The organism is Streptomyces sp. NPDC014907, assembly GCF_055562975.1.
The window spans coordinates 55354-111222 of the sequence record NZ_JBVHEG010000015.1 but is presented as its reverse complement, the minus strand read 5'-3'; the positions used below and the strand labels follow the sequence as shown (position 1 = coordinate 111222).

Sequence of the window (55869 nt, the reverse complement as noted above, 5' to 3'; positions counted from 1 at the left end):
CCGGCTCGCAGGGCGTGGACGGCGTCGAGGGCAAAGCCGCAGGCGTCTTGTACGGCCGGGTGCCCGGCCTCTTCGAGGACCGTCTCGCAGTCGTTGACGATGCCCTTCCAGCGCTGTCCGATGACGCGCCGCCGGGAGGCGGCGTCTGGCGCGTTCAGCAGGGCTCGCACCGTCTGCGGTCCGGGTACCCACATGAGAGGGATGCCCTCCTCGACCAGGAGCTTCTCCAGATCGTCCAGGCCGGGTGCCGCCTCGCGCAGGTTCTCCGGGTAGATCGTGCTGATGAGGTCACGGAAGGAGGTAAAAACGTTGTGCCACATGGGCTGGTAGGTCTCGGTCAGCGGCAGCAGCGCTCGGCGGACCATGTCGTTGAAGCCCGTCAGCTCCGCCAGTTGCCTGCGGAAGTTTTCCGAGACGGCGTTCATCCGCACCAGCGACGAATCGACCACGATCCGAGGAAGCACCGGTCGCGTCCCTACGGCGGACGCCATGAGGAGCTTGCCGATCTGCATGTTCTGGTTGCGCAGGTAGTCCTGGAACGGCTTGAACGCCGCCGTGTAGAAGCCTGAAAAATCCACCGGCCTCATCCAGCCCGCGCCCTCGGGTTCGTCGGGTCTCCTGTCCTCAACCATGGCTGCATGGTTCCACGCCCCCGTACCCGCTGAACAGGCATTCTGAGCACACGTCGATCTGTTCGGTCCCGGCACACCCGCACCCATATATCAGGCTCTCTCCCGCCGCGGCCGTGAGCGGCGCGGCGAAAGGGGTCGCGGAAGACCCAGCAGGCGTTCCGGCGCGGCTTCTAGGCGGTCCAGGCGTTCATAGAGGGCGCGGACGAGACGGGCGCGGTTCTGGACGCGGCACACGGTGCCCTCGATCGGCACGGACAGCCGGCCTTGTGCCTCGCGCAGGACGACGTCGGCGAGCGCCTTGGGTCCGCTGTCCTTGGGCAGCTGATCGGCGCGCTGGCGGACGTCGGAGGCGACGGCGCGGGCGTGGCCGGTGAGCTGGAAGGCGATCTGCTCCAGGCCACGGGCGGTGGGGGTGTCCTGGCCGGTCCAGGCGAGGATGGCCTTGACGAGGCACTCGTACGGTGCGCGGTCGAGCGGGAGTCCGGCTTCGATCAGCCCGTCGGGGTCGTACAGGACCGTGTGGGAGCCGGCGTGCATGGCGGGCCTCGCTGCCGGGAGCGTCGTGTGCCGGGGGTGGCGGTCACGGCTGGGGTCCTCGCCGCTGTCGGCTCCGTCGTCCTGGTCCTCGTCGTGCCGGCCGAGGAACCGGGCGAAGCCGCGGTCCGCGCGGGCGAGCAGGGACGGTGAGGGAACGCCGTAGGCGGGCGGCTGGAGACCGAGTCCCTCGTCGAGGCGGTGCTGCCGGGGCGTGCGTCTTTTCCCGGCAGCACCGGCACCGCCTCACGGGCCCTGGCGGCGTGCTGGCGGGCCCGGCAGGAAGTCGAATCGACGTTCGACGTTGACCACTCCAGCGGAACTGGTCGGGTTCACGGCGTTCCTGGCGTCCCCCGCTGCCCGTCCGCCGAAGTGGACGGGTAGCGGGGGGGCAGACGACCGCACGGTCGCACGGCCCCGGTGCCATTCGTCCGCTTCATCACAAGGAGGGTGGTTACGGGGCTGTTTGGGCGTATAAGTTAGGTTACGGGGCTTTTGGGTGATGATATGGCGGTTGGTGCTCCGTGGACTCGATGGACGTGCGTCGCGGGTGCGCTCCCCGCCCCATCCGTCTCCCGAGGAGAGTCCCCAGTGTCCTTCAATCCGCTCGCACAGCGGGGCATCCCGCTGGACCAACAGCTGCGCAACTGGCGCGAGCTGAATGTGAAGCCCATCGACCCGGACCATTGCGACCCCTATACCCGCTGCCGGATCATCACGATGAACGGCATCGAGGTCGAGGCGATCCTGTTCAGCCACCAGATGGCGCGCCACACGCGTGACCCCGAGGTGAAGCGGCTGCTGGCCCGCACCCGATACATCGAGGCACAGCAGCAGAAGGCCGTGAACTGGCTGCTGCCCGGTGTGTCCTCCGTGCTGGAGACGACGATCGCCTACGAGCAGGTGGCGGTGGACCTGACGGCCTGGGTGGCACGGATGGAGCCGGACCCGTACCTGAAGCAGGCGTACCAGTTCGGGGTCCTGGAGGACTTCGACCACCTGTATCGGTACGCGAACCTGTACGAGATGATCGAGCACCGCAAGGCCGAGACGATCGTCGACGGCCTGACGGAGGTCATGCCGGGCCGGCCGACGAAGTTCCACCACCGCGATCCGGTCGACAACGTCCGCGACCCGTACGACAAGGAGAAGGCGAACCCGCTGTCGAAGCTGCACGCGCTGACGATCATGTCGACCGAGCAGCAGACGATGAACTTCTACATGAACACCGGTCCCACCTACATGGAACCGATCGCCCGGCAGCTCTACCAGGAGATCGGGCTCATCGAGGAGGAGCACGTCACTCACTATGAGTCGCTCGTCGACCCGGGCGAGACGTGGTGGGAGCAGCTGGTCAACCACGAGTACAACGAGTGCTACCTGTACCACTCCTTCATGGAGCAGGAGAGCGACCCGAGGATCAGGGCGATCTGGGAGCTGCACCTGAACATGGAGCTGGAACACCTGCACGTCGCCTGTGACCTCATGCGCCGCCACGACGGGCGCGACCCGGAGTCGGTGCTGGCGCCCGAGCTGCCGAACGTGCTGACTTTCGAGCCGAACAAGGCCTACCTGCGCGAGCTGCTCGACACCCAGATCGACCTCACCACCCTGGGCGCCGGTTACGTGCGCGAGGCGCACGAGCGGTTCGAGCAGATGCAGGCGGGCATCCACGGCGGCGAGGAGCCGCCCAGCGAGCGGGTCATGGCCGAGCACGACGCGATGTTCGGCCGGGACTACCGCCTCCAGACCGAGGGCGAGCACCCCGACCCCGCCCTGCGCGAGAAGTGAGGGCCGGGACGTGTCCGAACTCCACACCCCCCAGGCCGGTGACGACCGGGCTCCCGACACCGACGTGGTGGCGCTGCTGATGCGCCAGCACGGCGACATCCGCAACCTCTTCGACGAGGTCGAGGCGGCCGAGGGCGACGAGCGCCGTGACGCCTTCCGGCGCCTCGTGCGTCTGCTCGCGGTCCACGAGACCGCGGAGGAGGAGGTCGTCCACCCCTTCGCCCGGCGCAACCTGCCCGGCGGCGAGCAGGTCGTCGAGGACCGGCTCGCCGAGGAGAAGGCCGCCAAGGAGACCCTGACGGAGCTCGACGACCTCGACACCGACGACCCGGCGTTCCTGCCCCGGCTGCTGCGACTGCGCGCGGACGTCCAGGAGCACGCCCGTGCCGAGGAACGCTACGAGTTCACCCACATCCGCCGCAGCACCGGCACGACCGACCTGGCCGCCATGGCCAAGGCCGTCAAAGCGGCCGAGGCCATGGCCCCCACACGACCCCACCCCGGGGCCCAGTCGGCCACCGCCAACATGGCCCTCGGTCCCCTCGCCGCGCTGATGGACCGCACCAGGGACGCCATCCGAAAGGCCACGGGCAAGGACGGCTGACCCCGACCCGGCCACAGGGGAGAAAGACACGGGACCCGGCCCAACCTGCCCTCCCGACGAAGGGGCTCCTCTTCCCCACAGCTATCACGTGGGGAAGAGGAGTCGGCGCACAAAAGCAGCTTGCCCACACAGGGCCACCTGCACAAACGAGGGGTGTCCGTTTCACCGGACACCACCTGCGGTCACACCCCCAGCCGCCGCCCGGCGCACCTCCCCAGACCACCCTCCAGCTTCCCGGCGGTGCAACGCTCCGCCCCTCTGCCCGGGGGAGCAGACTGTCCTCGAAGGACAGCTTGCCCACCGCCTCGAAAGGCTTCGCCCGCATCAAGTCCGGCAGCGCGGCACGCCGGGATCGTCCCGGCCCCCGGCCTCCCGGCGGGGCGACGGTCGAGGCGCTGGACGCCGGCGCCGTACGGGCCGCGATGAGCGAGGAAGCGATCCCCGGTGCGGTGGCGGCGGACCGGATCGCCGTCGCGTTCGGCAGCCCGAACGTGCCCGGGCAGAAGGCGGCGGTCACCTCGTTCGTGGTCCGCCGCCTCGTCGCCCGCGGGCTGCTGGTCGACCTGTCCGGCAACCCGTCAGGGACGCCGCACCGTCCCGGGCAGGTCGCCGAGGTCTGCGCGCGGGAGGATCTGGCCGAGCTCGTCGCCGCCGACACCCCGCCCGGCCCCGACCAGGCCACCGCCCGCCTCGGTGTCAGGAGGGTGGAGTACGACTGGATGGTCCGCCTCAAGTGGATCCGGCCGGCGAAGTGAGCCGAGGTGCGATTCGGCACCTCGCCGGCCGCGTTCAGCCCGGCGAGCAGATCCGGCGCAGCTACTCGAAGACCCCCGCCTGCTGCCATCGGTCCAGCCACCGCCAACACGTCTGGCCCGAGCCGAAACCCAGCTCCAGAAGCAGCAGTTACCAGACGATGTCGTTCGATCAGCACGTACAGGATGCCCTGCAGACACTGCCGGACCGGCACCGGCCGCATGCCAGGAGCCCTCTCCGGCCAGGGCGGCAGCAACGACTCGATCAACACCCACAGGTCATCGTCCACGATCCACGGCCGGGCACTCACACCATCCCGAACGGCCCAATCATCACACCGGTCACGGCTGACCAAGGGCCTTCAAGAAGATCGTTTTACGAGCCTGTAGAACACGGCCTAAACTTTTGTTTTTCGGTAGCGAACCACTGCAATACCTATCGCAGGGCCAATAAGTACAGCAGCAGGGGCGCCCCAGGCCTGAGCGACGGGGGAACCCGTGATCATCATGACTACAGCGATGAGAACATAGATGAATCCTATTCCAAGAAAATAGTTCACCCATGCTCTGCCATTCTGCGCTTTTTCCATTCAGATCCACCTCGTGTTATTCGCTCGATTCCGGCGGGGCCTGGTCGGGCGTCGCCCTCTGGAAGGTCCCCAGCGCTTGCAGCAGCTCCCTCCACCGAGGCCCGGTCGAGTCCTTCCTGCGCTTGGGGCGCTTTACCACATCTGCATGAGGGTTGTCGGGCCCACGACGGGTCGGGAAGGGCCGGCGTTCACCGCTCGCCGCACTGCACCCGAAGACGGCACCGGCGCAGGGGGCAGACAGGCGAGAGAGGTGGTCGCCCGGAAGTCCGGGTGACCGCCTCTCCTGGTGTGCCGGGCGGGTCAGGCGGGGAGGCCAGAACGGGGCGGTCGATGCGATGGTGCTCGATCTTCACCACGCACGCCACCCCACGCCCCGGCCGCTCTTGCTGGACTGGTCAGCGAGCCAGCGCCGCGGGTGACTTCAACGTAGTCACGGGCGCCCCAGCGCGTGTCCTGGTTCATGCGGGCGGTCGCGAACGCCGGGGTCTGGAGAAATCCCATCGGGACGTTGAAGAGGTAGACACGATGGCGGCAGGTTACGGCGGCTGCACAGCAGTCTCGGCCACCGCAGCTCCGCCAAATACGAAAACTTACTCGCGGTCTGCCCACCACACCATGCTGTCCACCAGAGTGGAGCAAGCCCACCCCAATCATCAACCGGACATCAGGTCGCGTAACGCACTACTCCAGAGATCGCCTCTTACGCAGCACTCCGAACGCGAGCATAGCCATTCCCAGAATCCCCAGGCCGCCCAAGAACAGGTACACCACGTCACCGGTTTGCAGTCCCGCCACAATGCAGATGATCGACACCACGAGGCATAGGACTGCGAAAACCTGCAGCTTGACCTTGCCGTTCATCACTTTTTCCCCTTACCCGGGATCTGTCGGGATTCACCGAGGAAACAGCTGCTGCTGTTTCCTCGCCAAGCGGGCCTCTGTTGCGGCGGCGGATGCGATCCGCCGCCGCAACAGAGGCTTTGATCGGTCAGTTATCGGTATCCGCCGATACTCATCCGTAACTGATGATGTCCATGCCCGCGTACCCCATGGCACCGCCCAGCGCGCAGCTGCCGACTGCCGCGCCCGCCGCGCCGATCCCGCCGCCGAAGACGCCCGCCGCCTGGATGATTCCCGTCTCGGATGCGGCGCCCAGGCCGGCGACGCAGCCCGTGGCAGCCCCCACGATGCTCTCGTTGTCGCTGATCACGTCCCCTACCTTCTGGAGCCAGCTGAACCCCGAGGGGTCGGTGTGGTTGACAGGGTCGCCGGCGGCGTAGAGGTAGGGGTTGGTTTCCTGGCCGGAGGGGTCGGGCTGGGTGAAGCGGCCGAGGGCGGGGTCGTAGTAGCGGGCGCCCATCTTGTACAGCCCGGTGGGGTCGAGGTAGGCGCCGGCGTAGCGGTAGGGCTGGGGGAAGGACTCGACGGGGTCGCTGGAGGCGGTGCCGTAGGCGGTGTAGGCGTAGGTGTGGGTGCGCTTGCCCGCCTCGTCGCCCGCGGGCTGCTGGCCGACCTGTCCGGCAACCCGTCAAGGACGCTGCACCGTCCCGGGCAGGTCGCCGAGGTCTGCGCGCGGGCAGACCTGGCCGAGCTCGTCGCCGCCCACACCCCGCTCGGCCCCGACCAGACCGCCGCCCGCCTGAACGTGAGGAAGGTGGAGTTCGACTGGATGGTCCGCCTCAAGTGGATCCGGCCGGCGGAGTGGGCCGAGGTGCGGTACGGCACCTCGCGGGCCGGAGCGGGTGCAGGTCCCGCTCTACCGCACCGCCGACATCGACGCCCTGCCCGCCGCCCACCCCGAGATCGACTGGGAAGAGCTCCGCCGCGTCGGGAAGGGCCGGCGCTCACCCCTCGCCGCGCTGCACCCGAAGGAGAAGACGGCGTCGACCTAAGGGCAGGGCAGGTAGAGCCCGGATTGCCGGGGTATCGCCGGCGCCGTCAAGCAGGACGTCGGTTACCGACGGCGGGACAGGACGAGTAGAACCGCCACGACAAAGACCCCGAAGACCAGGGCTATGCCCCAAGTCGGGAGTTCGGCAGCAAAGGATGGCATGATCGCTGAGAGTGTCATCGCGTGGACCCTTTACGCAGGAAGTAGAGGCCGCCAACAGCCAGAACTGCACCGATGGCAATGGGCAGCACCGCCCTCCCCTCCCCATCGCCTGCATCCTTCATGCCGAAATAGAGCAGAGCGACGCCGCAAAGCAGCGCTATAAAAGCTGAGCCCATCATGAGGGGAATACGCATTGATAACTCCTGCCCTCCGGGGGGGGGCGGGATGCGCGTCCCGCCCCCCGACTTTTGGATCAGCTGTAAGCGGCGGTCGTCGCTCCGGCGGCTCCTGCGGCCACAACGGAGCATCCGGTGAACCCGGCGCCAAGTGAGACGCCAAGGGTGGCGAAGGTTCCTGCCGCGGCCCCAGCCATGCAGAGCCCCTCCACACCGATGCCCACCAGAATGCCCATCTTGGTGGCGTTGGCACCTTCCGTATCGCCCGTCAAGGTGTCATAAGCGAGACCCGCCCAGTCCCCGATGCCGGTGACGTCCCCGAAACTGAGCAGCCCGGTGGGGTCGGTGTGGTTGATGGGGTCGCCGGCGGCGTAGAGGTAGGGGTTGGTTTCCTGGCCGGAGGGGTCGGGCTGGGTGAAGCGGCCGAGGGCGGGGTCGTAGTAGCGGGCGCCCATCTTGTACAGCCCGGTGGGGTCGAGGTAGGCGCCGGCGTAGCGGTAGGGCTGGGGGAAGGACTCGACGGGGTCGCTGGAGGCGGTGCCGTAGGCGGTGTAGGCGTAGGTGTAGGTGCGCTTGCCCGCCTCGTCGACCAGGCCGATGACGTTGCCGGTGGCATCGGTGAGGTAGTAGGAGGACTTCCCGTTGCTGCGCACGGAGTTGAGTGTGCCCGCCGGTTCGCGGATGAATCCGGTGTCGGTGCCGGCGGTGGTAGTGCCGGTCAGGCCGAGCGCGGTGTGGTGGAACGTGGTGTCGGCGAGTTTGGTGCGTTCGGTGTTGTCGGTGCCCGCGTGGGTCAGGGTCCGGGCGGTGCCGGAGGTGGTGATCGACTTCAGCTGACTGTGGTCGGTCCAGGTCTCACCGGTGCGGGCCAAACCGTCGGCGGGGGCGGCGGAGGTTTCGTTGCCGGCCTTGTCGTAGGACCAGCCCATGGTGTCGCCGTTCTTGGTGACGAGCTGGGAGGCGTCGTTGTAGCCGTAGCCGTTGGTCGTGCACGCGGGGCGGGGGGAGTCGAGGAGGTTGCCGGCCTTGTCGTAGCAGTAGCGGGTGATGGGGCTCGGCTGCCCGGGTGTGACGGGTTCGGCGCTGCTCAGGCGGCCCTGGCTGTCGTAGAGGTAGGTGGTGGTGGTCTGGGTGGTGTTGTCCTTGCGGGTGCGGATCTTGGTGCCGTCGGTCGCGCCGCTGGTGCCGTACGTGTAGGTGTAGGCGAGGTCGACCAGAGTGGCGGTGCCGGAGACCGCCTTGACGGCGGTGGGGCGGTCGAAGGCGTCCAGGGTGACGTTCTGGGTGGTGCCGCCGGGGTAGGTGGTCCTGGTGCGCTTGTCGTTGTTGTTGTACGCGTAGGTGGTCTTCTTGCCCGCCAGTTCCAGCAGTTCGGTCAGGCGGCCGGCGGCGTCCCAGGTGTAGTCGGTCTTGCCGTTGGGGTCGCTGTACCAGTCGACCTCGCCGCCCGGGGTGTAGGCCAGGGTGGTGAAGGTGCCTTCCTGGAGGTTGCGGAACAGTTCGCGGTTGAGGCCGTCGAAGGTCCGGGCGGTGGTGCCGGAGGCGTCCGTGCGCGAGGCGAGGTTGCCGTCCTCGTCGTAGGTGTGGGTGACGGTGGCGTAGCCGGAGGTGTCGGTCTTGGTGACCCGGTCGCGCTCGTCGTAGGCGTGGAGGGTCTTGACGCCGCGCCCGTCGGTGGAGCCCGTCAGACGGCCCAGGGCGTCGTAGGTGGGGGTGGTTCCGTTGTAGGTGTAGGTGCGCTGGCCGCCCTCGGTGCCGCTGGTGGTCACCGACAGGGTGTTGCCGGCCGTGTCGTAGGCGTAGGTGTCCTTGCGTCCGTCGGCGTCACTCATGCTGGTGGGCAGTTCGGTGCCGGCGATCGTCTGGTACTGGGCCGCGCTGCCAGTTCCCGTAAGCAACGATCGCTCAGCGCGCATAAAGCAAGGTCAGGACGGCAGAGGAGGGAACTCCCGGCTCGGGTTGCGGCAGGACACGGCACTTGTGTCCCCGCTGGGGTGGCTCGGCATCCATGCTGCTGGCACCTTCCCCTGCCGTCGTGCTCCTCCGCCGGACGGCCCGGTCAGGAAGCGCACAGTGACCATCGCCAGCGCATCACGGCGTGCTGCGCGAGACCTGGGAGCCACTTTCGTAACGGATGAAGACCGTGCCACCGTCGTCGCAGGTGGAGCTGTAGTAGGCGCCAGAACTGCCGCTGCAGGCGGACACGTCCACGCTCTTGACGGTGGGGCTGGGACTGTTCCATGCCCAGCTTGCCGCGGGGTTGTCGGCCCCGCATGCCTTGCGGCTCTCTATCCGGTTGAAGGCACTGTCGGTGTAGTGGAAGACGACCCGGACCCAGGCGCAGTAGCCATCGCCAGGGGGCGTGTCCTTGACGGTGCCGCTGAGGTACACGGTATTGCCGGAAACCGAGACGTTTCCGACCACGCGGGCTCCCGGCCGTTCGAAGGTGAAGCCGGTTGCAGCCGATGCCGGACTGGGGGCGAGCGCGCTGAAGCCCAGACTCGCCACGGCAGTGTAGGCGAGCGCCTTCCAAAGGGGCATCGCAGTCTCCTGTTCTCGGGTTGGACAACCAGGGCCTGGCCGTCCGGCTGTGAGTAACGGCCACCACGATCCCCAGTCAGGCTCGTCAGCGCAGCCCTAACGGCTGTCCGGGACACGTCCCAGACAGCCCGGCCTGTGTGCTGTTGCGGGGTGAGAAGCCGCATCCCAACCGAACGTGATCCATTGATTTCTGCTGGTCAGGCATGGTGTGGCTCGGAATGAGAGAGGCATCCGGCGATCTAACAGGTCTACGAGAAGTGGAGAGGCCCGGGCCGGGTGGTCCGGGCCTTCGTCATGCCTCGGGAAATTTCCTTCCCCGCCTCTACTGTCGGCGGCCCTCCAAACGGCGCCAGGGGGTGGAGGAGGCCTTCCCGGTTCAAGACGAGACGCAAGCACCCGCGATCTGTCACTGTCCCGCTCGCTCAACCGAACTCACGTGGGAGGACGTTCCCATGGCCACCCACCAGGCATCCGGGAGCAGTGAACGAGCCGATCGGCGTTACCCTGGAAACGCCCTCCCGGGCCCGGGCTCACGCCCCACAGGGACGCTCTCAGGCAGAGAGCCGAAGGACCGCCTACCGCGAGGCACTCCCCACCCACGCGGACGGCACCACGCAGGTGTCCGTTGTCCTCCCGCTTTCTGCCGTAAGGAGCAGCATCATGACCTGGGACAACGTTCCCGCCCCCGCCCAGCCGTCGTCCGGCGCCGTGCCGGACCAGCCGGCGGGCTCCGCGCCCGCCGTGCAGCAGACGGCCGTCGGAGCCTACGTGCCCGCCGCGATGGTCCGGGGCGCCGCCCAGGGCGCTGCGCAGAAGCTCGCGGGCCGTGCGACGGAAGAGGCGCTGGCCGACCCGCCCGACCGGCTCAGAAACCTGTGGGGCGTCATCAAGGGGGTGCGGAAGTAGCTGCCGGGACCGGGCGGGTTCATCCTGCCTGGCCCCGTGGTCGGCCGGCCGGAACCGGGCGTGCTCCGACAGCCGGTCAGGTGATGCGGGTGATCAAGGCGGTGGCGTTGTCGGCTTACGGGGTGCGCTGGGCGCGGGCATGCTGGAGGGCGTCGCCGACCAGGTGCTCGGCGGCGTTGCGCGGGTCGCTGTTCAAGTAGTCGGCCAGGTCGCGGTTTGTGTCTTCGTGGGATTCGTAGGTGCCGTCGGAGACGAGGAGCAGCCGCCCCGGCCGGGCGGGACCGGACAGGTACTCGATCGCCGGGTGGTCCCGAATCTGTCCGGTCTCCTCGTCGTCGCGAACTGTGCCGAGGCAGGTGGTGATCAGGCCACGGTCGCCATGGCCGTTGTGGGCGCGGCGGGCGTTGTGGTCCTCGCTCAGCTGCCGCAGGGGCCCGGGGTCGTCGAGGAGGGGGTAGACGCGGGCGGCCCCCCGACCAGGCAACCGTGAACAGGCCACCGGGGACGTGAACGGCAACGACCGCCGCAGCAGAGGGGAGGTTGTGGTCGGGGTCGTGGCCGGACGGGGTCGGCGGTAGCGCTCGACCTCGGCGCGCAGGCCGGCCTCCGCGTCACCGTGTCCGGCAGACGCTCGGGCCAGGCAGGGAGCGAGTACGCCGAGGCCTAAGCCGTCCAGCGGTTGAAGGTTCCGGTGACGGTGTTCCGGTGGGCGCGCACGGCGGGATCGTCCCGGCCCCCGGCCTCCCGGCGGGGCGGCGGTCGCGGGCGGCGGTCGAGGCGCTGGACGCCGGCGCCGTACGGGCCGCGATGAGCGAGGAGCCGATCTCGGGCGGGGTGGTGGCGGACCGGATCGCCGCCGCGCCCGGTACCCCGAACGCGTACGAGCGGAAGCCGGCGGCCACGTCCTTCGTGGTCCGCCGGCTCATCGACCCGCGGTCTGCTGGTCGACCTGTCCGGCAACCCCTCAGGGACGCTGCACCACCCCGGTCAGGCCGCTGAGGTCTGCGCGCGGGCAGACCTGGCCGAGTTCGTCGCCGCCGACACCCCGCTCGGCCTCGACCAGGCCGCCGCCCACCTCGACGTGAGGAGGGCGGAGTTCGACTGGATGGTCCGCCTCAAGCGGATCCGGGCCGCAGAATGGGCCGAGGTGAGGTTCGGCACCTCGCGGGCCGGGGCGGTCCAGGTCCCGCCCTACCGCGCCGCCGACGTCGACGTCCTGCCCGCCGCGCACCCCGAGGTCGACTGGCAGGAGCTCCGCCAGGTCGGGAAGGGCCGGTGCTCGCCGCTCGCCGCCCTGCTCCCGAAGACGGAGGTGAAGGCGGCGCCGACGCCGGCACAGGGGGCCGGGTGGGCGAAGAGGGGCGGCTGCCCGGGAGTCCGGGCGGCCGCCCCTTCATGGTGGGCCGGGCGGGTCAGTTGGGGGTGGAGGAGGTCAGAACGGGGTGGTCGACGTGGTGGTGCTCGACGTCGACGCCGTACCCACCGCCCCACGCTTCCCAAACGGGGCGGCGATCGCGTTCGGATAGGTTCTGGCCATGGTTGACGACTGGCGGATGGATCGGATCGAGCGTGCCCTGCGAGGCGAGAACCCCACAGTTCTGCGGCGCTTGAGCGCGGGATTCGCAGCGATCGGCGATGTGCAGTTCCTGCCGGGCTACTCGGTGCTCCTGGTGGACGATCCCAAGGTGGAGAGGCTGTCGGACCTGCCCAGGGGCAAGCGGCTGGCCTTCCTGTCCGACATGGACCAACTCGGCGAAGCGGTCGAGCGAACATCCCGTCACCTGGATGCGGCTTTCCGGCGGATCAACCTGGAGATCCTGGGCAACACCGATGGGTTCCTGCATGCGCACGTATGGCCCCGGTTCGAGTGGGAGCCGGCCGACTTGGTGCGAATGCCGGTGTGGCTCTACCCCCGCGAGAGGTGGACCGACCAGCAGTACGCACTCGGACCGCGGCACGACCCGCTGCGCAGGGCGATCGGGGACGAGCTCGACCGCCTGCGCATCCGACGGCAGGATTGCGCAGGACACGGCTGAGGTCGAGGTAGAGGCCGGTGGCGACGAGAGCGTGGGCGCCGTCGTGGCGGGCGCCGATCGAGCGGATGACGGCGGCGACCAGGCCCCGGCCGGAAAGGTGCGTGGTCTGCGTGTCTCCACCGTCGTCCGGCTTCGAGGGCACCGGCAGGGCTTGCCCGTTGCCTCCGAGAACGGGCAACGGGCAATGAGACGGAGCGTGCCGGCGGGCGGGCGCCGGAGTGCCGTGCGGAGCGAGGGGGGGCGGCCCGGCGGTACTGCGACCCAGAGCGCATCCGGGCACCGGGCCTGACCCGCGCACGCCATATCGGCACGGGCCGGCACGGACCCTGTCCGCCCCGGGCCGGAAGACCGCGGGTCCGGCCGGTCTTCGCCGGGCGGGCGGTGACCGGGTGGAAGCTGTCCGGGGAGAGGGCGGTGCCGCCGCCCGGCCTCGTGTACACGGTCCAGTCGCCCACGGCGTGCAGCACGGCGCCGGTCGCGGTGTCCGGGGGGCCAGCGGTACCGGCTGGGCCCGGTCCGTACCCCTGGACGTGACAACCAGCCTCCTGCCCGCGGAATGGGGATTCTCCAGCCAGAACGCGTGGGCCGGCGCCAGGATGACGGACTCGACCGGGGCCGAGGGAACGAGATCCTGGGACTCGACGACCTCGCCGGTGGCCACGTCCAGCACTCCCGAACCGGCCTGACGCGGCGTTCGGCAAGCAGAGGATCACCGCGAGCGGACCGAACCGGCAGGCCGGACCGGACAGACAGGCGCACGGACCCGGGCCGGACAGGCGGACCGGCCGGACGAACCGGGCAGCGGCGTCGGCCAGACACCCGGCGGTCTCACGCGGAGGGGCGCTCAGCGGCGTCGCGCGGGTCGCCGGTCCGATGCCGCCGTCCGGGCCGTTCACGCCCTGCCGGGCCGCGGCCGTTCAGGGGAAGGACGCTCGCTCACCTGGGTCCGGCGGTGGTGGGGGCGCCCGCGACACGGCGCTCCCCGCCGTTGCGCTCCTGCCAGAACCGGTAGACCTCGACCGCCTCTTCGCGCTCCTCGTGGCGCATCGGCATCCGGCGGTCCTGCCACGGCCTGGCGATCTCGTCGTAGAAGGAGTCCAGCTCGAAGTACTTGCGGTCGTCGACGTAGTGGGGCTCGTAGGCTTCGCGGGTGGTGAGGAAGACGACCTCGTCCGGCGAGCAGTAGTACAGCGAGCCCAGGCACATCGGGCAGGGGTGGGCGAGGACGTAGATGGTGGCACCGGTCAGGTGCTCGGTGCCGAGCTTGGTGCAGGCCTCGCGGACGGCGAGGATCTCCGCGTGGGCGGTGGGGTCATTGGTCTGGGCGACCCTGTTGGGGCTTTCGGCGAGGACCTCGCCGTCCTTGACGATGACGGTCGCGAACGGACGGCCGCCCTCGGCGACGTTCTGGCGGGCGATGTCGATGGTGCGCTGGACGAAATCCATGGAAGTCCTCCAAAGGTGGGCGGCGGACCGCCGGACAGCCGGCCGCACGGGGGCTCGGTGTGGCAGATCAGCGGGATGCCGCGTGAACGGGGTGCGACGGGCGGGGCGAGCGGGCGCCGGGCGGGCCGGATGCGGGCTGCCGGGCGAACGGGGCACGACGAGCCGGATGCGGTGAGGCGGGTGAGCCGGACACGGTGAGCCGGGTGCCCGGGGGGGCGGGTGCCCGGGGGGCCGGAGGGTTGTTTCCGGCTCACCCCGTCAGCACCCGTTCGTGACGCCGTCCGGGTGCCGGATCAGAACGGCTTGGTCGGCAGGTACTTGCCGTCCAGGGTGATGACGGCGCGCTCGCCGCCCTCGGGGTCGGCGACCTTCTTCACGTCGAGCCTGAAGTTGATCGCGGAGATGATGCCGTCGCCGAACTCCTCGTGGACCAGGGCCTTGAGGGTGGTGCCGTAGACCTGCAGCATCTCGTAGAAGCGGTACATGGTCGGGTCGGTCGGAACGCGGTTGGGCATCGAGCCGCGCACCGGGATGGTCTGCAGCAGCAGCGCCGCCTCGTCGTCCAGGCCCAGCAGCTCGGCCACGGCCTTCGCGGACTTCTCCGGCAGCGGGTGCTGGCCGAGGACGGCCGCGGTGGTGAAGGCCACCGACAGGCCAGAGGCCTCCGCGATCTGCTTCCAGGACAGGTCCTTGGCGGTCTTGGCGGCCACGGCCTTGGCGGCCAGGGCCTCGCGGGCAGACTGCTCGAACTGTGCGTGCACCATGATCGGTACGTCCTTTCGGTGAGCCGCTCCACCGGGTGAGTGAGAAGGGAAGCGGCGGGAGTGAGGGGGGAAACCTCCCGCGGGTCGCCACGGGGCGCTGCGGGCGGGGGGACGGTCCGGACCGGGCGGGTTCAGGCCGCGAACGCGGCGCCGTTGTCGGCGCTGGTGGCGGTGAGGTCGTCGACGCGGCCGGTGGGGATGTCGTAGACCCAGCCGTGCAGGGCGACCTTCCCCTCCGCCAGGGCCCTGGCGACCGAGGGGTGGGTGGCCAGGTTCGCCAGCTGGGCGAGGACGTTGTGCCGCACCAGGGCGGGAACGCCACCCTCCGCGGAGGTACGGGCCACCGAGGCGGAAGCCAGGCGGAGCCAGTCGGCCACGGCCGGAGCGGCGCTGAGGTCGTGACCCTCGGCCAGAGCCGTCATCGCACCGCAGGCGGAGTGACCGCAGACGACGATGTCCCTGACGCCCAGCGCGGCGACGGCGTACTCGACGCTCGCGGCGACACCGTCGGCACCGGGCGTGTAGGCGGGCACGAGATTGCCGGCGGTACGGATGACGAAGAGGTCACCCGGCTCGGAACCGGTGATCAGCTCGGGGACGACACGGGCGTCGGAACAGCTGATGAACAGCGTGTGCGGCGCGTGATGCGTGGCCAGATGAGCGAAAAGATTCGCCTTGGCCGGGAAGACATCGCTCCGGAAGCGGGCTACACCCTCGGTCAGGTCCTGCATGGTCACTCCTTTCGAGTGCTGGCCAGCCCCTGCGGGCTGATGAATCCACCATGCACGAACTGCGTCTATAGAGTCCAAGAGTCAATAGGCATGAGAGCTATCGACCGCATCTATATTCGGTTCCATGGCCTCTCCCGAACTGCGCCACCTGCGCTACCTGCTCGCCGTGGCCGAACACGGCAGCTTCACGCGCGCCGCCGAGGAACTGCACATCTCCCAGCCCACCCTCTCCCAGCAGGTCAGACAGCTGGAACGGGCCCTGGGCACGCAACTGCTGGACCGCACCGGCCGCACGGTACGGCTCACCGACGCCGGCACCGTCTACGCCCACCACGCCCGGCGCGCACTGCGCGACCTGGCCGCCGCCGAACGCGCCGTCCACGACGTCCAGGACCTCTCCCACGGGCACCTGCGCCTGGGCGTCACCCCCACCTTCACCACCTACCTGATCGGCCCGCTCGCCGCGAAACTCCACGCCCGCCACCCCGGCATCTCCCTCACCCTGACCGAGATGCCCCAGGACCGCATCGAAGCGGCCCTGCTCGCCGACGACCTCGACCTCGGCATCGCCTTCGCCGGCCCCCACCTGCCCGGCATCACCGCCACCGCCCTGTTCACCGAAACGCTCGCCCTGGTCACCGCCACCCGCCAGGCAGACGCCCACCCCGCCTCCCCCCTGCCCGTACGAGAACTCACCCACAGACAACTCGCCCTGCTGAGCGGCGACTTCGCCACCCGTAGCCACATCGACGCCTACTTCACCCGCCACCGGGCCACCCCCCGCATCACCGTCGAAGCCAACTCCATCCAGGCCCTCACCGAAATCGTCCAGCGCACCGGCCTGGCCACCGTCCTGCCCGACGCCATCACCCACGACCACCCCCACCTGACCCCCGTCCCCCTCGACCCGCCCCTGCCCACCCGCACCGTCACCCTCCAGCACCGCGAGAACGCCTACCGGACCGCCGCCGCCCGCGCCTTCACCCGGCTGGCCCACGACCTCGTCCGCACCCGCGGCTACACCCTCCCCGCACACGACAGCGAGCCTTCGGGTGACAGCAGCTGACACGCCGGCACCCACGGGTGGCACGATCCGGGCGCGACGGCCACGGCCGGCCGGACGGCTGTCGCACACCGGGCAGCCGCCGGAACCGTTCCCAGACAGGTGTAACCCGCAGTAACGTGCGACATGTACATGCACATATCCATGTCCGTGCCTCTCCACCCCGTTCCCAGGAGGCATCCCTCATGCGCAGACTCCTCGCCTGTCTGGCGGCGGCCGCGGTCGCCGCCGCGGGGCTCACGATGTCCGCCCCGCCCGCCGCCGCCGCGGACTCGGGCACGTTCAGCGTCCTCACCTACAACGTGGCCGGTCTCCCCGAGATCCTGTCCAGCGCCCCGACCCCGCGCGAGCCGAGCACCACGACCATCGGACAGCGGGTGGCGCCCTACGACGTCGTGCACGTCCAGGAGGACTTCAACTACCACGCCCGCCTCTACGCCGCCGACACCGCGCACCCCTACCGCACCCCCACCAGCGGCGGCGCCGGCATCGGCAGCGGCCTGAACACCCTGTCGAAGATCCCCTACGACGCGGACGACTTCGAGCGGGTGCGCTGGGACTCGTGCCAACTGGACTCGGGCGACTGCCTGACACCGAAGGGCTTCACGTTCCACCGCGAACGCCTCGCCGAGGGCGTCCACGTCGACTTCTACAACCTCCACACCAACGCCGGCACCAACGCCGGCGACCTCGCCTCCCGGGCCGACAACCTCGCCCAGCTCACCGCCTTCATCAAGACCCACTCGGCGGGCAACGCGGTCGTCGTCATGGGCGACACCAACACCCGCTACACCCGCACCGGCGACACCATCGCCGAGTTCGCCGCCGCCAACGGCCTCACCGACGCCTGGGTGGAGCTGGTCCGCGGCGGCACTCCGCCCACCAAGGGCAGTCCCGCCCTGGTGTGCGACCAGAGCGGGACGACGGTGCCGCCCACGTGCGAGGTCGTCGACAAGGTCCTGTACCGGAGCAGCACACCGGTCTCGCTCCGCGCCACGTCGTACAGCAACGAGCACGCCAGGTTCCTGACGGACGACGGACTCATGCTCTCCGACCACGACCCGATCGCGGTGGGCCTGTCCTGGACGCGCAACGCCGCCTACCGGATCAGCGACCAGTTCGGCGGGCCGCACGGCGACCACTTCACCGACATCGACAAAGTGCCGCCCGGCGCCCGCACGGCCGCGATCGCCCTGCGGGCCGGCTCCCGCGTCGACCGGCTGGGCATCACCCTGACCGACGGCACGACGCTCGAACACGGCGGTACCGGCGGCACGGCCCGGTCGCTCACCCTCGGCAACGGCGAATACGTGACGAGCGCCTACCTGTGCCAGGGCGTGAAAGACGGCCGTACACGCATCTTCCACGCGAAGTTCACCACCAGCCTGGGCCGCACACTGGCCGGCGGGACCACGACGTCCGACTGCGTCACGCGCACCGCGCCCGCCGGCTGGCAGATCGCCGGCTTCCACGGCCGGGCGGGTGACGAGATCGACAAAGTGGGCTTCCTCTACACCCGGCGCTGACCCTCCGGGCGTTCCGCACGGTCGTGGGTTCTCTTTGTCCCGTTCTCGCGCGGGTGTGCCATGACCTCCCGGGTGAAGGGGGCGGGGACGGCCGCCCCCGGGGCCGGCCCGTCGGGATCGGTGATTATTCGGCCGTCGTCCCCGGCGGACCGGCCAGCAGGTCACGGCCGGGCCGCGGCGTCCTCGCCAAGAACGCCTTCCGCGCGGGCCGGGCCCGCGCGGTCCGGGCACAACTCCCCACCCGGAGACCTGGAGAGCACCGGCGGAGTCCCTGGTCGTGGCGCGAGCACGGCCGGTCCGCCGGGCGCCCCCGCCGGGGCTTGTCCCCCGTGCGAGCCACGGCCAGGTGTCCACCGTGGGGTGACGACCTCCGGTCGCCGGATCCGTAGCGTCCGGTACAGACCGCGGCACTCGGCCGCGGGCCCGGAAAAGGGGGGTCCCCGTGAGGTTCGTCCGACAGTTCCTGACCGTCATGACGGTGTACGCCATCACCGGCAGCGCCATCAACGCGGTGAAGGACGATGACGGGCTCACCCTGGTCCTCGGTTTCGCCACGGCCGCGCTGGTGGTGCTCGTCTACGCGTGGGTGGTCCGGCGGACCGAGCACCGGCCCGCCCGGGACGTCGCCCGGGAGGGCGCCGTGTCCGGGACGGCCCGGGGCGTCCTGATCGGCGCGGGGATGTTCAGCGCCGTCATCGCGAACCTCCTCGTCTCCGGGTACACCGAGGTCGAGGGCCTCGGCTCGGTGACGGGCGCGCTGGGGCTGGCCGGCTTCATGGCCGGCGCCGCCGTGACGGAGGAGGTGCTCTACCGCGGAGTGCTGTTCCGGATCATCGAGGAGCACATCGGCACCTACCTCGCGCTGGGCCTGACCGGCCTGCTGTTCGGCCTCTCCCACCTGCTCAACGAGCACGCGACCCTGTGGGGCGCCCTCGCCATCTCCGTCGAGGCCGGTTTCATGCTCGCCGCCGTGTACGCCGCCACCCGCAGCCTGTGGCCGGCGATCGGCGTGCACTTCGGCTGGAACTTCGCCCTGGCCGGCGTCTTCAGCGCGGAGGTCTCCGGCAACCGCGCCGACGACGGACTGCTGGACACCACCACATCGGGCCCGAAACTGCTCACCGGCGGCGAGTTCGGCCCGGAGGGCAGCGTGTACTCGGTGGCCTTCGGAGCGCTGCTGACCCTGGCGTTCCTGTGGCTGGCCCACCGGCGCGGGAACACCGTGCGGTTCGGCGCCCGCCGCACCGCGAAGACGAACCCCACCACTACACTGCCCCAGTGATCGATCGCCGACGGTTCCTGCGGACGTGGCACCGCCTCGACGTCACGGTCCGGGACCTGCCGCTCGCAGTATTGCTCCTCGCCGCGTCGTTCCTGCCCGCCTTCCACGGCAGCGGCACGGAGATCGGCGGCCTGCCGACACGGCCCGCCGACACGGCGGCGGGCCTCGCGGCGCTCCTGCAGTGCCTGCCGCTGGCCGTGCGCCGCCGGTGGCCGCTCGTCTGCCTCGCCCTGGTGTCGGGCGGCTTCGTCCTCGACCAACTGCGCGGCTACCACCTCGTGGCGGGCGCCGCGCTGCCCGTCGCCCTGCTGAGCGCGGGGTCCTGGCTGGAGCGCTACCGGCGCACCACGATGATCGCGGCCTCCGTGGCGTTCGCGGCGCTGGCGGTGGAGCTCCACCGGCGCGGGCCGGGCGAACCGGCGATCGGGTTCATCACGTTCTACCTGGTACTGGCCCTCACCTGGGGCGTCGGCGCGTGGATGCGGTCCGCCCGTGCGGCGGAGGCGGAACGCCGCAGCCGCGCCGCCGAGGACGCCCGCACCGCGGAACGCACCCGCATCGCCCGCGAACTCCACGACGTCGTGACCCACCACGTGACGGCGATGGTGGTGCAGACCGAGGCCGCCCGCTACCTGACCGACGCCCCCGACCGCCTCGACCGGACCCTGTCCGCCGTCAGCGACACCGGCCGGCGCGCCATCACGGACCTGCGGCACCTGCTGGACCTGCTCGACCCCGACCACGGCACCGGTCACGGCGGCGAGGACCGGACGCCGCCCGCCGGCAGGGTGCTCACGCTCGTCGAGCAGACGCGGCGGGCCGGACAGCCGGTGGAGTTCACCGAGGAGGGAACGCCGCCCGCCTCGACCGGCAGCGCCGGCCTCGTGGCCTACCGGGTGGTGCAGGAGGCCCTGACGAACGCGCTCAAGTACGACCACGGCGGCCGGACCTCCGTCCTGGTGCGCCACGGCGAGAGGGAGATCACCGTGGAGGTCGGCACGGACGGTTCCGGAACGCGGGACGCGTCCCCCGGCGGCGGCGGACGGGGCCTGGAGGGCCTGCGTGAACGCGTCGGCGTCCTGGGCGGCGACTTCAGCGCCGGCCACCGTACGGGCGGCGGCTTCCTGGTCCGGGCGCGGATACCCGCGGGGAGCCCGGCGTGAGCGCGCCGGTCCGGGTCCTGGTCTGCGACGACCAGGTGCTGATCCGCACGGGGCTGTCCACGATCATCGGCGCGCAGCCCGACATGGAGGTGGTGGGCGAGTGCGAGGACGGGCGGACCGCGGTCGAACTGGCCGGCCGGCTCCGTCCGGACGTCGTGGTGATGGACGTGCGCATGCCCGTGCTCGACGGCATCGAGGCCACCCGCCTGCTGGCCGGTGCCGGGGTGGAGCGCCCGGTGAAGGTGCTCGTGGTGACGACGTTCAACCTGGACGAGTACGTCTACGAGGCGCTGCGGGCCGGAGCGAGCGGCTTCCTGCTCAAGGACGCGCCGCCCGACCGGCTGCTGCACGGCATCCGGACCGTGGCCCTGGGCGCGGCGCTGCTGGACCCCGAGGTGACGCGCCGGCTCGTGGGCCGGTACGCCGCCCGCATCCGGCCCGCCGCGGGCCGCGCCGAGGACGTCCCGCTGACACCCCGGGAACTGGAGGTCCTGCGTCTCGTCGCGGACGGCCTGTCCAACAGCGAGATCGCCGCGGCCCTCGTGATCAGCCGCGAGACCGTCAAGACCTTCGTGTCCCGCATCCTCGGCAAGCTCGGCCTGCGCGACCGCGTCCAGGCCGTCGTCTACGCCTACCGGCACGGCCTGGTCGCCTGAGGCTCCCGCGGGCCTCAGGCCCCGGCTCCGCCGGCCTCCTCCCGTCGCCCCCTCGTCCTTCCGGCGTTCGTCGTGGCGGTCGGCGTTCGGACACTCCCGCCGGCCGCGCGCGGCGACGGCGACGGCGACGGCGACGGCGACGGCGACGGCGACGGCGACCAAGCATCGGCGTTTCGGCCAACCCGCCTTCGTCCACGCACTCTTACGCGGCAAGGGTCGGTGCACCGCACACCTTCGACGAACCGCGGAATCCCAGGGTGCGCAACCCGACCGAAAGACACGTGTTCGAAATCGCGGCGGCGTCGTTGAACAGGCCGACACCCCACTCCGCCTCTGAGAGGGAACACATTGACGCAAGTCGAACCAGGCGGCGACGAGACCGTGAACCCGCCGAAGACCGCCACCGCGACCACGGCGACCACGGCGACCACGGCGACCACGGCGACCACGGCGACCACGGCCAACATCTCGGACGCCGAGCGGGAACTGTACGGCGGCCGGCTGCGCTACGACCAGTCCTACGTCCGCCACGAAGGCCCGCTGACCCGGCTGGGCTTCGGTCACATGGCGGCGGCGCTGCCCCGCATGGTGGGCATGGTGCTGCGCACCGGCTGGGAGACGGACCGGCGGGCGCTCACCGGGGTCGTGGCGGCTCAGCTCGGGCAGGGCGTGACGGCGGGCTGGGGGCTGGTGGCGGTCAACGGCGTCCTCACCCGGCTGTTCGCCGACGGTCCGACCGGGGACAAGCTCCGCGAGGCCCTGCCGTCGCTGGCCGTGCTCGCGGTCGCGGCGGTGGCGACCGCCGTGCTGTCGGCGTGGTCGACCGCGATGTCGGGCCGGCTGGAGCCGCAGGTGGAGCGGGCGGTCTCGGCCCGGTACTACACGGCCGTCACCCACGTCGAGGTCGAGGCGACCGAGCGGCCGGAGGTCCAGCGGGTCCTGGAGGCGGGGAGGTTCGGCACGGATTCGGCCCGCAGCATGCTCCGCCTGTCGGTCGGCGTGGGCAGTGTGGTGATCGGCATGGCGGCGGCCGCGGTCGTCCTCGCGGCGCTGCACTGGGCACTGCTGCCGATGCTGCTGGCGATCGCCCTGCCCAAGGGATGGGGGGCGGTGCGCTCCGCGCGCCGCGAGTACCTCTCCCGCCTGAACTGGGTCGACCACCGGCGGGCGATCGCGTCGTTGCTGGCCTACCTGACCCGCCCGCACGCCGCCGGGGAGATCCGGGTGCACGCCGCCGGCACGAAGCTGTTGTCCAGCTACGAGGAGATGTCACGGCAGACGGAGGCGGAGCAGCGGCGGCTCGCCCGGGCGCAGGCTTCCACGGACCTGGTCGCCGGGGGTTTCGCGGGGCTCGCGTCGCTGGCCTGCTACGGATTGCTGTGGTGGCTGCTCGCCTCCGGCGGTCTGCCGCTCGCCGTCGGTGGCACGGCGGTGATCGCCATCCGCACCTCGACGGCGCGGCTCACGTCGCTGGTGCAGCAGGTCAACCGGCTGTACGAGGAGCTGTTGTTCCTCACCGACACCGAGGACGCCATCGAGGTGGCGGGCGAGAATGCCATCCCCGCGTCCGGTGCGCCGCTGCCCTCACCGGTACGGGAGGTGCGGACGGAAGAGGTGTCGTACACCTACCCGGGAGCGGACTCCCCTTCCCTGAAGGGCGTGAGCGTGCGGGTGCCGCGCGGGAAGGTGACGGCCCTGGTCGGTGCGAACGGCTCGGGGAAGACCACGCTCACGAAGGTGCTGGCCGGGCTGCTCCTGCCCTCCGAGGGAAACGTGTGGTGGGTGGGAGGATCGGGCGAACGCGTCGAGCTCCGCGAGGCCGACCGCGCCCGGGTCTTCGGCATGGTGGGCCTGCTGGCGCAGGACTTCCCGCGCTGGGAGATGACGGCCGCCGCGAACGTGGCCATCGGGGCCGGCGACCGTCACCGGGACATGGACCGCGTCCGCGGGGCCGCCGGAGAAGCGGACGTGCTCGACCTGATCGAGGGCCTTCCGCACGGCTGGGACTCCATCGTGTTCAAGGGGTACGAACGGGGTGTCCAGCTCTCGGGCGGACAGTGGCAGAAACTCGGTTCCGCTCGCACCCGGTACCGGCAGGCGCCGTTCCTGCTGGTCGACGAACCCACCAGCGCCCTCGACCCCCATGCGGAGATCGCCGCGTTCCAGGGCCTGTGGTCCCTGGCCGAGGAAGGGCACGCCGTGGTCCTCGTTACCCACCGGCTCGCCGCGACCACGCACGCCGACCACATCTACGTCCTCGACCGGGGACGCGTCGTCGAGGACGGCACCCACGACGACCTCATGGCCCGCGCGGGCGGCCTGTACCAGGGCATGTTCACCGCCCAGGCCGCCCAGTACGGGCTCGTGCCCGTGGCCGAGGCGCTTCCCGGCCCCCGCGGCGTCCGGCCGTCCGGCCGCGAAACGGCGGACTGACCCACCGACGCGACCTCCACGGCCCGGCCCGCGACACATCCCCACGTCGAAGGCGAGACCACGCTCGTGCCTCCCAGCCCCTCCTCGATCCGCAGGACCGTCGACGCGTACCTCGGCCGCCACCCCGACGAGCGGGACGCCCTCGCCGCGCTGCTCGCCGCCCTGGACCGGCCCGCCGACGTGACCGCCCGGACGACGCTGCCCGGCCACGTCACGTGCGGCGCCGTCGTCATCGACCACCGGCACCGGGTCCTGCACGTCCGGCACCCGGCCGCGGGAGGCCTCGTGCTCACCCCGGGCGGCCACGACGAGCCCGGCGGCCGCACGTTGCTCGCCGCTGCGCTGCGCGAGGTGTCGGAGGAGACCGGAATCCCTCCGGGTGCCCTGTGCCTGCCCCGGCAGACACCCGGCTCTCCGATCGGCATCGACGTCCACGACGTCGATGCCGACCCGGCCGAGGGCGAACCGGCGCACCGCCACTTCGACTTCCGCCACGTGTTCCACCTCGCCGACGACGACCCGCCGGTGATCACCCCGCAGGACGAGGAGGTGTCCGGTGCCCGGTGGCTCCCCCTGTCGGAGGTCACCTCACCGACCCTGCGTACGAAACTCCTCCACGCGCGGCTCGACGGGTGGGCCGAGCCCGTGAACGCGTCCGCGATCGTCCACGACGGCCACGGCCGGTACCTGCTGCACCTGCGGGACGCCGACAAGCCGTGGATCCGGGAGCCCGGGTGCTGGTCGCTGCTCGGCGGCGGCCGGGAGCCGCAGGACCGCACGCTGCTCGACACGGTCCGCCGGGAGTTGCGCGAGGAAGCCGGCCTGACGGTCGCCGGCCTGGAACCGTACGCGGTCGAGCACGTCACCGGTACCGAAGGGACCCGCGTGCCGATCCAGTTGTTCTCCGGCCGCTGGAGCGGCGACCCGGCCCGTCTGCCGCTCACCGAGGGCGTGATGCCCGCCTGGGTGCGGCCCGAGAAGTTCCCGCACATGACGGTGCTGCCCTCGACCCGGGAACTGCTCGAGCGGCACGCCGCCGAGCACCCCGCGCCCGCCGAAGGGGTCTCGGCGGTGCCCGCCGGGGCCTCGCGGGCCGAGTCGCCGTCCGGGGCGGTTCCGAACCTGGTCGGCGTCCACCTCTACCTGGAGCGGGACGGCCAGGTCCTGCTGGGTCTGCGCCACCCCGGCTCGGCGTACGCGGGCGGGTTCTGGCACGTGCTCGCGGGCCACTGCGAGGCGGAGGCCGCGACCGCCTGCCTCGTGAGGGAGGCGTACGAGGAGGCGGGGCTGGTGATCGACCCGGCCGGCGTCGACCTCGTCCACACCGTGCACATGAGGGAACGGCCCACGGACCCGCCCCGCGTCCAGCTCTACTTCCGCGCCCATCACTGGAAGGGCACACCGGAGCTGCGGGAGCCGGACAAGTGTGTCCGGTGGGAGTGGTGGAACGCCGAGGATCTGCCCGAGCCGATCGTCCCCTACACCCGTGCCGCGATCAGGGGCATCCGGGCGGGACGCAACTACACGGAACTCGGGTGGTCGCGGTGACCGGGTCCGGCACCGCGGGCGCGGCGCGCGCCTCCCGCTCCGACGGCACCGGGGGGCGGCACACGGTGCCGGTGGACGTGCACCTGATCGCCGTCCGCGACGGGGAGGAGGGGCCGGAGGTGCTGCTGTCGCGCCGGGCCGGCGACGTCTACGCCGCAGGGCACTGGCACGTTCCCTCCGGTCACGTCGACGGCCCCTTCGAGGACGTCGTCACCGCACTCGTCCGCGAGACGCACGAGGAGACGGGTCTCGTGGTGGAACCGGACGACGTGCGCGGCGCGGTCACCGTGCACCACCGGGACCCCGGCGGGAACGCGCGCGTCGGGTTCTTCTTCGAGGTCCGCCACTGGACCGGGACACCGGAGGTCATGGAACCCGAGGTGTGCGACGCCATGGGCTGGTTCGCGTTCGGCGCGCTGCCGGAGCCGATGGTCGCCTACTGCCGTGCCGGGCTGGACGCCTACCGGACCGGCGCCACCATGGCACTGCACTTCCAGGAGCCGGGCGACCCGATCGGCCACGATCCGGCCGCCGACCGGCTCCGCGCCCTGCCCTCCCCCTCCCCCTCCCCCGGCTCCGGCTCCGGCTCCGGCTCCGGCTCCGGCTCCGGCGAACCGTGACCCGGGCGAGGAGCGGCGGGTGTTCCGGACCGGCGACGGCACTCTGCGCTTCCTCGCCCTCACCCGGCTCCGTACCGGCCCGCCCGCACGGTCGGCCTCGTGCGTGCTCCTCGGAGCCGACCGCGCCGGCGTCAGGGGGCGAAGGAGAGCATGCGGGGCTCGCGGGCGGCGTCGTTGCCGCTCAGGACGGCGGGCGTGATCACGAGCCGGTCGCCCACGTAGGCGTTCCTTCCGACCGCTCCCGCGCCGAACTCGACCTTCGCGGTGAAGGCGGGGAGCCGCATCACTTCCTTGATGTTGTCCGCGCTGCCGGGACCGATCCGGAGGACCTGTCCGGCCCTGCTGCTCGTGCCCAGCCGGTAGACGGTCCCCGTCCTGCCCGGTCCCACGCCCAGGGGGTAGTAGCCGTACGAGGTCCCCTCGGTCTTCACGCCCCAGACCAGCATCCCGGTGCCGAGGTCGTAGGCGCCGGCGCGGTCGGTCCCGCCGAGCAGCACGAGCCCCCCGCCGACGACGGCCTCCCGGCACGCCTGGGCGTTGGCACTGGTGTCGATGGAGTCCCCGCAGTGCTTGAACCCCTTCGGGCGGGGGTCGATGGTCCTGCGGACCTTGCCGTCGGGTCCGAGGGCGACGAGCCGCCAGTTCTCGGCGTGGGTCTCCCGGTGCGCGATGGTGATCACGGCCGGTGAGACGGACAGCACCTGGCCGATCCTCCAGCCCGGCTCCGTCCGGTGGCGCCAGTGGACCCTGCCCGTGGCCGGGTCGATCTCCCGGACCTGGTCGTACGCCTTCTCGAGCGCGGTGATCGCGCAGTCGGCGAGCACCAGGAGCCTGCTGCCGCCCGCCACCCTGCCGGGATAGCACTTCCCGGGGTTCTCCAGGGGGATGTCGTACAGCTTCCTCCCGTCGGAGACCTGGTACGCGGCGGCCTTCATGCTCTGGACGATCGCGACCGTGCCGCCGCTGATCGCGCTGTCCACGATGATCGTGTCGTCGTCCGTGCCGGTTTCGGCCAGTTGCTTGTGCCAGCCCTCCTTTCCGGTGCGCAGGTCGATCATCCGGAGCTGGTTGCACCGGGCGCCGGTCCACGCCTCGACGTTCTGCAGGACGATGACGACCTTGCCGTCGGGAGTCGTGTGGACCGGGGTCTCGCAGACGGGAGTCGGGAGGTCGACGCTCCACACCTGGGCCCCGTCGCCGAGCCGGTGGGCGACGACCCGCTTGTAGATCGCCTGGACGACGGTGTCACCGACGATCCAGAGGTCCTTGGTCGAGATGTGCCGGTTGGGCAGGTCGGTGCGGTCGTCGACGATCCAGGCGCCCGCCTCGCCGGCCCGGCGCTGCCGCGCGATCTCCGCGGTGGTCGGGACGCGGGAGGGCGACGGGGTGGGACGGGCACTGGTCTTCGGCGGCGTCGTGGCCGACGGGGTGCGGTTCTCCGCTCCGGCACGGTCCGCCCGGGCGTGGTCCGCTCCGGACCGCTCGCGGAGGACGTACGAGCCGGCGCCGAAGAGCAGCAGCAGCGCGAGGACCGCGGCGACCAGCAGCCTGCGGCGGGGCGGACGGGGTGGTGGCGGGCCGTACCCCTCCGGCGCGTACGGGTTGTCCGGCACAGGCCAGGGCGGCGGGTTGTGTTTGTACCAGGGCTCGTGCGACTGCGACATGCGGGTTCCCTTTTACAGCAAGGCGGGTTACAGCAAGGCGGGCGGCCTCCCCACGGGGCGAACCACGCCGGGGCGTCCATGACGGGGTGCCCACGACGGGGTGTCCACGACGGGCTGGAGAAGAACTCCGGGGCGTGTTCCGGACTTCGACGCCGGGCCGGATCGCGGGGGTGGTCCTCCTCCGTACTCACACGGGCCGGGAGGGCACCGCGACCTGACGGCACAAGGCCGACCACAGGCCCGACGAACTCTGGCACGGCACGCTGCTCTTCCGATGAACTCCCGCTGAAAGCCGGCGGCCGTGACAGGGCGGCGGCGCGAACCTGCCGCTCCCCTCGTCCCGGCCGCCGCCGGGCCTTCCGGCCGGCCCGGCGGTGATCCGTTCCACGAGGGCGGTGCGGCCGGCCGCGCGCGGTCGCGCCGGCCGTACCGCGGACCGGACGGGGCACCCGGGCGGGATGGTGATCGCACCGTGAGGGCCGCGTCGCGGTCCGCTACCCTCACCTTCCGTCCGTCACGTACGCGCGCACGCGTGCGCGCAACCGAGAGAAGGCCGATGCGCGGCCGGGGAGAACACCACATGAGATCACCTCACGCCAGAAGCGTCACGAGCCGTGGCGGAACCGGCGTCCTGCTCGCCTTCGCCGTCCTCGCCGCGCTGCTCATACCCGCGCGCAGCGCCGACGCCGCGACCGTCGTCACCGGGCCGATCTTCAACCGCCCCACCGGTGACACCGCCGCCCAGCAGGCGATCCGTTCCCAGGTGCGGTCCGTCATCGCCAACGCGGACAGCGGCTCGATCGTCCGGCTCGCCATGTACCACCTCTGGGACGACACGATCGCGGCCGACCTGGTCGACGCCAAGAACCGCGGCGTGAACGTCCGGGTCGTCCTGGACCGCACCACCCTCGACTACCCCTCCTCCTACGACACGCTCCGGGCGGCGCTCGGCACGAGCACCTCCGCCGCGTCGTGGGTGGCGCTCTGCGCCTCCGGTTCGTCGTGCCTGGGCCCGGCCGGGACCGGCATCAACCACAACAAGTTCCTGCTGGCGAGCAGCGTCGCGGGCGGCACCCAGAAGAACGTCACCGTGCAGCTGACGTCGAACCTGACCCCGTCCAACTACAGCCGCTACTGGAACAGTTCGCTCACCGTCGCCGGCAACAGCGAGCTGTACGACGGGTACGTCGCGTACTTCACCAAGCTCCCGGCCCAGAACCGCGCGGCCTGGTCGTACACGTACGGCAACGCGGGCGACTACAAGTACTACTTCTTCCCCCGTGCGGGCAGCGACGAGAGCACCGACACCGTCGTCAACGCCCTCGACAACATCACGTGCCGCTGGAGCGACGCCTCCGGTGCCCACCGCACCACCGTCCACGCCGCGATGCTCAAGATCACCCGTCAGGCCGTCGCCGACAAGCTGGCCGCGCTGGCCGCTTCCGGGTGCCTGGTCGACCTGGTCTACAGCGAGACGGACGCCGGCACGTGGAACGCGCTGCACGGCGTCTCCGGTCTGACCAACCGCTGCTACCAGCACGACGACGACGCGGACGCGACGACGCCCCGGCGGATCGTGCACTCCAAGAACCTGATGATCAACGGCATGTACGCGGGCGAGGTCCAGAAGGTGATGTGGACCGGCAGCCACAACTGGAGCGGACCGGCCCTGCGCAACAACGACGAGGCGATGCTGCGGGTCACCACGCCCTCCGTGTACGACGCCTTCGAGGCGAACTTCCAGGCGGTCAAGTCCGCCGCGGTGCCCGGCACCAGCGACAACGTCGCCATCTGCAAGAGCGACGACACGGACTGACCCCGCGCGGTCCCGGCCGGCGGGACCGACGCGGCCGGCGGGTCCGGCGGGCGTCCCGCACCGGCGGGGCGCCGCACGCGGGGCGGGCGGGGTGTCCACCGCCCGCCCCGGCCGGCGGACGAGACGGCCGGCGGACGAGACGGCCGGCGGTCCCGCCGTCGGACGGAAGGGTCCCGGTTCCGCGCGCCGCACCGCGGGCGGCGGCCGGTCCGGCGGTGGGCAGCCGGTGGCACGACCGGTCTCAGCGGTCGTGCGCCGTACCGCCCCGGCGGGAGGCCGGGCCCGTCCGGGTGACGGGGCAGGCGCCCTTCCCGGCCCCGTCGGACGCGGGACGTGCCCCCGTGTCCGGCCTCGTCGCGCCGAGCTGGTCCAGGATCTCGTCGGCGAGCAGGTCCTGCGGGCCCTTGAGCGCGTCGGCGGCCGTCCGGTCCGAGGGAAAGACCAACTCGGCCGCGATGTTGTCCTGCACGATCCGGGCGAGGTTGTCCAGGGCCACGAAGACCGGGTCCGAGGGCGGTTCGGCGGCCGGCAGGTCGATCAGGTGGGTGGCCACCTTCGCGGGGTTCATGCACGGTCCGATGATGATCGAGTTCTGGTTCAGCTCGGACGTGGCCCACTGGGACAGCACGACCGTGTACAGGTCCCGCCACGCCTCCTCCCCGATCCGGGTCCGCCACTTCCGCAGAACGGCCCGCACTCCCGCGATCTGGGCCTCGGCCGCGTACCTCATGTTGGTGCGGATGCCCTCGTGCAGGCGATGGGAGAAGTCCTCGAACGACCTGATGTCGACGGACCGGGCCGCGGTGGAGACCTCGATGAACGAGAGCGCGCCGTCGAGCACCCGCGCGCACGAGACCGCCATCTCCGGTGGGACGCCGGCCCGGTCGAGCTGCTGCCGGGCCGCGGCGAGGGTGCCGGCGTAGCGCCGGAGCGGTGCGATCCAGTCGGTGGCCGCGCCGTCCCCGAACGCGACCACGGCGAGGTCGTGCGGATCGATGCGGTCCGCGCCCGGCACGTTCGGAACCCTGTCGCCCAGGTGGGGCGCGACGATCGAGAAGACGCCGAGCGGCACGTGGCTGACGGACTTCGCCAGCTCGAACACCTCCCCGACGGGATGCAGCGACTCCTGCGTGCCGTCGTGGACGAGGGTGAACCTTCCGCCCCTGGCGTCGTTCTGGACCACGAGGACGGGGCCGAGCCGCGCGATCAGATCCGCCTTGAGCGCGGCGTAGTGGGCCCGCGTAGCTCTGTTGACCGCCAGGATCGCCTCGCGGGCCCGTCGGCGCCGGGCGGCCGGGTCGTCGGCGGGTGGTCCGCCGCCGTCCCCGGCCGCCGCCGGTGGGGCCGCGAGGCCCGCCATGACGCCGGCCGCGGTGGTGCGGCCGAGGAAGCTTCTGCGTGTGGTCATTCTCCGCCTTCCGTGGGGCCCGCTCGCCGGGCGAGGGGCGGGGCCGTGAAGCCGGCGGCGCCCGGTGCGCCCTCCTCGCGGGAAGGCACCGGTGCGCCGTCGTCCCCGGCAGAAGGAGAACGAGCCCGGGCACCCGCACGCATCGGGTCGCCGCGCATCGGGTTGTGCGACGGTCCCGTGCCGGCAGGGCGCCCTCCCGGCCGGTCCGCGATCCGGCCCTGCGGACGCGATCCGGCCCCGGGGAGCAGGAGCGTCCTCGGCGGTCCTGCCAGCGTCAACGCCCTTGTGGGGGCACAAGGGCGGAATCCGGTCACCGGCCTGGACGCGGCTTCACGCGGATTGAAATGATCTCAGCCCCTACCCGCCTCCGCTGGAACGAAGGGCAGAGCATGCCGTCTCCGCACCACCCTCCGAAGTCCCGCCCCCACCGGCGCGCCGGCTGGGTCGCCGCGCTTGCCGCGGCGGTCCTGGCCGTACCGGCCCTCGGCGCTCCCGCACAGGCCGCGACCCCCGGAGACCCGGCCACCGCCTCGTCCTTCAACCTCAAGCCCGGTCCGGACCTGAGCGGCGCGGTGACCGCGCTGAAGGCGGCCCTGCCGACACAGGGCGTCCAGGACCTGCTCGACCAGGCCAACCGCGTCGCGAAAACCGGCGCGTCGTGCACCACGGACCCGTTCGGTACCGGTGACAACGGCGCGGTGCTGGCTCCGGCCAGAAAGCTCTGCTGGGACGGGGGCGACTCCGGCACGGAGGAGTGGATCCCGCAGGGCATCACGGGCGTCTCGGACGCCCAGGCCGACGAACTCTGGGGAACCCGCAAGCCGCTGGTCGCCGCCTGGTACGACAAGGCGAGCACCAGCCTGTGCGCGGCGGACCCCGGCACCTGCCCCGACAAGGGCGTCAGGCTGTCGTTCCTGGACCCGGAGACGCCGGTGACGGGCACCCCCGACGGACGCCGGTACCGGCACGTCCTCCTGGCCGAGCCGTACTTCAACTCGTACGGCAACGCCTCCTACAGGGCCGTCGACGTCCACGCCGGAGGCATCGCCTGGTACAAGTACTACCTTTACGTCGCGGACACCATGAACGGCCTGAGGGTCTTCGACATGCGCTCCGTCCTGGACCTCAACCCCGACCAGAACGCCTCCGTGGACGACACCACGCTCAACGGGCTGAAGAGCAACGTCACGGACGAGAGCAAAATCGGCCGTCAGAGCAACGTCTACTACGGTCACACCTACCGGTACGTGATGCCGCAGGTGGCGTCGTACAAGTTCGTCGCCCCCCAGGGGAACTCGTCCGCGGGAACCTGCGTGGCCACCGGGGCCCCGAAGGCGTCGTACATCTCCGTCGACCGCAGTTCCACCACCGCCCCCGCACTGATCATGGGCGAGTACTGCAACTCCGACACCGACCACCCCGAGAAGGGCCGTGTCGGCGCGCTTCCCATCGACGACACCACCGGTCTGCTCAAGGAGACCGGCGGAACGGTCACCGCGACATCGGCGTACTACCTGCCCCGCGACCTCACCCAGGGCGCCGCCCGGTACGACGGCGTGTACTACTTCAACCGCAGTTACCTCAACAACAGCGGGAGCCTGCGCCGGGCCACCGTCACCGGCGGCCGCCTGGTGGACTACGGAAGCAACATCACCAACGCGGTCGGCCCCGAGGACCTGTACGTCGAGCACGGCCAGAGCGTGCCCGGCGCCACCCAGTACCTCTGGTCGCTGACCGAACACCGCGCGGACGGTACGGCGGGCTGCACCGACGCGGGCTCCCCGTGCGGCCGGGTGCTCTACGCCCACCGGCTGAGCGACGTCCTGGCGCGTCCGTAGCGTCCGGGGCGGAGGTCGCCCCCCCATGAGCCGCCTGACCGGGGGCCGGAGCCGGCCAAGGCCGACGGGCCCCCGGAACGCGGCCGACGGCGAAGAGGTGAAGACCCGGAGGGTGGGGTCCGATCCGGCGTTCGAGCAGGCCTCCGCCACCGTCCGCTTCCGGTGCCCCCGCCCGTCAGCGACGGAGGCCTCGTCACGTCACGTCCCGATACGGAGAGCAGAGAATGAACCCCGCCCGTCGGCTCACGCTGGTGATCGCGCTGCTCGTCCTCGCGGGCCAGGCTTTTCTCAGCGCCACCTATCTCCTCTGGTTCCTTCCGGTCTTCGCCGGCGGAATCGGTCCTGACGACTCCGAGGTGCCCGCGGAAGGCTCCGGCCTGTTCGTCCTCGCGTCCCTCGCGGCCGGAGCCGTCGTCACCGCGTCGAACATCTGGACTCTGCGCGGAATGACGCGAACCCTGCGGGGTGGACCGGCAGCGACCCGTCCGTTCCTCGTGGCGGCGGCGGTGCAGTTCCTCACCCTCGCGGGTTCGCTGGTGACGGAGCTGACGCCCCTGGCCGCGACGGCAGCGTTCTCGCTGCTGCTCGTGCTCGCCGGACTCCTGCTGGAAAGCCGGTCCGAGCGGGCGGCCTGACCGGTCGTTTCGTCTGCCGGCGTCCTGCGGCGCGCCGGGACGTGGGACAGTCGTCGGGTGTCCCACGATATTGCTTACCCCGTCTTCCGCACCCCCGATCCGGAACTCGCCCTGCGCACCGCACGCCGTCTCATGGAGTTCGGCCGCTGCGAGTCCTCCGAAGTCGCCGCGTACGCGGAGCTCTTCTCCGTCGCCGAGGTCCGGCGGGCGGCGAAGGCCCTGCCCGAGGGGTGGTTCCGCGGGGCGTCCCGGAGGGGGGAATTCGAAGGGATACCGTTCGAGGAGCAGCCCGCCTTCGTCTTCGGTGTCCCGGCGGGCGACCTGCCGGCCGGGGAAGCCGCGTTCGAGGGGCGGCTGCCGGTGGAGTGGGGCACATCGGACCTGCCGATCGGCAGTGTCGAGGACGCCTTCACCGCGGCGATCGGGCCGAACGCGGGCGCGATCAACTGGCATTCGCTGTGCTGGCCGGACGCGCCGGAGGCTGGATTCCACGGCGATTCCAAGCACGCCGAGGTGACGCTCCTCTTCAACACCCGCAGCCGCGCTCTCCACGAACCCGCCGACGACCACACCGTCCTCGTCCACGTCCGGAGCGCCGTCTTCGACGGCCGCCAGAGAAACGAGCCGTACGCCCACTGGCTCGCCGCGCAGGTGGGGCTCACGGTCATCGGGCCCGGGCAGGAGGACTGAAGCCGGTCCGCCGGCGCCCGCCCGCGCGGTCGGCGGCACGGTCGCGGGACGGCGGTGCTGTCCGCCCCCCTCCACCGCTGTCCACCTCCCCTCCCTGCGACCGGGGCGGCTTCGGTGGACCGTCGAGCGCGGCGTTTCCGGCTCGACCACCCCGGCCCAGCGCCGTCACGAACGCGAGGACGGCCGTCTCCTCACCCTCACCACCGTCGCCGGTGCCTTTGCCCGTCGTCGCGGACCGCCGGACGGGACGGCGCCCCGTCTCCCGCGACGAGGCGCGGACCCGATGCCGGCGGTCACACCGTCAACGGTTTTCGTGAGGGTTCAGGGGAAGTTCGCTCCGGCCCGCTGCTTCTACCGCCAGGTCGCGGTGTCGGGGTCGATGCCGTGGGCGCGTGCGTCGGCGTCGACGAGGCGGCGGAACCAGGCGGCGAGGCCGGTGCGAACGCCGTCGTAGTGGGCGGCGAAACCCGGATCGGCCTCGTACCTGCGGGCGAGGCAGACCTGCATCTGCCGGGAGAGGGGGAAATACGGGGCGAAGACCTCGCGGTGTCGTTCGACGAGTCGTCCCGCCTCCGGGCTGCCCGGTGTGACGCCGGCGTCCATCGCGTCGCCGAGGGCTCGTTCGAAGTCGGCCGTGGCGTCGGCGACGGCCTGCCATTCCTCCGGGCCCCGGGAGGCGGAGCCCTCGGCGTACTGCCGCCATTGCGTCGTGTCCCCGTAGTGCCGGCGGGCCTGGGCGGACCAGTCCGGGTTCCATCCCGGACCGAAGACCGCGGCCTGCTGCTCCGCGGTCAGCAGCAGGCCGCGCTCGTGCGCGTCGATCATGCGGTCCAGACCGTCGCCGAGCCGCCGGAGGCGTTCGATCCGTTCCTCGACCTGACCGCGCTGCGCGCGCAACGCGCCGGGCACGTCGACGGCGGCGTCGTCCAGGACGGCCCGTATCCCGTCCAGACCGAGCCCGAGTTCGCGGTAGACGACGACGCGGTGGAGACGTTCCAGATCACAGGCGGTGTAGAGCCGGTATCCGGCGGCCGTGCGCAGCGACGGCCGGGCCAGGCCGATCTCGTCCCAGTGGTGCAGCGCACGGACCGTGACGCCCAGGCGCGTCGAGACCTGGCCGACGGTCAGGCCGTCGGCAGGGACGTCGGCGTCGGCATCAAACATGTTTCCCATTGTCCCCGCGGTCGGCGTCCGGTGGAGTGATCCCGATCGCCTCGAGGTTCCGCGCCTCCTGGCCGGCCGGGTCGAGGGGCTTGGCGGCGGTGAGGACGATCCGCGCGTTCTCCGGGGTGATCACCTCCACGTCGCGGGTGTTCCAGGGGGTGTCCCGCGGTCCGTCGACCGCGTCGGGGCGCAGCGCGCGACAGGCCTCGACGAGGGAATCGACCTGGCCGAGCACACACGAGAAACTGACGCCCATCGCCGGCGGCCGCTCCGGGACGTTCTCCGACGAGACGAGGAGGACGTCCTGAAACGCCCACCTGCGCAGGTGCACGAGCTGCCCGGGGATGGCGAACAGTTCGAAGAATCCGAGTCCACGCACCCAGAAGTCCACCGAGGCCGCGAGGTCGTTCGTGGGGATCGTCACGAACGCCGGCATCCCGTAGATGCCGCGGAAGGGTTCCGGCGCGACCGCGTCCGGGCCGGGCGGGGGCACGGGGCTCATCTCGAAGGCGTTGTAGTAGTCGCTCATGCGCCCCACCCTCCGGCCTCACGCGACGTGAGGGTCAAGCCGGGTTCACGGGGCCGGCTCCGCCCGGTGCCGGGAACGCCGCCCGCGGCGGCGGCGGGGCGGCGGGGCGGCTTCCGGGGGCTCGCCCGCTTCGTCCGGGAAACTCCTGGTGAGGGCGGGCGGCGGGACCGGGCGGTCGCGGGCGGCCGGCTTCGGGACAGCGCCGTTCGCGCCGTCGTTCCGTACTGTACGGAGGGGCCGCTCCGTACCGTGCGGAGCGCCGGAAGGGGACTCGTGATGGCCGGTCTGAGGCTGGGGCCGCTCCTGCGTTACGTGGACTGGGAGTCGGGCACGAGCGCGACGGTGTGGGTCGAGGCCGACCGGGCGTGCACGGCGGAGGTCCGGTGCCCGGGCGGTGCCGGGGGTTCGGCCCCGTCGTTCCAGGTCGCCGGGCACCACTACGCGCTGGTGGTCGTGACCGGGCTCGTCCCCGGGTCGGACACGGCGTACGAGGTGCTGCTCGACGGCGAGCGGGTGTGGCCCCCGGCGGACTCGTCCCTGCCGCCCAGCACCATCCGCACGCCGCCGGTCCCGGCGACGGGCGCGGTGGTCGCCTTCGGCTCGTGCCGGTGGGCGGCGCCCGCCGCGGGCGAGCCCGACCCGGTGGGGCCCGACGTCCTCGACACCCTCTCCGCCCGGCTCGCCGCCGACCCGGGGGCCGACCGCCCGGACGTCCTCCTCCTGCTGGGCGACCAGGTGTACGCGGACGAGACGTCCGCCGGCACCCGTGCCTGGATCGCCCGGCACCGGCGGGCGGCGGGCACCGGCTCCGCCGCCCCGCCGGACCAGGTCGCCGACTACGAGGAGTACACCCACCTCTACGACGAGTCCTGGGGCGACCCCGAACTGCGCTGGCTGCTCTCGACCGTGCCCAGCTGCATGGTCTTCGACGACCACGACATCGTCGACGACTGGAACACGAGCGCCGCCTGGGTGGCCGACATGCGGGCGACGTCCTGGTGGCAGGAGCGGATCACCGGCGGTCTGATGTCGTACTGGGTCTACCAGCACCTCGGGAACCTCTCCCCCGCCGAGCTCGCCGAGGACAAGCTGTACGCGGAGGTGCTGGCGGCCGACGACGGCGCGGAGGTGCTGCGCGCGTTCGCCCGGCGTGCCGACGCCGACCCGGCGTCGGTGCGCTGGAGCTACCGCAGGGACTTCGGCCGCACCCGGCTGCTGATGGTCGACACCCGGGCCGCGCGGGTGCTGGAGGAGCGGCACCGGTCGATGCTGGACGCGGGGGAGGCGGCCTGGCTGCGGGAGCAGGCGTTCGACGAGCCCGGCGGCGTCGACCACCTGCTGATCGGGACCTCGCTCCCGTGGCTGCTGCCCCCGATGGTCCACTTCGCGGAGAGCTGGAACGCGGCGCTGTGCCGGGGCGAGCGCGGGCCGCGCTGGGCCCGCCTGGGCGAGTGGCTGCGCCGGCGGGCGGACCTGGAGCACTGGGCGGCGTTCGCCTCGTCGTTCGCGAGCCTGACGGAGACGGTCGCCGAGGTGGGCCGGGGCGACGCCGCCCCGGCGACGGTGTGCGTGCTCTCCGGGGACGTGCACCACGCGTACGTCGCGGAGCCCGTCTGGACCGCCGGGCGGCAGCCGCGCTCGCGCGTCTTCCAGTTCACCTGCTCACCGCTGCACAACTCGGTGCCCGCGGCCATACGGGGCGGGTTCCGTTTCGGCTGGAGCCGGCTCGCCCGGGGGATCGGGCACCTCCTCGCCCGCCACGGACGGGTCGAGAGGCCCGCGATCCGGTGGGGGCGCACCGGCGGCCCCTGGTTCGGCAACCAGCTGATGACCCTGACGCTGCGCGGGCGTACGGCGCGGCTGCGGCTGGAGAAGGCCTCGGTGGGGGCGGAACGGGGGCGCCGAGGGGCCGACCGCGAGGGAGCGCGGCTCACGGGCGTCTTCGAGCGGAACCTGACGGGCGGCGGCTGACGCCCCGCCGGCCGGCACGCGGGCCGTCCCCCTCCCGGCCTCCGGGGCGGGGCCCGCCCGCGCCGGGGCCCCGGGGCGGGGGCCCGCCCGTACCGGGGCCCCGTCGGCGTCGGTCAGCGGGTCCATCGCTTCAGGGCCGCGGCGAGCTGCCGGACGTCGATGCGGCTTTCGGCCACCTGCTCGACGAGGTCGATGGCCTCCTCCGCCGTGACGCCGACCGGCTGTCCGCAGGCGTGCAGGTAGGCGGCGGCCACGGCCACGCCGTACAGCTCGTTGGAGTGTTCCAGGGCCGGGACGCGGACGAGCTGTTCCAGGAGGGCGGCCGCGCGGTGGTGCGGCTGCTCGTAGACGGGGACGTCCATCACGCGGAAGGCGTGGCGCGCCCGGGCCGCCTCGAGCGCGCCCCAGTCGAAGATCCCCGGGTCGCCGGGGATCTCCCGCTGGGCGACGTCCAGGAGCCAGGACAGGTCGATCCGGAGGAACACGCGGGCTCAGGCGGCGTCGGCGGGGCGGCCGAACCGCTCGGCGAAGGCCGGGCCGTGCTCGGTGACGAAGGAGCGGGCCCCTTCGACGAACCGGGCACGGGTCAGGTCGGCGTCCAGCACCCGGCCCGCGTAGTTCTCGGCGGGCAGGTGCTTCTCGGCCGCGACGCGTTCCAGTGCCTCGTACGCCTCGTCGCTGATCTCGATGCGGATTTCCCGTGCCATGTCCCCACGGTAGCGGCCGGCCGCCGGATGCGGCAGGGGGAGGACGCCCCGGCGGCCGGACCGGGCCGGTGCCGCCGGGCGGGTCAGGCCGCCGGGGTCCGCCACCGGCCGCGGTGGCGGCGGTACCAGTCGACGGTTTCGGCGAGGCCGGCGTGGAAGTCCTTGGCCGGGTGGTAGCCGAGCTCTTCGGTGATCTTCGTGTGGTCCACGGAGTAGCGCCGGTCGTGGCCCTTGCGGTCGGGGACGTGGCGCACGCTGTCCCAGCCGGCTCCGCAGGCTTCCAGGAGCAGTCCGGTCAGTTCCCTGTTGGTGAGTTCGGTGCCCCCGCCGATGTTGTACACCTCGCCCCCGCGCCCGCCGCGGCGCACCAGCTCGATGCCGCGTACGTGGTCGTCGACGTGGAGCCAGTCGCGGACGTTGCCGCCGTCGCCGTACAGCGGCACCGGCTTTCCGTCCAGGAGGGCGCTGATGAACAGCGGGACGACCTTCTCGGGGTGCTGGTGGGGGCCGTAGTTGTTGGAGCACCGGGTGACCCTGACGTCCAGGCCGTGGGTGCGGTGGTGGGCGAGGGCGATGAGGTCGCTGGACGCCTTGGTGGCCGAGTAGGGGGAGTTGGGGCTGACCGGGGCCGTCTCCGGCCAGGAGCCCGCGTCGATCGAGCCGTACACCTCGTCGGTGGAGATGTGGACGAACGTCTCCACGCCGTGCCGCAGCGCGGCGTCGAGGAGGGTGTGGGTCCCGGTCACGTTGGTGTGGAGGAAGTCGGCGGCGCCCGCGATGGAGCGGTCGACGTGCGACTCGGCGGCGAAGTGCACGATCTGGTCGTGGGCGGCGGCCAGTTCGCCCACCAGCGGGGCGTCGCAGATGTCGCCGCGCACGAAGGTGAACCTGTCGTCGTCCGCGACGGCGGCCAGGTTGCCGGGGTGCCCGGCGTAGGTGAGCTTGTCGAGGACGGTGACCGTCACGTCGTCGGCGCCGTGCGGGCCGAGCAGGGTGCGGACGTAGTGGGAGCCGATGAATCCCGCGCCGCCGGTCACGAGGAGGGACGTGGTGCTCATGACGCGATCTCCACCTCGCTGTGGTCGCCGAGGACGAGCCTGTTGCTGGAGGGCACCCGCGGGGCCGGGGTGACGGTCACGTTGCGGCCGACGAGGGAGGCCCTGACCCGGCGCACCCCCCTGAGGCGGGCGTCGCGCAGCACGATGGAGTACTCGATCTCGGTGTCCTCGATCCGGCAGCCGTCGGCGATGGAGGTGTAGGGGCCGACGTAGGAATCGCTGATCAGCGTGTTGGCGCCGATGACGGCCGGGCCGACGATGCGGGAGCCCCTTATCCGGGCGCCCGCGTCTATCCTGACCCGGCCGATCACCTCGCTGGCCCCGTCGACGCAGCCTTCGTTGCGCGCCTCGATGCCCTCCAGGACGGTCCTGTTCACCTCGAGCATGTCGGTGACGTTCCCGGTGTCCTTCCAGTAGCCGCGGATGGTGGTCGAACGGACGTCGCGCCGGTGGTCGATCAGCCACTGGATGGCGTGGGTGATCTCCAGCTCGCCGCGCCAGGAGGGTTCGATGGCCCGCACGGCCTCGTGGACCGCCGGGGTGAAGAGGTAGACGCCGACGAGGGCGAGGTCGCTCTTGGGCTGCCGGGGTTTCTCCTCGAGCCCCACCACCCGTCCTTCGGCGTCGAGTTCGGCGACGCCGAAGGCGCTCGGGTCGGGGACCCGGGTGAGCAGGATGCGGGCGTCGGGCCGTTCGGCGCGGAACTCGTCGACGAGTCCCGCGATGCCGCCGACGACGAAGTTGTCGCCCAGGTACATCACGAAGTCGTCGTCGCCGAGGAAGTCCCGGGCGATCAGGACGGCGTGCGCGAGGCCGAGGGGCATCCGCTGGGGCAGGTAGGTCACCCGCAGCCCGAACTTCGAGCCGTCGCCGACCGCGTCCTGGATCTCGTCGGCGGTCTCCCCCACCACGATCCCGACCTCGGTGAGGCCGGCGGCCACGATGTCCTCGAGCACGTAGTACAGAACCGGTTTGTTCGCCACGGGCACCAGCTGTTTGGGCGAGGTGTGGGTGATGGGCCTCAGGCGGGTACCGGAGCCTCCGGAGAGGACGAGAGCCTTCATGCGTCCCACGCTAGGCGGACGCGCTCGAGGCCCGCTGGGACGCGGGTCGAACCGGGCGGCCGGGGGCGGGGCGGGGCCGGGCGGGCGAGGCCGACGGGGGCGGCCGGGGGCGGGGCCGGTGTGCCGCCCCGCCCCGTGCCGTCACACCGGGGGGTTGCCGTGTTTGCGGGACGGGGCGTCCGCGTACTTGGTCCGCAGCATCGCGAGCGCGCCGATGAGCGCGGAGCGGGTCTCGGCCGGATCGACGACGTCGTCCACCAGGCCCCGCTCGGCCGCGTAGTAGGGGTGCATCAGCTCGGTCCTGTACTCCTTGATCTTCTGCGCCCGTTCGGCGTCCGGGTCCTCGGCCGCCTCGATCTCCCGGCGGAAGATGACGTTGGCGGCGCCCTCGGCGCCCATCACCGCGATCTCGTTGGTGGGCCAGGCCAGGGAGATGTCGGCGCCGATGGAGCGCGAGTCCATGACGATGTAGGCGCCGCCGTAGGCCTTGCGCAGGATCAGCTGGACCCTCGGGACGGTGGCGTTGCAGTACGCGTACAGCAGTTTGGCCCCGTGCCGGATGATGCCGCTGTGCTCCTGGTCGACGCCGGGCAGGAAGCCGGGTACGTCCACGAGGGTGACCAGCGGGATGTTGAAGGCGTCGCAGAACTGGACGAAGCGGGCGGCCTTCTCGCTCGCGTGGATGTCGAGCACTCCGGCCATCGCGGCCGGCTGGTTGGCGACGATCCCGGTGACGTGGCCGTCGAAGCGGGCCAGGGCGCAGACCACGTTCTGCGCCCAGGCCGGCTGGACCTCGAAGTACTCGCCGTCGTCGGCGATCTCCTCGATGACCGCGCGGATGTCGTAGGCCTGGTTCGGGTGGGCGGGGACGAGGTCGAGGAGGGCGTCGGTGCGCCGGTCGGCGGGGTCGGCGGTCTCCTCGCGGGGCGCGGTCTCCCGGTTGTTGGAGGGCAGCAGGGACAACAGGAAGCGCACGTCCTCCAGGCAGCTCTCCTCGTCGTCGTAGGCGAAGGCCGCCACGCCGGACACCGCCGCGTGGACGTCGGCGCCGCCGAGCCCGTTCTGGGTGATCTCCTCGCCGGTGACCGCGCGGACCACGTCGGGGCCGGTGATGAACATCTGCGAGGTCCCGCGCACCATGAACACGAAGTCGGTCAGGGCCGGGGAGTACGCGGCGCCGCCGGCGCAGGGGCCCAGCATCACGGAGATCTGCGGGACGACCCCCGAGGCGCGGGTGTTGCGGCGGAAGATGCCGCCGTAGCCGGCGAGGGCGGTGACGCCCTCCTGGATGCGGGCGCCCGCGCCGTCGTTGAGGGAGACCAGTGGGGCGCCGGCGGCCAGCGCGAGGTCCATCACCTTGTGGATCTTCTGTGCGTGGGCCTCGCCGAGGGCGCCGCCGAAGATGCGGAAGTCGTGCGCGTACACGAAGACGGTCCGGCCGTGGACGGTGCCCCAGCCGGTGACGACCCCGTCGGTGTAGGGCTTCTTGCCCTCCAGGCCGAATCCGGTGGCGCGGTGCCGGCGCAGTGCCTCGATCTCGTGGAACGAGCCCTCGTCGAGGAGCGCCTCCAGGCGTTCCCGCGCCGTCAGCTTGCCCTTGGCGTGCTGTCGTTCGGTGGCGTCGGGGCCGGGTCCGGCGACGGCCCGGGCCCTGATGTCGGCCAGTTCCGCGGCGCGGTCCTGGGTGCGGACCGGGGAGAGGTCACTGAGGGTCACTGGTTTCCTCCGGGGCTGTGGGGAGGTCTGCTGTCGGGTGGGTCCGGCGCCGGGGTCGTCGCGCTCCGCCACGGCCGGCGGGGGTTCCGGGACGCCTCCTCGCGGAGCCCGGGGAGAGTCAGAGTCCGGCGGCCTTCTTGAGGGCGTCGACGCGGTCGGTGCGCTCCCAGGTGAAGTCGGGCAGCTCACGGCCGAAGTGACCGTAGGCCGCGGTCTGCGCGTAGATCGGGCGCAGCAGGTCCAGATCACGGATGATCGCGGCCGGACGCAGGTCGAAGACCTCCCCGATCGCGTTCTCGATCCGCTCCGGCTCCACCGTGTGGGTCCCGAAGGTCTCCACGAACAGACCCACCGGCTCCGCCTTGCCGATCGCGTAGGCGACCTGCACCTCGCAGCGCGCCGCCAGACCCGCGGCCACCACGTTCTTCGCCACCCAGCGCATCGCGTAGGCCGCCGAGCGGTCCACCTTCGAGGGATCCTTGCCCGAGAACGCGCCACCACCGTGCCGGGCCATCCCGCCGTAGGTGTCGATGATGATCTTCCGGCCGGTCAGACCCGCGTCGCCCATCGGCCCGCCGATCTCGAAACGCCCCGTCGGGTTCACCAGCAGCCGGTAGCCCTCGGTGTCCAGCTTGATGCCGTCCTCCACCAGTCCCGCCAGCACGTGCTCGACCACGAACTCACGGATGTCCGGCGCCAGCAGCGACTCCAGATCGATGTCACTGGCGTGCTGCGAGGACACCACCACCGTGTCCAGACGCACCGCCTTGTCACCGTCGTACTCGATGGTGACCTGCGTCTTGCCGTCCGGACGCAGATAGGGAATCGTCCCGTTCTTGCGGACCTCGGTCAGCCGGCGCGAGAGCCGGTGCGCCACGTGCACCGGCAACGGCATCAGCTCCGGCGTCTCGTCCGACGCGTAACCGAACATCAGACCCTGGTCACCGGCCCCCTGCCGGTCCAGCTCGTCGCCCCCTTCCCTCCCGGAGGCACCCTCCACCCGCTTCTCGTAGGCGGTGTCCACGCCCTGCGCGATGTCCGGCGACTGCGACCCGATGGACACCGACACACCGCACGAAGCGCCGTCGAAGCCCTTCTTCGAGGAGTCGTAACCGATCTCCAGGATCTTGTTGCGCACCAGGGTGGGAATGTCCGCCCACGCCTTGGTGGTCACCTCACCGGCGACATGCACCAGACCGGTCGTGATCAGCGTCTCGACCGCCACGCGCGAGGTCGGGTCCTCACGCAGCAACGCGTCGAGAATGGTGTCGCTGATCTGGTCAGCGATCTTGTCGGGATGCCCCTCGGTGACGGACTCCGAGGTGAACGGGCGACGGGACATGGTTCTCCAGACGTTGCGGGACGTGCTCCGGACTCTCGTGGGGACCGGGCGGGGCCGCCCGGCCGGGGCGGCGTCCTCGGCGTGGGCCGCGCGGGACCGGCGGGCCGGGCGCCGTCAGGAGGCCCAGGTGCCCGGCGCGCGGTACGCCGGCCCGGGCCGGTGGGGCAGCCGGCGGGTCCGGGGTTCGCCGGACGGGCCGGTCTCGTGGAGCCGGCACAGGCCGGCCATGAGCAGGGCGGCGACGGCCGCCGTCTCCTCGGGGGTGGGGTTTCCCCGGGAGATTCGGATCGAGGCCATCGCCAGCGCCGTCGACGCCGCCGCGCCGGCGGGCCCGGGCGGACGGTCCGGCGTGCTCCCGGAGGCCGGCGGACGCGTACCGCCGTTCGTCGGCGGACGTTCTTCGACGATGCTCATGCGGGCCCTTTCGTCAGCGTCTTCCGGACATGTCCGGCGTCGCGTTCCCAGGTTCGTCCGAAGCGCTCGATCCTGACTCGGGCCGTACCGGAGAATCGTCCCACCGAAGACCTTTCGGTGTCTCCCGACTTCACTTCATCGGCCCCCCGAACCATTTTCTCCGTCTCGAATGCGAGTGGAATTCCAAGGGAATCCGGGAGGCCGCCGGAAGGGATTGCGGCGACGCGCGCGGAAATCCGCCGCGGACGGGGCGGCGGGGCCGGGCCGGGCTCCCGGACGGCGTTCTCCCCGTACGGGCGGGGCGCGGCGCCGCCGGGCCCGTCCCTCCCGCGGTCAGAAGTTGCCGAGACCGCCGCAGACGTTGAGGGCCTGGGAGGTGAGGGAGGCGGCCGTGTCGGTGGTCAGGTAGCCGACCAGGCCGGCGACCTCCTCCGGGGTGGAGTAGCGGCCGAGCGGGATCTTGGCGGTGAACTTCCGCAGGATCTGCTCCTCGGAGGTGTCGTACGCGGCCGCGTAGCCGGAGCGCACGCGCTGGGCCATCGGGGTCTCGACGTATCCCGGGCAGACGGCGTTGACGGTGATGCCGGTGGGGGCGAGCTCGTTGCCGAGGGCCTTGGTGAAACCCACGACGCCGTGCTTGGAGGCGGAGTAGGGGGCCCCGAGGACGACGCCCTGCTTGCCGGCGGTGGAGGCGATGTTGATGATCCGGCCGCGGCCGGACTCCCGCATGCCGCCGTTCCTGAGGACCTCCCGGGTCAGCCGGAAGACGCTGGTGAGGTTGGTGGCGACGACGTCGTCCCACAGCTCGTCGGTGAGGTCGGCGGTGGGGCCGCCGCCGCTGCGGCCGGCGTTGTTGACGAGGACGCCGATCGGGCCGAAGGTCTCCACGGCGGTCGCGACGAGCGCCCGGACCGACTCGGGGTCGCGGACGTCGGCGGCGGTGCCGGCCACCTCCAGGCCCTCGGCGAGCAGTTCCGCCACCGTCTCCTCGACCTGCCGCTCGGTCCGGGCGCAGAGGAAGACCCGGTGACCGCGGCGGGCGAGGTCGCGCACCACGGCCAGTCCGATCCCGCTGGTGCCGCCGGTGACGAGGGCCGCCGTGCTGGTCTGTGTGGTCATGGGTCTACCTCCGTCGGGGTCATGGATGCCCCGACCTTTTCCCGGACCACTCGACGGCTGCCCGAGCGGCGCTTGAGGGAGGCTCTCCGCGGTCCGGTCGCGGAGTTCTGCTGGACATTCGCTCGAATCCCGCTGCACGCTCCGTCGAATTCCTTTCCGGGGTATTCCAGGTGGTTGTCCGGACGGCTTCCCGCCCAGCAGGATTGCGAAGGACCCGGAGGACCGAAGAAACATTCTGCGGAAGGAACGCGATGAGCAGTCAGACAGATGCCGTGCGCCGGATGATCCAGGCGTACAACACCGGGAAGACCGACGACGTGGCGGAATACGTCCACCCGGACTACCTGAATCCGGCCGCCCTGGAGCACATGGACCTGCGCGGTCCCGACTCCTTCGCCATGGCCGTCAAGTGGCTGCGGATGACGTTCTCGGAGGAGGCCAGGCTGGAGGAGGTGCTGCTGGAGGAGCGCGGGGACTGGGTGCGCGCGCACCTCGTCCTGTACGGCCGTCACGTGGGGGACCTCGTCGGCATGGCCCCCACCGGCCGGGTCTTCTCCGGCGAGCAGATCCACCTCTTCCGCTTCGTCGACGGCAAGATCCGCGACCACCGGGACTGGCCGGACTACCAGGGCACCTACCGGCAGCTCGGCTCCCCGTGGCCGGAGCCGCGGGGCTGGAGGGACTGAACCGTGTTCCTGGTCACCGGAGCCACAGGAAAGGTCGGCCGCGAGGCCGTCGACCAGCTGCTCGCGCTGGGCCACCCGGTCCGCGCGCTGAGCCGCAGCCCCGAGGAGGCGGGCATGCCCGGGGGCGTGGACGTGGTGGCGGGCAGTCCCGCCGACCCCGCCTCGCTGACGGCCGCCTTCGACGGGGTCACCGCGGCCCTGGTGGTGCTCTCCGGCGACGTCGGCGGTGAGGCCGCCCACGTGGCGGCCGCCGCCCGCGCGGCCGGCACCTCCCGGATCGTGCTGCTGTCCTCCGCCGGCATCGAGCACCCGGTACCGCACGGCATCGCGGAGGAGCACCGGACGGCCGAGGTGGTGATCGAGGAGTCCGGGGTGCCGTGGACCTTCCTGCGGCCGGGCCCGTTCCACGCCAACACCTCCTGGTGGATCCGCACGGTCCGCGAGTCGGGCTCGGTGCGCTGCTGGATCGGCAACAATCCCGGCGCTCCGATCGACGAGTACGACATCGCCTCGGTCGCGGTGGTGGCGCTCACGCGGGACGGCCACCTCGGGAAGTCGTACCTGCTCACCGGCCCGGAGACGCTGACCTCCGAGGAGCAGGCCCGCATCCTGGGCGACGTGCTGGGACGGGAGCTGGAGTTCTCGGTGGCGCCGCCCGAGGAGGTGGTGGACGTGTTCGCCGGGATCACCGGGGACCGCCCGGCCGCCGAGGGCAACGTGGCGGCCCTGCGCAGTCCCGAGGTGCCGTGGGCCAGGCCCACCGGTGCGGTGCGCGACCTCACCGGGCGCGAGCCGCGCCCCTACCGCCGGTGGGCCGCGGAGAACGCGGCCCTGTTCCGCTGAACAGCCGGAAAACGCCTCCGAAGGGGATGGTCAGATGAGCAGGATCCTGGTGACCGGTGCGACCGGTCTGCAGGGCGGGGCGGTGGCGCGCGAACTGGTCCGCCGCGGCCGGCCGGTGGCCGCGCTGGTGCGGGACCCGGCCTCCGAACGGGCCCGGGCGCTCGCGGACCTGGGGGTGGAACTGGTCCGCGGCGACCTGGACGACGAGGCCTCGCTGCGGCCGGCGCTGGAAGGGTTCCACGGCCTGTTCGCCGTGCAGAACTTCATGACCCCGGCCGGGCTGGGGGGTGAGGTCCGCCAGGGCCGGGCGCTCGCGCGGGCCGCGAAGGCGGCCGGGACCGGCCATGTGGTGTACACGTCGGTGGGCGGCGCGGAGCGGGAGAGCGGGGTGCCGCACTTCGACTCCAAGCGGGGCATCGAGCGGTACCTGGAGGGGACGGGCGTGCCGCTGACGGTGCTGCGCCCGACGTTCTTCATGGACAACTTCGCCGCCCACGGGCCCGAGCGGGTGGACGGCACGCTGGTGGTGCGGCTGGCGCTGAAGCCCGACACCCGGGTGCAGTTCATCGCGGTCGACGACATCGGCTGGTTCGCCGCCGAGGCCTTCGACCGGCCGGAGGCGTACGTGGGCCGGGCGGTGGAGATCGCCGGTGACGCCCTGACCGGGACGGAGATCGCGGAGGCGTTCTCGGCCCGCTCGGGCCTGCCGGCCCGGTTCGAGGAGCTGCCGCTGGACGCGGTGGCGAACAACCCGTACATCCCCAACGCCCCCGACATCGCCTTGATGTTCGAGTGGTTCCAGGAGCACGGGTATCGGGCGGACATCGAGACGCTGCGGGCCGTGCACCCGGGGCTGCGGTCCTTCGCCGCGTACCTCGGGAACATTCCCGTGCCCGCGGCCTGACGGCCGGACGTCCGCCGCGGCGGGCACCCGGCGGGGCCGGAGACCGCGCGGGCGGTTTCCGGCCCCCGTCCGCGTGCGCGCGAGCGGGACCGTCGTCGAGACCGCCGTCATGTCCGGCAACGAGCCCCGTCCGCGTGCGCGCGAGCGGGACTCCAGTGACGGCCGCGACGGTGGACGGGCCGTCGGGCGCACCGGCGACCCCCCGGACGGTGCGCGACGCGCACCGCCGGCACGGAACGCGAGACGAAAGCGAGGCAGCCTTGGCAACCCCGACCCGGCACCGACCCCCCTCCGGCACCGACGAGCCCGAGGAGCCGTCCGCGAAGGAGGAACGGCCGCCCGGTGCCCCGGCCCCGGCGGCGCGGAAGCCCTTCCGGCTGAGTCCCCGGGGGCGGAAACTGACCCTCGTCCTGCACGTCCTGTCGTCGGTCGGCTGGCTGGGCCTGTCCCTGTCGATGGCCACGCTGGCGCTCATCGGCTTCCTGACCTCGGACCCGGGCGTGGCCGAGGGCGCGTACTACGCGATGTACGTCTTCGACGAGAGCACCGTCTCGCTGGTCAGCCTGGTCTGCGGGGCCACCGGCGTGCTGCTGGGATGCGGGACGCCGTGGGGCCTGATGCGCCACCGGTGGCTGGTGGTGAAGTGGGTGCTCACCCTGGGCGTCGCGGTGTTCGCCTGGGTCTACACCCATCCGCTGGTGCTGACCGCCGCCGAGAAGGCGGCCGCGACCGGGGACGGGGTCTACCGGCCCGGCCCGGAGGGCACCCTGCTCGCCTGGACCGTGCCGCCGGTCTTCGGCGTGCTGGTCCTGGTGGGCGTCGTCTCGGTCTACAAGCCGTGGGGGCGCACCCGTCGGGGACGCCGGTACGCGAGCGCCCTCGCGGGTCCTCCCGCCCCGGCCGCCGGGTCCGCTCCGGGGCCGGGTGCCGCCCCGTTCCGGGACGGGGACGTCCCGGTGACCGTCGAGGCCGTCGACCGGCCGGCCGAGGGCGTCGTGGGCCTGCGGCTGGTTCCGGTGTCCGGTGCGGCCACCGCGCCGTGGCGGCCGGGCGCGCACATCGACCTCGTCCTGCCCTCGGGGAAGGTGCGCCCGTACTCGCTGCACGGCGACCCCGCGGACGGGTCGGCCTATCACGTGGCGGTGCTGCGGGAGCCGGCGGGCAGGGGCGGCTCGGCCGAGGTCCACGGCCTGTCCGTGGGCGACCGGCTCGCCGTGCGCGGGCCGCGCAACCACTTCCCGCTGGTCGGCGCCCCCGCCTTCCTGTTCGTCGCGGGCGGCATCGGGATCGTCCCCTTCCTGCCCATGATCGAGGAGGCCCGGCGGCGGGGCACCCCCTGGCGGCTGCTGTACGTGGGGCGCGGCCGCGCCTCCATGGCGTTCCTGCCCCTGCTGGAGCGGTACGGCGCGGAACGGGTCTCCGTGTACGCGCGCGACCTGACCGGCCGGCCCGACCTCGCCGCGCACCTGTCGGCGTGCCCGGCGGGCACGGCGGTGTACTGCTGCGGTCCGGACGGGCTGACGCGGGCCGTCGAGGAGCTGATGGACACCGCCTGTCCCGGAGGGGTCCTGCACCTGGAGCGGTTCGCGGCCCCGGCGGACGCGGCTGCGGGTGAGAACCTGCCGTTCGAGGTGGAACTCGGCAGCACCGGCGCGGTGGTGGGCGTGCGGGCCGACCAGTCGGCGCTGGACGCGCTGCGGGAGGAGGCCCCCGGTCTCTCCGCCTCCTGCGAGGACGGCCTGTGCGGCAGTTGCGAGCTGCGCGTGCTGCGGGGCGTCCCCGACCACCGCGACCACGTCCTCTCCCCCGCCGAGCGCGGGCGTACGGACGTGATGTACCCGTGCGTCTCGCGGGCCCTGGGCGACCGGGTCGTGGTGGACCTGTAGCGCGCGGGCCCGGGACGGAACCCGTCCGTCCCGGGCCCGCGCGGGGGCTTGCGGCGGTGTTCCGGGCGTGTCGCGGAAACGTCGCCGGCCCGCCCGCGGGCGTCGCGGGCGGGCCGGGTCCTCCGGCGCGGGCCTCAGCCGTCGAGGAGCTCGGCGAGGGCTTCGGCCGGGTCCTGGCACGGCGGGGCGGCCGGCCACCACCGGTCGCCCTCCCGCCGGTACGGGTACCAGCGGCCGTCCCGGCCGTAGCGGAGCTGGAGCCCGCTGCCGGCCAGCGTCCAGCGGTTGTCCCGCACCTCCAGCTCGGGGAGCTCGTTCCGTTCCCAGCCCGCGGTGAGGGCGGTGCGGGCCCGGGCGGTGTCCTGGAGGGGCGGCGTCCAGGGCTCCTCCAGGACGTCCAGGCCCGCGCTCCCGCCCAGTCGCCACGCCTCGGCCGCGCGGTCCAGCCGGTCCGGGCTGCCGCAGGCCTCCCGAAGGCGGGTCAGGACGCGGGCGTCGGGGCGGGTCGCCGCGATCCGTACGCAGTCCCGCCAGAGGTCGAGGGGTGCCGGCGGCTCGGCGGTGAAGCCGTGGGTGTAGGCGAGCAGTTCGCGGGCGCGCACGGCCGCGGTGGTGACCAGCTGTTCCAGCGGGTCGGCTCCCGCCCCGGTGGAGGAGGCGTCCTGCCCGGGGGGCGGTCCGGGCAGCGGCGGCAGCTCGGGCAGGGCCGCCGGCTCGCGCCCGAACGCCTCCCCGGCGGGAGTGCCCTCCGGCAGCGGCGCGGTGGCCTCCGGCTCCTCCCCGGTCCCGGTCTCCTCCTCCGCCCCGTCGGTGTCGTCCTCGCCGGTGTCGTCCTCGTCGCCGGAGGCGCCGAGGATCGCCCGCATCATCAGGACGGACCGGAGTTCCTCCCGCGCCTCCCCCGCGCCGCGCCCCCGCATCAGGAGGAGGAGCGTCGTGTCCTCGTCCAGCAGCCAGGACGTCTGGTAGCAGAGCGCGGCCGCGTGCTTGCAGGGGTGGTCGAACGCGTCGCAGTCGCAGTCCGCCTCCAGGTCGCCGTAGCCGGGCAGGAGCCGGACCCGCGCGTCCTCGGCGGCCTCCAGGAGGTCGGGCGGCAGTTCGCCGGCGAGGACGCCGTCGGCGACGTCCGGCCGTTCGGCGGTCTTCTCCCAGAGCAGGTCCCAGTCGTCGTCGTCGAGCAGCTCCAGGGTGAGCACCGTCCTGAACGGGGAGTCGCCCTCGTAGCCGGTGGTGGAGACGCGTCCGGGGCTGACCGTGATCGGTCCGAGCCGGCCGGTGCGCGCGTGGGCCCGGCCCTTCTTCAGCGCTTCCTCGTCCAGGGAGGTGTCCTCCAGCGCGTCCGCCCAGGCCCTGCCCCACCAGGACTGGCCGCGTGCCCGGCTGCCCCGGCGCGCGGCGAAGGCCGGGAAGCCCCGCGCGCCCGTCTCGTCCCCGCTCATCCCGCGCTCCTCAGCTCGACCAGGTTGGCCAGTTCGTCGTTGGTCAGTTCCGTGAGTGCCTGTTCCCCGGAGCCCAGTACGGCGTCCGCCAGGCCCTTCTTGGCTTCGAGCAGGGCGGCGATGCGGTCCTCGACGGTGCCCTCGGCGATCATCCGGTGCACCTGGACGGCGCGCGTCTGCCCGATGCGGTAGGCGCGGTCGGTGGCCTGGGCCTCGACCGCGGGGTTCCACCAGCGGTCGTAGTGCACGACGTGGTCGGCGCGGGTGAGGTTGAGTCCGGTGCCGGCGGCCTTGAGGGAGAGCAGGAAGACGGGCACCTCCCCGTCCTGGAAGCGGCGGACCATCTCCTCGCGGCGCGGCACCGGGGTGCCTCCGTGCAGCAGCAGGGCGGGGACGCCGCGTTCGCGCAGGTGTGCCTCCAGGAGCCGGGCCATGGTGACGTACTGGGTGAAGACCAGGGCCGCCCCGCCCTCGGAGACGATGGTGTCCAGCAGTTCGTCGAGGAGTTCCAGCTTGCCGGAGCGGCCGGCCAGCCGGGTGCCGTCCGTCTCCTTGAGGAACTGCGCGGGGTGGTTGCAGATCTGTTTCAGGCCGGTGAGCAGTTTGAGCACCAGGCCGCTCCGGGCGATCCCCTCGGTGGCCTTGATCCGCGCCATGACCTCGCGGACCTGGGTCTCGTACAGGGAGCGCTGCTCGGGGGTGAGGGCGACCGGGCGGTCCGTCTCGGTCTTGGGCGGGAGTTCGGGGGCGATGCCGGGGTCCGACTTCTTGCGGCGCAGGAGGAAGGGGCGGACCAGTTCGGCCAGTCGCCGCGCGGTGGAGCCGTACTCCCCCTCCTCGCCCGGAGGCGGTCCGAACTCGGCGCGTTCCCGGTGCTCGGCCTCGATGGCGGCGATCCAGCGGCTGCGGAAGTGGCCGTGGCCGCCGAGGAGTCCGGGGGTCGTCCAGTCGAGGAGGGCCCACAGTTCGGAGAGGTTGTTCTCGACCGGGGTGCCGGTCAGGGCGATCCTGGCGTGGGCGGGGATGAGCCGCAGCGCCTTCGCGGTGCTGGAGTGCGGGTTCTTGACGTGCTGGGCCTCGTCGGCGACGACCGTGCTCCAGCGGTGCGCGCCGAGCCGTTCGGCGTCCAGGCGCATGGTGCCGTAGGTGGTGAGGACGAAGCCGGAGTCGGCGCCGTCCAGGGTGCGGCCGGGTCCGTGGTAGCGGCGGACGGGCGTGCCGGGGGCGAACCGGCCGATCTCGCGCTGCCAGTTGCCGAGGAGGGAGGCGGGGCAGACGACGAGGGTGGGGCCGGCGCTGTCGGGGTGCTCCTGGCGCAGCAGGTGCAGCGAGATCAGCTGGACGGTCTTGCCCAGGCCCATGTCGTCGGCGAGGCAGCCGCCGAGGCCGAGCGAGGTGAGGCGGTGCATCCAGCGCAGGCCGCGCAGCTGGTAGTCGCGCAGGGTGGCCGCGAGGGCGGCGGGCTGCTCGATCGCCCCGGTGCCGTCGTCGGGTTCGGTCAGGCGCCGGCGCAGGGCGAGCAGCCAGGTGCTGGGCGCGACGCGCACCTGTTTGCCGCCGATCTCGGTGTACCCGGTGAGGGCGACGGCGAGCGCCTCGATGGCGGTGAGCGGCTTGAGGTCGCGTTCGCGGGCCTTGCGGGCGGCGTCGGCGCCGATGAGCACCCAGTCGCCGCGCAGCAGGACCAGCGGCTGTTCGGCGGCGGCGATCCCGGCGGTCTCCTCCTCGGTGAGGGCCTGCCCGTCGAGGTCGAGCCGCCAGCGCAGGTCGACGGTGCCGTCGCCGCCGAAGAAGGAGCGGATGTCGGTGGGCGGGGTCCGTTCGCCGCCGACGACGACGTGCGCGGTGAGGGAACGGGCGGCTTCCTCGGGCCAGAGCACCTCGATGTCGTGGGCGGCGAGCCGGCCGGTGGCGTCGCCGAGCAGGTCCTGGACCTCGCGGGCGGTGAGGTCGAGGGCGGAGGGCACCGGCAGCAGGCGGGAGAGGGGCGGCCAGACGTCGGCGGCCCTTCGTACGGCGAGGACCGTGTCGGCCTGGGCCCGCGGTCCGAGCCCGGCCGCCTCGGCCGAGGCGAACAGTTCGTCGGCGTCGGCGCCGAGGGTCGGGTCGGCCCGGCTGGTCACCCGGGGCACGAGGCGCACGGCGGGCGGGCGGCCGTCGGTGGCGGGCACCAGGTCCAGGCGCAGGGCCAGCCGTACGCCCGAGTCGATGCCGGCGGAGATCTCCTCCGCCCAGGCGCGCAGCTGGGGGACGTACTGGGGTTCGGAGGCGGCGAAGGCCTGGCGGCCGGCCGCGGCCGGGGCGGCGGCGGTGCGCGGCAGGGTGTCGGCGACCGCGTCGACGAAGGAGCGGAGCAGGGTGGCGGCGTCGGGCAGCAGCAGCGGCCCGCCCGGCGGGACGGGCAGGGGGATCGCGAGCGCCTCGGCCGGTGCCGCGGCGGCCAGTTCGCGGAGCCGCCGGCTGTCCTCCGGGGCGAGCGGACCGGCGCGCCAGGTGTCGTGGCCGGTGGCGGAGACGCCGGGGAGCAGCCGTTCGCGGGCGGCGAGGTGCAGGCCGAGGGCGGTGGCGGCGCCCCAGAACGCGGCGGACGGGCTGGGGGCGGGGCCGGCCGTACCGCCGTCGGCCGCTTCGGCGTGGAGGCGGCGGGCCAGGGTGAGGGCGGGCAGGGCCTCGGCGACGGTCAGCCGCAGGACGGGGCAGCGGCGTACGGCGGGGGTGCCGCCGTCGGCGGTGACCAGATCGGCCTCCCCTGGTTCGCCGGGGAGGGGCGGTGCGCCGGAGTCGCGCCCGGCCGGGACGCCGGGGTACCGGAAGACGAGCCTTCCGGTGCGCGCCGGATCTCCCGCCTCGAAGACCACCGGGCACTGCGCCAACAGGCCCGCCTGTTCACGCGACATCCACACCATCTCTGCTCCGCCCCCCGGTTCCGCGGTCCGGTCAACGCTCGCCGCTCACCCGGCGCTTCGTCCAGTCCTGCACGTAGGGGTACCACGTGGGCGCGGTGCGGTGCATGTTGAGGCTGTGCCCGGTGGCCGGAACGAGGAGGGTCTCCAGGCGTGCCCGGGGCCCGTACAGGGGCGCGGTGGCGGCCCTCAGGGCGGCGGGGCTGGAGCAGTCGGCGCCCTGGTCGCCGCAGATGAGCTTGTCGTTCTGGCCGACGACGACGAGGACCGGGACCCGGATCCGCCCGTTGAGGGAGATGTCCCCGTAGGCCGGATCGTTGGGGTAGACGCTCGGTTCGGTGCCGAGTTCGTCGCGCAGCAGCACCTGCGGTTCGGTGGTCCGGCGGTCGTAGAACCAGTCGGCCTTGGCGCCGGTCCGCAGGGCGAGGTAGCCGTCGTCGAGGCGGCGCCAGGACAGCAGCGGGTGCTGCCCCGCGGGCATGTACAGGTGCCCCATCCGCTCGAACGCCGCCAGGTTGGGCGGGGCGCCCTCGCCGGTGAGGACGAGTCCGTCGATGGCGTCGGGGTGCTTGACCGCGACCATGCGGGCCACCGTCGCGCCGAAGGAGTGGCCGACCAGGACGACCTTCCGGTAGCCGCGGTCGCGCAGGGCGCGGACGAGCTGGAGGGTCACCCACTCGTGGGTGGTCTCGGTGAAGCGGGAGCTGTGCGGGGCGGAGCTGGTACCGGTGCCCAGCCGGTCGAACGCCAGCGTGGCGTGTCCGGCACGGGTGGCGGCCTCCACGTAGGTGGGACCGCCCGTGCGGCCGCGGGCGGTCCAGTAGTCCCGGTCGTAGGTGCCGCCGTGCACCAGCAGTTGGACCGTGGTGGCGCGGGCGCCGCGCGGGGCGCAGAGGGTGCCGGCGATCCGCTGGTCGGCGGGGGTGTCCTCGGCGGCGGACACCCGGGAGGTGAACGGCGCGCAGTTCGTCCCGGCCGGTCCGCCGGAGCGGGCGGCCCCCGTGGTGGAGGCGGTCGCGGGGATCGCGGACAGGGACAGCAGAAGCGCGGCCGCGGCGGCTGCCGCCAGGGCTCGGGGGCGCAGGGCCATCTGGTTCTCCTGGAGTGGTCGGTGCGGTGGGGGGCGGGGCCGGCCTGTCCGGCTGTCCCCTCGGTGGGTCGGTACGGCGGTGGGCCGTCAGTTCGTCAGGTTGCGGTAGCGGTTGACGGCCAGCGGGAAGAAGACCGCGAAGAGGACGACGGGCCAGACGACGGCCATCGGGGTGGCGTGCTGCGCGATCCAGGAGTCGCCGCCCCATCCCGGGTTCCCGAACAGCTCACGGGTGGCCGCGACGGTGGAGGACAGCGGGTTCCACTCGGCGAGGGTGCCAAGCCAGCCCGGCATCGTGGCCGGTGCGACGAAGGCACTGGTCAGGAAGCCGACGGGGAATTCGAGGGTCTGCACCATGGTGATGCCCTCCGGGCCCCTCATGAGCAGCCCGAGGTAGATGCCCACCCAGGTGAGGGCGAAGCGCAGCAGCAGGAGCAGGCCGATCGCGCCCGCGGTCTCGCCGGCGGTGCCGTGCGCGTCCCACCCCATGAGGAGGCCGACCGCGAACAGCACGGCGAGGCCGAGCACCGAGTTGAGCATGTCGGTGACGCAGCGGCCGACGAGGACGGCCGAGGGGGCCATCGGCAGGGAGCGGAAGCGGGAGGTGACGCCGCGGTTCTTGTCGGCGGCGACGGCGGCCACCGTCTCCCCCATCCCGAAGACCATGGTCATGACGAACATGCCCGGGACGAGGAACTCGCGGTAGTCGCCGCCCCCCGGGACCCGCATCGCGCCACCGAAGAAGTAGCCGAACATCAGGACCATCATCACGGGGAAGAGCATCGCGCTGATGACCGTGCCGGGTTCGCGGGTCCAGTGGGTCAGTCCGCGCAGGGTGACGGTCCAGCCGTCGGCGAGCGCCCAGCGCAGCCGGGACAGCGGTCCGGCGGGGGGTTCGGGGACGGTGACGCTCATGCCTTCACGACCTCCGGCTTCGGGTTCCGTCCGGCGTCCGCCCGTGGCGGCCGGCCGGTTCCGGTGAGGTGGAGGAACACCTCGTCGAGGGTGGGTCTGCGCAGGGCGATGTCCTCGGCGGCGATGCCGGCGGAGTCCAGGGCGCGCACGACGTCCGCCAGGGCGGTGGCGCGGTCGCGGACCTGGACGCTGACCTGGCGGGTGTCCTCGTTCACGACCGG

51 protein-coding genes and 2 pseudogenes (2 of these 53 cut by a window edge) are annotated in these 55869 nt (G+C 72.3%); 24 read left to right on the top strand and 29 right to left on the bottom strand.

The features are described from left to right. The 3 genes and pseudogenes from ACZ3IL_RS27645 to ACZ3IL_RS27635 form a co-directional block, all read right to left on the bottom strand. A protein-coding gene (locus ACZ3IL_RS27645; protein ID WP_467394614.1) for a hypothetical protein crosses the window boundary here: on the bottom strand, window positions 1-632 show its 5' portion. It extends 355 nt beyond the left edge of the window; 632 of the gene's 987 nt are visible here — the first part of the coding sequence; the start codon lies at window positions 630-632; the stop codon falls past the left edge of the window. A gap of 90 nt (window positions 633-722) precedes the next feature. Next, window positions 723-1169 (bottom strand): DUF6415 family natural product biosynthesis protein, encoded by a 447-nt coding sequence (locus ACZ3IL_RS27640; protein WP_467394649.1) that lies wholly within the window; start codon window positions 1167-1169, stop codon window positions 723-725. Between the two features lie 177 nt (window positions 1170-1346). Next, window positions 1347-1477: pseudogene (locus ACZ3IL_RS27635) on the bottom strand (IS5/IS1182 family transposase); the annotation flags it as partial. 280 nt (window positions 1478-1757) lie between these two features. On the opposite strand from ACZ3IL_RS27635, the gene ACZ3IL_RS27630 reads away from it, so the two are divergent. The 3 genes from ACZ3IL_RS27630 to ACZ3IL_RS27620 all read left to right on the top strand — a co-directional run bounded on the left by ACZ3IL_RS27630 (window position 1758) and on the right by ACZ3IL_RS27620 (window position 4316). Beyond that, window positions 1758-2957 carry a hypothetical protein gene (locus ACZ3IL_RS27630; protein ID WP_467394612.1) on the top strand — a complete coding sequence of 400 codons (1200 nt, stop codon included), beginning with the start codon at window positions 1758-1760 and terminating at the stop codon, window positions 2955-2957. 10 nt (window positions 2958-2967) lie between these two features. Next, window positions 2968-3561 carry a hemerythrin domain-containing protein gene (locus tag ACZ3IL_RS27625; RefSeq protein WP_467394610.1) on the top strand — a complete coding sequence of 198 codons (594 nt, stop codon included), beginning with the start codon at window positions 2968-2970 and terminating at the stop codon, window positions 3559-3561. 293 nt (window positions 3562-3854) lie between these two features. Further along, window positions 3855-4316 carry a hypothetical protein gene (locus ACZ3IL_RS27620; RefSeq protein WP_467394608.1) on the top strand — a complete coding sequence of 154 codons (462 nt, stop codon included), beginning with the start codon at window positions 3855-3857 and terminating at the stop codon, window positions 4314-4316. A gap of 1268 nt (window positions 4317-5584) precedes the next feature. On the opposite strand, the gene ACZ3IL_RS27615 is transcribed toward ACZ3IL_RS27620, so the two are convergent. Then, a complete protein-coding gene (locus ACZ3IL_RS27615; protein ID WP_467394606.1) occupies window positions 5585-5764 on the bottom strand; it encodes a hypothetical protein in 180 nt (59 codons plus the stop codon). A 151-nt stretch (window positions 5765-5915) separates the two neighbouring features. Continuing rightward, window positions 5916-6350 (bottom strand): annotated as a pseudogene (locus tag ACZ3IL_RS27610) (RHS repeat-associated core domain-containing protein); the annotation flags it as partial. Between the two features lie 295 nt (window positions 6351-6645). On the opposite strand from ACZ3IL_RS27610, the gene ACZ3IL_RS27605 reads away from it, so the two are divergent. After that, window positions 6646-6795 (top strand): hypothetical protein, encoded by a 150-nt coding sequence (locus ACZ3IL_RS27605; RefSeq protein ID WP_467394604.1) that lies wholly within the window; start codon window positions 6646-6648, stop codon window positions 6793-6795. Window positions 6796-6970: 175 nt separating this feature from the next. Here the strand turns inward: ACZ3IL_RS27605 and ACZ3IL_RS27600 are convergent, their stop codons facing one another. The 3 genes from ACZ3IL_RS27600 to ACZ3IL_RS27590 all read right to left on the bottom strand — a co-directional run bounded on the left by ACZ3IL_RS27600 (window position 6971) and on the right by ACZ3IL_RS27590 (window position 9673). Further along, complete coding sequence (locus ACZ3IL_RS27600) at window positions 6971-7150, bottom strand: sodium:neurotransmitter symporter (RefSeq protein ID WP_467394602.1); 180 nt, start codon at window positions 7148-7150, stop codon at window positions 6971-6973. Between the two features lie 59 nt (window positions 7151-7209). Next, window positions 7210-9048, bottom strand: a complete 1839-nt coding sequence (locus ACZ3IL_RS27595) for an RHS repeat-associated core domain-containing protein (RefSeq protein WP_467394600.1) — start codon at window positions 9046-9048, stop codon at window positions 7210-7212. A 175-nt stretch (window positions 9049-9223) separates the two neighbouring features. Then, complete coding sequence (locus ACZ3IL_RS27590) at window positions 9224-9673, bottom strand: hypothetical protein (protein ID WP_467394598.1); 450 nt, start codon at window positions 9671-9673, stop codon at window positions 9224-9226. Window positions 9674-10333: 660 nt separating this feature from the next. Here ACZ3IL_RS27590 and ACZ3IL_RS27585 point away from each other — a divergent pair. Beyond that, window positions 10334-10579, top strand: coding sequence for a hypothetical protein (locus ACZ3IL_RS27585; protein WP_467394596.1), 246 nt, complete (start codon window positions 10334-10336; stop codon window positions 10577-10579). A gap of 115 nt (window positions 10580-10694) precedes the next feature. Here the strand turns inward: ACZ3IL_RS27585 and ACZ3IL_RS27580 are convergent, their stop codons facing one another. After that, window positions 10695-11063 (bottom strand): hypothetical protein, encoded by a 369-nt coding sequence (locus tag ACZ3IL_RS27580; protein ID WP_467394594.1) that lies wholly within the window; start codon window positions 11061-11063, stop codon window positions 10695-10697. A gap of 1051 nt (window positions 11064-12114) precedes the next feature. Between ACZ3IL_RS27580 and ACZ3IL_RS27575 the strand changes: the two genes are divergently transcribed. Next, on the top strand, window positions 12115-12615 hold the full coding sequence (locus ACZ3IL_RS27575) for a diadenosine tetraphosphate hydrolase (protein ID WP_467394592.1): 501 nt from the start codon (window positions 12115-12117) through the stop codon (window positions 12613-12615). Between the two features lie 530 nt (window positions 12616-13145). After that, the gene (locus ACZ3IL_RS27570; protein WP_467394590.1) at window positions 13146-13301 is read left to right on the top strand and encodes a hypothetical protein; all 156 of its coding nucleotides are present in this window, start codon (window positions 13146-13148) and stop codon (window positions 13299-13301) included. Window positions 13302-13551: 250 nt separating this feature from the next. Here the strand turns inward: ACZ3IL_RS27570 and ACZ3IL_RS27565 are convergent, their stop codons facing one another. The 3 genes from ACZ3IL_RS27565 to ACZ3IL_RS27555 all read right to left on the bottom strand — a co-directional run bounded on the left by ACZ3IL_RS27565 (window position 13552) and on the right by ACZ3IL_RS27555 (window position 15556). Then, window positions 13552-14061: a nucleoside deaminase gene (locus tag ACZ3IL_RS27565; protein ID WP_467394588.1), complete on the bottom strand. Its 510-nt coding sequence runs from the start codon at window positions 14059-14061 to the stop codon at window positions 13552-13554. 293 nt (window positions 14062-14354) lie between these two features. Beyond that, a complete protein-coding gene (gene cynS / locus ACZ3IL_RS27560) occupies window positions 14355-14825 on the bottom strand; it encodes a cyanase (protein ID WP_467394586.1) in 471 nt (156 codons plus the stop codon). Window positions 14826-14956: 131 nt separating this feature from the next. Further along, window positions 14957-15556 (bottom strand): carbonic anhydrase, encoded by a 600-nt coding sequence (locus tag ACZ3IL_RS27555; RefSeq protein WP_467394584.1) that lies wholly within the window; start codon window positions 15554-15556, stop codon window positions 14957-14959. A gap of 124 nt (window positions 15557-15680) precedes the next feature. On the opposite strand from ACZ3IL_RS27555, the gene cynR reads away from it, so the two are divergent. From cynR to ACZ3IL_RS27515, 8 genes are all read left to right on the top strand, one after another. Beyond that, complete coding sequence (gene cynR / locus ACZ3IL_RS27550) at window positions 15681-16622, top strand: transcriptional regulator CynR (RefSeq protein WP_467394582.1); 942 nt, start codon at window positions 15681-15683, stop codon at window positions 16620-16622. Window positions 16623-16804: 182 nt separating this feature from the next. Next, on the top strand, window positions 16805-18145 hold the full coding sequence (locus tag ACZ3IL_RS27545; RefSeq protein ID WP_467394580.1) for a jacalin-like lectin: 1341 nt from the start codon (window positions 16805-16807) through the stop codon (window positions 18143-18145). Window positions 18146-18587: 442 nt separating this feature from the next. Further along, window positions 18588-19427 (top strand): lysostaphin resistance A-like protein, encoded by an 840-nt coding sequence (locus ACZ3IL_RS27540; RefSeq protein ID WP_467394578.1) that lies wholly within the window; start codon window positions 18588-18590, stop codon window positions 19425-19427. Next, window positions 19424-20590: a sensor histidine kinase gene (locus tag ACZ3IL_RS27535; RefSeq protein ID WP_467394576.1), complete on the top strand. Its 1167-nt coding sequence runs from the start codon at window positions 19424-19426 to the stop codon at window positions 20588-20590. Before ACZ3IL_RS27540 ends, ACZ3IL_RS27535 begins: the two co-directional genes overlap by 4 nt. Beyond that, on the top strand, window positions 20587-21246 hold the full coding sequence (locus tag ACZ3IL_RS27530; protein WP_467394574.1) for a response regulator: 660 nt from the start codon (window positions 20587-20589) through the stop codon (window positions 21244-21246). The genes ACZ3IL_RS27535 and ACZ3IL_RS27530 overlap by 4 nt, the downstream gene beginning before the upstream one ends. A gap of 465 nt (window positions 21247-21711) precedes the next feature. Further along, window positions 21712-23679, top strand: a complete 1968-nt coding sequence (locus tag ACZ3IL_RS27525) for an ATP-binding cassette domain-containing protein (protein WP_467394647.1) — start codon at window positions 21712-21714, stop codon at window positions 23677-23679. A 66-nt stretch (window positions 23680-23745) separates the two neighbouring features. Then, window positions 23746-25227: an NUDIX domain-containing protein gene (locus ACZ3IL_RS27520; protein WP_467394573.1), complete on the top strand. Its 1482-nt coding sequence runs from the start codon at window positions 23746-23748 to the stop codon at window positions 25225-25227. Beyond that, entirely contained in the window at window positions 25215-25847 is a 633-nt protein-coding gene (locus tag ACZ3IL_RS27515; RefSeq protein ID WP_467394572.1) for an NUDIX hydrolase, read from the top strand. The genes ACZ3IL_RS27520 and ACZ3IL_RS27515 overlap by 13 nt, the downstream gene beginning before the upstream one ends. A gap of 131 nt (window positions 25848-25978) precedes the next feature. Here ACZ3IL_RS27515 and ACZ3IL_RS27510 read toward each other — a convergent pair whose 3' ends face one another. Next, a complete protein-coding gene (locus ACZ3IL_RS27510) occupies window positions 25979-27511 on the bottom strand; it encodes an outer membrane protein assembly factor BamB family protein (RefSeq protein WP_467394570.1) in 1533 nt (510 codons plus the stop codon). 580 nt (window positions 27512-28091) lie between these two features. Here ACZ3IL_RS27510 and ACZ3IL_RS27505 point away from each other — a divergent pair. Further along, entirely contained in the window at window positions 28092-29327 is a 1236-nt protein-coding gene (locus tag ACZ3IL_RS27505; RefSeq protein WP_467394568.1) for a phospholipase D-like domain-containing protein, read from the top strand. Window positions 29328-29568: 241 nt separating this feature from the next. Here the strand turns inward: ACZ3IL_RS27505 and ACZ3IL_RS27500 are convergent, their stop codons facing one another. After that, the gene (locus tag ACZ3IL_RS27500; protein WP_467394566.1) at window positions 29569-30735 is read right to left on the bottom strand and encodes a twin-arginine translocation signal domain-containing protein; all 1167 of its coding nucleotides are present in this window, start codon (window positions 30733-30735) and stop codon (window positions 29569-29571) included. Between the two features lie 389 nt (window positions 30736-31124). Between ACZ3IL_RS27500 and ACZ3IL_RS27495 the strand changes: the two genes are divergently transcribed. From ACZ3IL_RS27495 to ACZ3IL_RS27485, 3 genes are all read left to right on the top strand, one after another. Next, window positions 31125-32573 (top strand): hypothetical protein, encoded by a 1449-nt coding sequence (locus ACZ3IL_RS27495; RefSeq protein ID WP_467394564.1) that lies wholly within the window; start codon window positions 31125-31127, stop codon window positions 32571-32573. 224 nt (window positions 32574-32797) lie between these two features. Next, window positions 32798-33208, top strand: coding sequence for a hypothetical protein (locus ACZ3IL_RS27490; RefSeq protein WP_467394562.1), 411 nt, complete (start codon window positions 32798-32800; stop codon window positions 33206-33208). A 57-nt stretch (window positions 33209-33265) separates the two neighbouring features. After that, window positions 33266-33898, top strand: coding sequence for a hypothetical protein (locus tag ACZ3IL_RS27485; protein WP_467394560.1), 633 nt, complete (start codon window positions 33266-33268; stop codon window positions 33896-33898). Window positions 33899-34249: 351 nt separating this feature from the next. Here ACZ3IL_RS27485 and ACZ3IL_RS27480 read toward each other — a convergent pair whose 3' ends face one another. Together ACZ3IL_RS27480 and ACZ3IL_RS27475 are read right to left on the bottom strand one after the other, a co-directional pair. After that, on the bottom strand, window positions 34250-35062 hold the full coding sequence (locus tag ACZ3IL_RS27480) for a MerR family transcriptional regulator (protein WP_467394558.1): 813 nt from the start codon (window positions 35060-35062) through the stop codon (window positions 34250-34252). After that, complete coding sequence (locus ACZ3IL_RS27475; protein ID WP_467394556.1) at window positions 35055-35591, bottom strand: VOC family protein; 537 nt, start codon at window positions 35589-35591, stop codon at window positions 35055-35057. Before ACZ3IL_RS27475 ends, ACZ3IL_RS27480 begins: the two co-directional genes overlap by 8 nt. A 276-nt stretch (window positions 35592-35867) precedes the next feature. On the opposite strand from ACZ3IL_RS27475, the gene ACZ3IL_RS27470 reads away from it, so the two are divergent. After that, on the top strand, window positions 35868-37562 hold the full coding sequence (locus ACZ3IL_RS27470) for an alkaline phosphatase D family protein (protein WP_467394554.1): 1695 nt from the start codon (window positions 35868-35870) through the stop codon (window positions 37560-37562). Window positions 37563-37675: 113 nt separating this feature from the next. Here ACZ3IL_RS27470 and ACZ3IL_RS27465 read toward each other — a convergent pair whose 3' ends face one another. The 8 genes from ACZ3IL_RS27465 to fabG all read right to left on the bottom strand — a co-directional run bounded on the left by ACZ3IL_RS27465 (window position 37676) and on the right by fabG (window position 44982). Beyond that, window positions 37676-38047 carry a fic family toxin-antitoxin system, toxin component gene (locus ACZ3IL_RS27465; RefSeq protein WP_467394552.1) on the bottom strand — a complete coding sequence of 124 codons (372 nt, stop codon included), beginning with the start codon at window positions 38045-38047 and terminating at the stop codon, window positions 37676-37678. A gap of 6 nt (window positions 38048-38053) precedes the next feature. Beyond that, complete coding sequence (locus tag ACZ3IL_RS27460; protein WP_467394550.1) at window positions 38054-38269, bottom strand: hypothetical protein; 216 nt, start codon at window positions 38267-38269, stop codon at window positions 38054-38056. 83 nt (window positions 38270-38352) lie between these two features. Next, on the bottom strand, window positions 38353-39327 hold the full coding sequence (gene rfbB, locus ACZ3IL_RS27455) for a dTDP-glucose 4,6-dehydratase (RefSeq protein ID WP_467394548.1): 975 nt from the start codon (window positions 39325-39327) through the stop codon (window positions 38353-38355). Beyond that, complete coding sequence (locus ACZ3IL_RS27450) at window positions 39324-40391, bottom strand: glucose-1-phosphate thymidylyltransferase (protein ID WP_467394546.1); 1068 nt, start codon at window positions 40389-40391, stop codon at window positions 39324-39326. Before ACZ3IL_RS27450 ends, rfbB begins: the two co-directional genes overlap by 4 nt. A gap of 141 nt (window positions 40392-40532) precedes the next feature. Beyond that, window positions 40533-42107 (bottom strand): acyl-CoA carboxylase subunit beta, encoded by a 1575-nt coding sequence (locus ACZ3IL_RS27445; protein ID WP_467394544.1) that lies wholly within the window; start codon window positions 42105-42107, stop codon window positions 40533-40535. Window positions 42108-42225: 118 nt separating this feature from the next. Further along, window positions 42226-43449: a methionine adenosyltransferase gene (gene metK, locus ACZ3IL_RS27440; RefSeq protein ID WP_467394541.1), complete on the bottom strand. Its 1224-nt coding sequence runs from the start codon at window positions 43447-43449 to the stop codon at window positions 42226-42228. A 114-nt stretch (window positions 43450-43563) separates the two neighbouring features. After that, complete coding sequence (locus ACZ3IL_RS27435; protein WP_467394539.1) at window positions 43564-43863, bottom strand: acyl-CoA carboxylase epsilon subunit; 300 nt, start codon at window positions 43861-43863, stop codon at window positions 43564-43566. A 333-nt stretch (window positions 43864-44196) separates the two neighbouring features. After that, window positions 44197-44982 (bottom strand): 3-oxoacyl-ACP reductase FabG, encoded by a 786-nt coding sequence (gene fabG, locus ACZ3IL_RS27430; protein ID WP_467394537.1) that lies wholly within the window; start codon window positions 44980-44982, stop codon window positions 44197-44199. A gap of 251 nt (window positions 44983-45233) precedes the next feature. Between fabG and ACZ3IL_RS27425 the strand changes: the two genes are divergently transcribed. From ACZ3IL_RS27425 to ACZ3IL_RS27410, 4 genes are all read left to right on the top strand, one after another. Continuing rightward, window positions 45234-45668, top strand: coding sequence for a SnoaL/DnrD family polyketide biosynthesis methyl ester cyclase (locus tag ACZ3IL_RS27425; protein WP_467394535.1), 435 nt, complete (start codon window positions 45234-45236; stop codon window positions 45666-45668). Between the two features lie 3 nt (window positions 45669-45671). Continuing rightward, window positions 45672-46511, top strand: coding sequence for an NAD(P)H-binding protein (locus ACZ3IL_RS27420; protein WP_467394533.1), 840 nt, complete (start codon window positions 45672-45674; stop codon window positions 46509-46511). A gap of 34 nt (window positions 46512-46545) precedes the next feature. After that, on the top strand, window positions 46546-47415 hold the full coding sequence (locus tag ACZ3IL_RS27415) for an NmrA/HSCARG family protein (RefSeq protein WP_467394531.1): 870 nt from the start codon (window positions 46546-46548) through the stop codon (window positions 47413-47415). Between the two features lie 260 nt (window positions 47416-47675). Further along, on the top strand, window positions 47676-49301 hold the full coding sequence (locus tag ACZ3IL_RS27410; protein ID WP_467394529.1) for a PDR/VanB family oxidoreductase: 1626 nt from the start codon (window positions 47676-47678) through the stop codon (window positions 49299-49301). Window positions 49302-49435: 134 nt separating this feature from the next. Here the strand turns inward: ACZ3IL_RS27410 and ACZ3IL_RS27405 are convergent, their stop codons facing one another. From ACZ3IL_RS27405 to ACZ3IL_RS27385, 5 genes are all read right to left on the bottom strand, one after another. Continuing rightward, window positions 49436-50740 (bottom strand): SWIM zinc finger family protein, encoded by a 1305-nt coding sequence (locus ACZ3IL_RS27405; protein ID WP_467394527.1) that lies wholly within the window; start codon window positions 50738-50740, stop codon window positions 49436-49438. Beyond that, window positions 50737-53646, bottom strand: a complete 2910-nt coding sequence (locus tag ACZ3IL_RS27400) for a DEAD/DEAH box helicase (protein WP_467394525.1) — start codon at window positions 53644-53646, stop codon at window positions 50737-50739. Before ACZ3IL_RS27400 ends, ACZ3IL_RS27405 begins: the two co-directional genes overlap by 4 nt. A 31-nt stretch (window positions 53647-53677) precedes the next feature. After that, window positions 53678-54733 carry an alpha/beta hydrolase gene (locus ACZ3IL_RS27395; protein WP_467394523.1) on the bottom strand — a complete coding sequence of 352 codons (1056 nt, stop codon included), beginning with the start codon at window positions 54731-54733 and terminating at the stop codon, window positions 53678-53680. 87 nt (window positions 54734-54820) lie between these two features. Beyond that, complete coding sequence (locus ACZ3IL_RS27390; RefSeq protein ID WP_467394521.1) at window positions 54821-55648, bottom strand: ABC transporter permease; 828 nt, start codon at window positions 55646-55648, stop codon at window positions 54821-54823. Then, window positions 55645-55869: the end of an ATP-binding cassette domain-containing protein gene (locus ACZ3IL_RS27385; RefSeq protein WP_467394519.1), read on the bottom strand. The gene runs 774 nt beyond the window's last position; only the last 225 of its 999 coding nucleotides appear in the window; its start codon lies off the right edge, out of view — the gene reads right to left on this strand; it ends in the stop codon at window positions 55645-55647. The genes ACZ3IL_RS27390 and ACZ3IL_RS27385 overlap by 4 nt, the downstream gene beginning before the upstream one ends.

Excerpts from the sequence above, each read along its gene's own strand:
- ACZ3IL_RS27390 (WP_467394521.1), bottom strand. The coding sequence starts at position 55,648 with ATGAGCGTCACCGTCCCCGAACCCCCCGCCGGACCGCTGTCCCGGCTG.
- ACZ3IL_RS27425 (WP_467394535.1), top strand. The coding sequence starts at position 45,234 with ATGAGCAGTCAGACAGATGCCGTGCGCCGGATGATCCAGGCGTACAAC.
- ACZ3IL_RS27435 (WP_467394539.1), bottom strand. The coding sequence starts at position 43,863 with ATGAGCATCGTCGAAGAACGTCCGCCGACGAACGGCGGTACGCGTCCG.
- cynS (WP_467394586.1), bottom strand. The coding sequence starts at position 14,825 with ATGGTGCACGCACAGTTCGAGCAGTCTGCCCGCGAGGCCCTGGCCGCC.
- ACZ3IL_RS27405 (WP_467394527.1), bottom strand. The coding sequence starts at position 50,740 with ATGAGCGGGGACGAGACGGGCGCGCGGGGCTTCCCGGCCTTCGCCGCG.
- ACZ3IL_RS27470 (WP_467394554.1), top strand. The coding sequence starts at position 35,868 with ATGGCCGGTCTGAGGCTGGGGCCGCTCCTGCGTTACGTGGACTGGGAG.
- ACZ3IL_RS27505 (WP_467394568.1), top strand. The coding sequence starts at position 28,092 with ATGAGATCACCTCACGCCAGAAGCGTCACGAGCCGTGGCGGAACCGGC.
- ACZ3IL_RS27415 (WP_467394531.1), top strand. The coding sequence starts at position 46,546 with ATGAGCAGGATCCTGGTGACCGGTGCGACCGGTCTGCAGGGCGGGGCG.
- ACZ3IL_RS27545 (WP_467394580.1), top strand. The coding sequence starts at position 16,805 with ATGCGCAGACTCCTCGCCTGTCTGGCGGCGGCCGCGGTCGCCGCCGCG.
- metK (WP_467394541.1), bottom strand. The coding sequence starts at position 43,449 with ATGTCCCGTCGCCCGTTCACCTCGGAGTCCGTCACCGAGGGGCATCCC.
- ACZ3IL_RS27450 (WP_467394546.1), bottom strand. The coding sequence starts at position 40,391 with ATGAAGGCTCTCGTCCTCTCCGGAGGCTCCGGTACCCGCCTGAGGCCC.
- ACZ3IL_RS27615 (WP_467394606.1), bottom strand. The coding sequence starts at position 5,764 with ATGAACGGCAAGGTCAAGCTGCAGGTTTTCGCAGTCCTATGCCTCGTG.
- ACZ3IL_RS27395 (WP_467394523.1), bottom strand. The coding sequence starts at position 54,733 with ATGGCCCTGCGCCCCCGAGCCCTGGCGGCAGCCGCCGCGGCCGCGCTT.
- ACZ3IL_RS27510 (WP_467394570.1), bottom strand. The coding sequence starts at position 27,511 with ATGTCGCAGTCGCACGAGCCCTGGTACAAACACAACCCGCCGCCCTGG.
- ACZ3IL_RS27640 (WP_467394649.1), bottom strand. The coding sequence starts at position 1,169 with ATGCACGCCGGCTCCCACACGGTCCTGTACGACCCCGACGGGCTGATC.
- ACZ3IL_RS27400 (WP_467394525.1), bottom strand. The coding sequence starts at position 53,646 with ATGGTGTGGATGTCGCGTGAACAGGCGGGCCTGTTGGCGCAGTGCCCG.
- rfbB (WP_467394548.1), bottom strand. The coding sequence starts at position 39,327 with ATGAGCACCACGTCCCTCCTCGTGACCGGCGGCGCGGGATTCATCGGC.
- ACZ3IL_RS27585 (WP_467394596.1), top strand. The coding sequence starts at position 10,334 with ATGACCTGGGACAACGTTCCCGCCCCCGCCCAGCCGTCGTCCGGCGCC.
- ACZ3IL_RS27480 (WP_467394558.1), bottom strand. The coding sequence starts at position 35,062 with ATGTTTGATGCCGACGCCGACGTCCCTGCCGACGGCCTGACCGTCGGC.
- ACZ3IL_RS27500 (WP_467394566.1), bottom strand. The coding sequence starts at position 30,735 with ATGACCACACGCAGAAGCTTCCTCGGCCGCACCACCGCGGCCGGCGTC.
- ACZ3IL_RS27595 (WP_467394600.1), bottom strand. The coding sequence starts at position 9,048 with ATGCGCGCTGAGCGATCGTTGCTTACGGGAACTGGCAGCGCGGCCCAG.
- ACZ3IL_RS27600 (WP_467394602.1), bottom strand. The coding sequence starts at position 7,150 with ATGCGTATTCCCCTCATGATGGGCTCAGCTTTTATAGCGCTGCTTTGC.
- fabG (WP_467394537.1), bottom strand. The coding sequence starts at position 44,982 with ATGACCACACAGACCAGCACGGCGGCCCTCGTCACCGGCGGCACCAGC.
- ACZ3IL_RS27575 (WP_467394592.1), top strand. The coding sequence starts at position 12,115 with ATGGTTGACGACTGGCGGATGGATCGGATCGAGCGTGCCCTGCGAGGC.
- ACZ3IL_RS27565 (WP_467394588.1), bottom strand. The coding sequence starts at position 14,061 with ATGGATTTCGTCCAGCGCACCATCGACATCGCCCGCCAGAACGTCGCC.
- ACZ3IL_RS27590 (WP_467394598.1), bottom strand. The coding sequence starts at position 9,673 with ATGCCCCTTTGGAAGGCGCTCGCCTACACTGCCGTGGCGAGTCTGGGC.
- cynR (WP_467394582.1), top strand. The coding sequence starts at position 15,681 with ATGGCCTCTCCCGAACTGCGCCACCTGCGCTACCTGCTCGCCGTGGCC.
- ACZ3IL_RS27495 (WP_467394564.1), top strand. The coding sequence starts at position 31,125 with ATGCCGTCTCCGCACCACCCTCCGAAGTCCCGCCCCCACCGGCGCGCC.
- ACZ3IL_RS27490 (WP_467394562.1), top strand. The coding sequence starts at position 32,798 with ATGAACCCCGCCCGTCGGCTCACGCTGGTGATCGCGCTGCTCGTCCTC.
- ACZ3IL_RS27460 (WP_467394550.1), bottom strand. The coding sequence starts at position 38,269 with ATGGCACGGGAAATCCGCATCGAGATCAGCGACGAGGCGTACGAGGCA.
- ACZ3IL_RS27475 (WP_467394556.1), bottom strand. The coding sequence starts at position 35,591 with ATGAGCGACTACTACAACGCCTTCGAGATGAGCCCCGTGCCCCCGCCC.
- ACZ3IL_RS27555 (WP_467394584.1), bottom strand. The coding sequence starts at position 15,556 with ATGCAGGACCTGACCGAGGGTGTAGCCCGCTTCCGGAGCGATGTCTTC.